Here is a 56,314-nt window from a genome sequence, read left to right on the forward strand (position 1 = left end):
GTGGACGACGCGCTGGTGCGGCGCTTGCAAGACTGTTCTGCACACATTGTTTTTGGCCCGCGCACGGGCAGTAAAACTGGCGACTTTGCGATACCTGCTACGCTGCCACCCGGGCCACTGAGCCGTCTGTTCCCGCTGCGGGTATGGCGTGTCGATGCGTTGCGTCCAGGGGTGCAAGAGGCCGTTCTGGGCAATGGCGCGGTCCAGGGCTACTGCACGCGCTGGCGCGATCTGGTGGAGCCAGGCGACGGGGTGCAGGTAGATGCCGCATTCAGCGACGGAAACCCTGCGGTGCTGCGCCTGGAGCGCATGCGTTATCTCGCGGGCTGGATGGATGCGCCGTCGCTGCAGAGCCTGCTGCGCCAAGCCACGGAGGATGCAGGCTTGCATCCACAGGCTGTGCCACAGGGTTTGCGGTTGCGGCGCCGAGGCGATGTGCAGTTTGCCGTCCACTACGGGCCCGGTGAGGTTCAGGTGCCGGCTCCGCCGGATGCTGAGTTCATTCTGGGATCTGCCCAATTGGCGCCTGCGGGTGTGGCAGCTTGGCGTTGTGCTGGTTGAGCCGCGTACTGGCGTGCCGGAAGCCCCGGTCCTGCAGTCCAGCCACGGTACAGTGGGGGCTGATCAGACCAGCCTTCCCCCTCCACCCCACAACCTGCGCGCAATGGCTACCTTGTTGATTTTTTGCTGCCTATGACCACGCTTGCTGAAGTTGCCCTGAAAGCCGGTGTTACGGCCGCTACTGTTTCCAACGTACTCCGTGCTCGTGGCAAGGTGGGCGAAAAAACCCGCCAGCGGGTGCTGGCTGCAGTGCAGGAGCTGGGCTACCGCCCGAACCTGACGGCGCGGGCTTTGGTGGAAGGGCGGCCACTGACGATTGCGCTCATCGTCTCCAGCATTGCCAACCCGTTCTATCCGGAGTTTGCGCTGGAGGTGGAAAAGGCCGTGCGTAAGCTGGGCTACTTTTTGCTTGTGTGCAATACCAACGACGATCCCGCGCAGGAAGTCGCCTACCTGGATGCCGTGGGCGGCTCCTTGGCCCACGGCGTGATGGTGATGAATGCCGACTTTGTACAGTTGGATGAATTGCGGGCTTTGCGCAAGCGGGGCGTGCCTGTAGTGCTATGTATGTGGGAGCGCCCGAGCGAGCCGCCGGACCTTCCTTGCCTGGCCGTGGACTTCTACCAGGCAGGCGCCATTGCTGCCGAGCATTTGCTCAAACTGGGCCACCAGCGGATTGGCGCGGTGGTGGGTAGCGAGCCCAGCGGCAACCACATCTGGCGTTACCGGGGGTTTTGTGATGCCCTGGAGCGCGCAGGCGTGCCGCATGGTCCAGAGTCAGCACGCTTTGGCCGTGACAGTATCGATGCCGGGCGTAGTGCGGCCCATGCCTTGTTGGCAGGTGTGCCCAACCTCAGCGCCATCTTTACCTCCAACGACCTGCCTGCGATTGGCGTGCTGCAAGCCGCCGCCGATCTGGGGCTGCAGGTGCCCACGGACTTGTCGGTCATTGGCATCACCGATATCCAGCTGGCGCACCAGATGCGCCCGGCGCTCACCACGGTCGCCGTGCCGATTGGAGAGGCCGCAGAACTGGCGGTGTCGATTTTGATGGATGTCATTCACCAGCAAAGCGGCACCGCGCCCCAGATGAAGATCACCTCCGCGCCCCGTTTGGTGGTACGCGCTTCTACGGGGCGGGCGCCGGTGCTTCGATAAATACGGCGCGGATCAACGATAGATAGCACAGGCTGCGTATAGGTACGTACAAAGACGCGTCGTTTGCCTAGGCTTGATATCTCGTCAGCAGAAGGCCCAGGCCAGCCAGGCCGGGTCCTCTGCCATGTTCAGCAAAAAATAAATGCCTGCCTGGTGCCACATGAAGGCAGATAAGAGGGCGGCATCTCCCCAGGTCCGGGGTTTGGAAATGCCCGTGCGGGCGAGAAAAATCTTCAAACCGGTGGTCACTGGGTATGCGTTCTTGAGTCGAGGTACTGCGGTTGAATGCCGGCAGCGGCTTGCCGGTGCCGGCGCCTTTTCTGTTAGTTTATCGGACGGGTCTTGATGGCTTGCCGTCAAATATGCCTGCGCGAGGCTGAGTGCGGCGAAGTATAGGGCTCCGAGCAGGCATCAAATTCAGATACTTTTAGTTGGGTAATAAGGGTTTTTACTAGCCTTGTTCCGCAACAAAGTACAACAAGTCTCCTTTTGGGTATCGCTGGCGGCATGGGCTAACTCCTACGATCACGGCACCGATCCAGTGCAATCAATGCGCTAGCGGGATTAGTCCAAAAACCTCAGGAGACACTCCATGAAAATGAAAATTTGCGCAGCCGCCGTTGTCGCGATGCTGGGATCCGTCGGCGCATACGCTGCAACCGAACTGGTGATTGCGACCGTGAACAACGGCCACATGATCACCATGCAAAAGCTCACAAAGAACTTCGAAGCCGCCAATCCAGACATCAAGGTAAAGTGGGTGACGCTGGAAGAAGGCGTGCTGCGCCAGCGCGTCACCACCGACATCGCCACCAAGGGCGGCCAGTTTGACGTGATGACCATCGGCATGTACGAAGCACCCATCTGGTCCAAGAAAGGCTGGCTGGCACCGATCGTTACCGATGCGGCCTATGACGTGGACGACATGCTGCCCGCCATCCGTAACGGCCTGACACTGGACGGCAAGCTGTATGCCGCGCCGTTCTACGGCGAAAGCTCGATGACCATGTACCGGGCGGATCTGGTCAAGGCCGCCGGCCTGACCATGCCTGCCAATCCTACCTGGACCGAGATGGCCAACATCGTCTCCAAGATCCACGATCCAGCCAAGGGCGTGTACGGCTTGTGCCTGCGCGGCAAGCCGGGCTGGGGCGATAACATGGCTTTCTTGAGCACCATGGTCAACACCTATGGCGGCCAGTGGTTCGACATGTCGTGGAAGCCACAGATCGACACCAAGCCTTGGCATGACGCGATCAGCCAGTACGTGGACCTGATGAAGAAGTATGGCCCTCCCGGTGCTTCCGCCAACAGCTTCAACGAAAACCTGGCTTTGATGAACGAAGGCAAGTGCGGTGTGTGGATCGACGCGACGATCGCAGCTTCTTTCGTCAGCGACCCCAAGCAATCGAAGGTCGCCGACAAGATGGCATTCACCCAGGCCCCCACCGCCGTGACCGCCAAGGGCGCCAACTGGCTGTGGTCCTGGAACCTGGCGATCCCTGCTTCTTCCAAGAAGACGGACGCTGCGCAGAAGTTCATTACTTGGGCAACTTCCAAGGACTACGTGAACCTGGTGGCCAAGGAAGAAGGCTGGAACGCCGTGCCTACCGGCACCCGCAAATCCACCTACGCCAATCCTGAGTTCCAAAAGGTGGCCAAGTTTGCGATCGAAGAGCTGAAGGCCATCAACAGCGCCAACCCCAACGACAGCACCTTGCCCAAGTCGCCGTACGTGGGCGTGCAATACGCTGCGATTCCTGAGTTCCAGGCCATCGGTATTGCTGTCGGCCAGCAAATGAGCTCTGCCTTGTCTGGCAAGGTCACGGTAGACGCCGCACTGAAGACGTCGCAAACCGCTGCTGAACGTGAAATGACCAAGGGCGGCTACTACAAGAAGTAGGCTCCATCGCCCCCCGCCCCAGCCCTCTTCCGCGCGCGGAAGAGGGCGCTTGCGCCACTGCGCCTGAGGGATGGGGATTTCATGGCCTATTTCCGCTTTTGAAAGCAACACCATGAACCGATTTATTCCCCGTGCGTTGATGGCGCCCAGCATCGTCACGCTGTTTTTGTGGATGATTGTTCCACTGGTGATGACGCTGTATTTCTCCGTCATCCACTACAACCTGATGCAGCCCGGCGAGACCGGTTTTGTGGGGCTGGAGAACTTTTCCTACTTCATCACCGACCCCGACTTCTGGCCTTCGGTGATGCATACCCTGCAGCTGCTGAGCTCCGTGATTGTCATCACCGTGGTTTTGGGCGTAGGTCTGGCCTTGCTGGTGAACGAGCCGTTTCCTGGCCAGGGCATTGTGCGGGTGCTGCTGATCTCGCCCTTCTTCGTTATGCCCACGGTGAATGCCTTGCTGTGGAAGCACATGATGATGAACCCGATTTACGGTGTGCTGGCCCACGTGTGGCAGTTCTTTGGTGGCACGCCGATTGACTGGATGACTGACTTCCCGTTGCTGTCGGTGATCATCATGCTGTCCTGGCAGTGGCTGCCGTTTGCCTGCCTGATTTTCATCACCTCGCTGCAGTCACTGGACCGCGAGCAGATGGACGCCGCGGGCATGGACGGTGCCAACGCCTTTGACAAGTTTTACTACCTGGTGCTACCCCATATGGGGCGCTCGATTGCAGTGGTGATCATGATCGAGATGATTTTCCTGCTGAGTGTGTTCGCTGAAATTTTCACCACCACCGGCGGCGGACCGGGTAACGACAGCACCAACCTGGCTTTCCTGATTTTCAAACAGGCACTGATGAACTTCGATGTGGGCGTAGCCTCGGCAGGCGCACTGTTTGCGGTGATTCTGGCCAACATCGCATCCGTATTTCTGGTGCGCATGGTTGGCAAGAACCTGGACTGAACGGGAGCACGACCATGATGAAAACCAAACCCTTTCCCATCGTCCGCACCGTGTGTGCCTGGGGCGTAGCGCTGTTTCTGTTCTTCCCGTTGTTCTGGCTCACGCTGACGGCATTCAAGACCGAAGGCCAGGCGATTGCCTCGCAACTGTTCTTCTCGCCCACACTCGCCAGCTTTGTCGAAGTCCAGGTGCGCAGCGACTACCTGCTGTTCGCCAAGAACTCGCTGATCACCAGCCTGGGCTCCACCATTCTGGGCATTCTGATTGCCGTGCCGGCGGCCTACTCAATGGCCTTCTTCCCGACCAGGAAGACCCGCGACATTCTGCTGTGGATGCTGTCCACCAAGATGATGCCCGCCGTGGGAGCGTTGGTGCCGGTGTATGTGATGGCACAGACCGTGGGCATGCTGGATTCGCTGACCGCGCTGGTCATTGTGTTCACGCTGTCGAACCTGCCCATCATGGTGTGGATGCTGTACAGCGCTTTCAAGGAAGTGCCCAAGGACATTCTGGAGGCCGTGCGCCTGGACGGCGCCACGGTGTGGGAAGAGTTCCGTTGGGTGATCCTGCCTCTGTGCATGGGAGGCATCGCCTCCACCGGTCTGCTGTGCCTGGTGCTGTCATGGAACGAGGCCTTCTGGGCTTTGAATCTGACTTCTGCCAATGCGGGCACGCTGGCTTCGCTGATCGCCTCGTACTCCAGCCCTGAGGGCTTGTTCTGGGCCAAGCTGTCCGCAGCGTCGCTGATGGCCATCGCCCCCATCATCGTGTTCGGCTGGTTCAGCCAGAAGCAACTCGTCCAAGGTTTGACCTTCGGCGCCGTCAAGTAAAGGAACCACCATGTCATTTTTACAACTCCGAGGCGTTGAAAAATTCTTCGCCGACCACCGCGCCATCAAGGGTATTGATCTCGATATCAACAAGAACGAGTTCATTGTTTTCGTCGGCCCCTCCGGTTGTGGCAAGTCCACCCTGCTGCGTATGATTGCCGGGCTGGAAAGCATAGACGGTGGTTCGCTGCATGTGGACGGTCGGGACATCACCCACCTGCCATCGTCACAGCGTGATCTGGCCATGGTGTTCCAAAGCTATGCGCTGTACCCGCACATGACGGTGTACGACAACATGTCGTTCGCGCTGAAGCTCGCCAAGGTGCCGGCTGCCGAAATCAAACAGAAAGTGGAGAGCGCGGCCGAGAAGCTGAACCTCACGCCGTATTTGAAGCGCACACCCAAGGAGCTGTCCGGTGGCCAGCGCCAGCGCGTCGCGATTGGCCGCGCCATCGTGCGTGCACCCAAGATATTCTTGTTCGACGAACCCCTGTCCAACCTGGATGCGGCCCTGCGTGGCCAGACCCGGGTCGAGATCCACAAGCTGCACCGCGCCCTGGGCGTGACCACCATCTACGTGACCCACGACCAGGTCGAGGCCATGACCCTGGCCGACCGTGTGGTGGTGCTGCGCGACGGCGCTATCGAACAGGTAGGTGCCCCGCTGGAGCTGTACGACAAGCCGGCCAACCAGTTTGTGGCGCAGTTCATCGGCATGCCTTCGATGAACATCGTTAAAGCCGCGCAGCTGTCGCAGTTTGGCGCGCTGGCCGGGCAGGCCGCGGGCCGGGTACCGGTAGACGGCCTGATTGGCGTGCGGCCCGAGGGTGTGCGGGTGCTGCCCGTGGGGAGCGCCGGTGTACCGGGCAAGGTGGAACTGATCGAAGCCCTGGGTGCCGACACGCTGATCCACGTGGACGTTATGGGCACGCCCATGATCTCGCGCCAGGCCGAACGCACCAGCTTGCATATTGGCGACCCCGTGTCCTTGGAGTTCGACCTGAACACCTTGCATTGCTTCGACAAGGCCGGCCGCATGGTCGCTCTGGCATGACAGGTTCCCCCCCGATGCGCCTGCGGCGCTTCCCCCTCAAGGGGGCGAACCCAGTGGCCCGGCAAAGCCGGTTCCACGGGTTCCCTGGAAACGGTTGCGTCCACCGTATTCACGGCAAGACGCATGGCGTGGTTTGGACAACTGAATTGGAAATGTGATGTCTTCTACCGAAAACTATGTGATGCTGCACCTGGGCGTGGGCTCGTTCCACCGTGCCCACCAGGCTTTGTATATGCACCGCCTGCGGGCCTCCGGTGACACGCGTTGGTCGCTGGCCGGTGGCAATACCCGCCCCGACATGCTGGAGACCATGGCCGCGCTGGCAGCCCAAGGTGGAGCCTATACGCTGGAGACCGTGACCCCGGCCGACGAACGCAGCTACGAGCGCATCGAATCCATACGCCGCATCCTGCCCTACGAGCCCAGCCTGGCGGGCCTGATCGACGTAGGGGCCACGGCCAGCACCCGCATCATTTCCTTTACCGTCACCGAGGCGGGTTACTACCTGGATGCGCATGACGCGCTGGACCTCAGCGTGGCCGACCTGGCTGCCGATCTGCAGCGCGCCAAAGCGGGTCAACCCGGCGGCAGCATTTATGCCGCGCTGACCGCCATCTTGCGCGAGCGCATGCGCCGTGGCAGCGGTGCCGTGACCCTGCTGAACTGCGACAACCTGCGCCATAACGGCGACCGGGTACGCAAGGGCTTGCTGTCGTTCATCCAACTGGTGGGCGACAGCGCTTTGCACGCCTGGGTACAGGCCAACACCACCTGCCCGAATGCGATGGTGGACCGCATCACGCCGCGTCCGGCGCCCGAGCTGCGCCCGCGCGTGTTTGCCGCCACTGGTTGGGACGATGCCGCGCCCATCATGGGTGAATCGTTCATCCAGTGGGTGATTGAAGACAATTTCGCCAACGGACGCCCCGCTTGGGAAACGGTGGGCGTGCAGATGGTGGCGTCCGTGGCGTCGTTTGAAGAGGCCAAGATCCGCCTGTTGAACGCCACCCACAGCTGCATTGCCTGGGCGGGCACGCTGGCCGGCTACCAGTACATCCATGAAGGTACGCATGACCCGCGTATCCGCAAGATGGCCTATGACTACGTGACCACCGACGTCATGCCCTGTCTGGACACCCCAGCACACCCCAGCCCGCTGGACCTGGCGGCCTACCGCGATACCGTGCTGGACCGTTTTGGCAACGCCGCCATTCTGGACACCAACCAGCGCGTGGCGGCCGACGGCTTCTCCAAGATTCCCGGCTTCATCGCCCCCACCGTGCGCGAGTGCCTGGTGCGTGGCGCCACGATCGACGCCGTGGCCGTGCTACCGGCGCTGTTCTTGGCCTTTTTGCAGCGCTGGCACCGTGGCGAGCTGTCTTATGTTTACCAGGACCAGGCCATGGACCCGGCCGTGGCGCACGCCATGTGCGAGGCGGCTGACCCGGTCCTCGCACTGGCGGGTAACGTCCCCTTCTGGGGCGAGCTGGCCGGTGATCCGCGCCTGGTCGCTGCCCTGCATAACGCCGCGACCCAAGTCAAGCAATTCACCAAGGACGAAAAATGAGCACCCTCCAACGTCTGGCTGGACAACATGCTTTGCTGACCGGCACCGCCGGCGGTATTGGCCTGGCTGCGACCACCGCCTTCTTGCGCGAAGGCGCGCATTGCACCGCCGTCGATCTGGCTGCCACGCCCTCGGCCGCCCTGCAAGCCCTGCAGGCGCAGTACCCCGATCAATTTCAGTACCTGAGCGCCGACGTGTCGCGCCAGGACAGCATAGACGCCATGGTGGCCGCTGCCCGGGCCAAGTTTGGCACCATCACCACGCTGCTGAACAACGCTGCCGTGTTCAGCCTGGGCGATATTCTGGAGATCACCGAGAAGCAATACGAGGTGATCTTCAATGTGAACGTCAAAGGCATGTTCTTCGTGATGCAGGCCGTGCTCAAGCAGATGGTGGCCGATGGCTGCAAGGGCAGCGTTACCAATCTCGCATCGCAGGCCGGACGCCGCGGCGAGGCGCTGGTCGCCCACTACTGCGCCAGCAAGGCCGCGGTCATTAGCTACACCCAGTCGGCTGCACTGGCCATGGCACCGCACGGCATCCGCGTCAACGGCATCTCGCCGGGCGTGATCGACACCCCGATGTGGAAAGACGTGGACGCCCAGTTCGCCAAGGCCGAAGGCCTGCAGATCGGCGAGAAGAAAAAGGCCGTCGGCCTGGCCGTGCCGCTGGGCTACATGGGCGCACCCGAAGACGTGGCCCGGGCCGCGGTTTTCCTCGCCAGCCCCGAGGCTTCTTACATTACCGCCCAGACGCTCAACGTGGACGGTGGTAATGTGATGAGCTAAGTCAAAGGAGATAAGCATGGTCAGCCTGCGCCAACGCGCCCGCGAACCGGAGCTGGAGCATGACATGGGTCGCGACCCGACCCTGGGTTACGAGCCGCATGAAAGCCACAGCAGCCTGCGCTATCTGGAGCACGGCATACCCACGCCGCTGGTGCGTTGGCACCAGCACGAGGAATGCGAGCTGCACCTGATCGTGCAGACCCGGGGCAAGCTGTTCGTGGGCGACTACATCGGCCACTTCGAACCTGGCAACCTGGTGCTGACCGGGCCGCGCCTGCCGCACAACTGGATTTCCGGCGACGACCCCGATGAGGTCGTCCATCTGCGCGACATGGTGCTGCAGTTCTCCGAAGTACCACTGCGCCAGATCGGCAGCGAGGTGGGTGAGCTGCAAGCCGTGCTACCCCTGCTGGAGCGGGCCCGCCACGGCATCGAGTTCTTCGACATGAGCGAGATGGCGCGCGATGCCCTGGTCCGCATCAAGCACAGCCATGGCCTGGCGCGCTTTGGCGAGTTTCTGATGCTGCTGGACAAGCTGGCCCGCTGCACCGACTATCGGCTGCTGTCTACGGTGCAGATGCAGAGCTTTGACGACGACGCCTCGCTGGCGCAGATCAGCGGCATCGTCAGCTTCCTGACCGAACACAGCGCCGAGCAGTTCACCATGGCCGAGGTGTCGGCCCGCGTCAATATGACGGAGAGCCAGTTCTCGCGCTATTTCCGCCGCGCTACCGGCAATACTTTCACCGACTTCGTGAACCGCCTGCGCATCAACCGCGCCTGCCAGCTGTTGATGGAGACAGACCGCTACATCAACAATGTGTGCTACGACGTGGGCTTCAATAATGTGGCCAATTTCAACCGCCGTTTCATGCAGATCAAGGGTATGACGCCGAAGGAATTTCGCCGCCAGGCCGAAGCCCGATTTGGTGGTAAAAACCCCTAGTGCTATATAAAACATAGCTGCTTGCGCAGGAAGAATATGCGGTAGAGTTAGTTTGTCCTTAGAACTAAGGCGGTGCGCCAAGCCCCAAGCAGCCAGGTCACCCAATTCCTACTTTCCCCGTACTTTCTATCCATAAGGCAATGCCATGTACCTTGGACTCGATTTAGGCACCTCTGAACTCAAAGCTTTACTGTTGGCCGACGACCACCGCGTGGTCGCCGTAGCCCATGCGCAGCTCACCGTACAGCAGCCCAAGCCCCTGTGGTCGGAGCAGGACCCGCACAGCTGGTGGCTGGCGCTGGAGTCGGTGATGGACCAACTGGCCGCTGGCCACCGGGCCGACTTGTCTGCCGTGCGGGCCATCGGCCTGTCCGGCCAGATGCATGGCGCCGTGCTGCTGGATGCGCAGGACAAGGTGCTGCGCCCGGCGATTTTGTGGAACGACGGCCGCAGCGGTGCCGCCTGTGAGGCCCTGACCCGGGCCGTGCCCGACGTCGGCCAGATCACCGGCAACCTGGCCATGCCCGGTTTCACCGCACCCAAGTTGTGGTGGCTGCGTGAGCACGAGCCCGATATCTACCGCCAGACCGCCCGCGTGTTGCTGCCCAAGGACTATCTGCGCCTGCTGCTGACCGGCGAGGCTGTGACCGATTGCTCCGACGCCTCGGGCACGCTGTGGCTGGACGTGGGCGCGCGGCGTTGGTCGCCCAAGCTGCTGGACGCCTGTGGCCTGTCCGAGTCGCATATGCCCCGGGTGGTCGAGGGTAGCGAGGTGTCTGCCGGTTTGTCTGCGGCCCTGGCCCAACGCTGGGGCCTGCGCGCCGGCCTGCCAGTGGCGGGGGGCGGCGGCGACAACGCGGCCAGCGCGGTCGGCATGGGCGTGGTGTCGCCGGGGCAGGGCTTTGTCTCGCTGGGTACCTCGGGTGTGGTGTTCCTCGCGACCGACAGTTTCCGCCCGAACCCGGCGCAGGCCGTGCACGCCTTTTGCCACGCGCTGCCAAACCGCTGGCACCAGATGTCGGTGATGCTGTCGGCCGCCAGCGCCGTGACCTGGGCCACCAAATTGCTCAAGTTCGAGAACGAAGCCGCGCTGCTGGCCGCAGCCGCACAGCTGTCGCCCGAGGCCCGGGCCCAGGCGCCGCTGTTCTTGCCCTATCTGTCGGGCGAGCGTTCGCCCCACAACAACCCGAACGCCCAGGGCGTACTGTTCGGTTTGACGCACAGCGTGGATGCCTCGGCACTCGCTTACTCCGTGGTCGAGGGCGTGAACTTTGGCCTGTGTGACGGCTGGCGCACGCTGGCCACCGACCAGCCGGTGCATGCCCTTTCTGTGGTGGGTGGTGGCGCCCGCAGCGCCTGGTGGTCGCAAGAGCTGGCGAATACCCTGGGTGTCTCCCTGGTCACGCAGGAAGGCGGCGCTACTGGCGGCGCCCTGGGCGCAGCGCGCCTGGCCTGGCTGGCGGATGGCGGCACCGAGGCCGATGTTTGCCCCAGCCCGCCCGTCGCCCAGCGCTTTGAGCCCGTGGCGCAGACCGAGGCGGCGGTGTCCCGGTACGCGCGCTTCCAGGCGCTGTACCAGACCCTGCGCAGCAGCTTCCCAGCTTGACAAAGGCTTATATGAATTTTAGGCCTCTAGCGCAGGTAATACCTGCGCAGATAGCTATTGAATAGATAGCAATTGCCCACATGCCGCAAGCTTCGCATTCGCGTGCCCCCACTGCCGAATGGCAGGTGTTGCACATCCAGCCCGGGGCACCGGCCAAGCCGGCGCTAGGTGCGGCCTGCAATGGCTGTGGTGTGTGCTGCCTGTCGGCCCCTTGCCCTTTGGGCATTCTGCTGTCGGGGCGGCGCAAAGGTGCCTGCGCGGCCTTGCGTTGGGACGATGCGCAGGCGCGCTATCTGTGCGGCGCCATCAGCCAGCCCGCCGATGTGCTGGGTCCACGCATGCGCTGGGCGGCCCCCCTGCTGGGCCGCTGGGCCCGGCGCTGGATTGCCGCCGGCATAGGCTGCGACTCCACATTAGAGGTGCAGCGTCAAGACTGACGGCGTTGTTTGAACACCAGGTGCCGTGCCGACAGATAGTTGGACACCAAGCCCGCACAGCTGCCCAGCGCGACGCCCAGCGCCGCCTGGCCTGGTATTTGGATCCAGTGCAGGGTCGCCACATAGGCCGCGTAGTTCAGCACCGCGCCCCCCAGCATCGACACCATGTAGCGCAGGTACTGCTGCCACACGGATGCCGAGGCATCGGCCTGGAAGGTAAAGCGCCGGTTCAGCCACCAAGTGGCCGTGGCCGCCGCGATAAACGACAACACCCGCGCCGCATACCAGCCCATGGCCCAGGCCAGCGCATACAGTACGGCCAGGTCTACCCCCAGGCCAATGAAGCCCACCACGCAAAAGCGCAGAAAGGGGGGCAATTGTTTCATGGAGGCCGTTAACCGCGGCTGGCTGGAATGCTGAGGTAGGCCAGGTGCTTGGTTTCCAGGCGTCCCCGTGTCACGGTGTCCAGCACCGCACCGCAGACCAGTGACAGCAGGGCGCTCAGCATGCTTCCAGTGACCAGCACTGCAGTGGGCAGACGAGGTACCAGGCCTGTGTGCATATAGGTGATAGCCAGCGGAATGGCCAGGCCGATAGAGAAAGTTGCCAACACCGCTGCGATCAACGCAAAGAAGGCCAGGGGGCGCTCGCTGATGAACAGCTTCAGAATGGTTTTCAAGATACGCCAGCCATCGCGGTAGGTGGAGAGCTTGCTGTGCGAACCCTCAGGGCGCGACAGGTAGATCGTGGGTACCTCTGCATGCGGCATGCGCAGACCCAGTGCGTGTACGGTGAGCTCTGTCTCGATCTCGAAGCCCTTGGCAATGGCCGGAAAAGATTTCACGTAGCGTCTGGAAAAAATGCGGTAACCGGACAGCATGTCGGTAAATTGGCCGCCGAAGATGCGGCTCACGGAGCCCGTCAGCAAACGGTTGCCCCATCGGTGTCCGGGACGGTAAGTCAAGGGGTTGTCTCCGCTGTCTTGGCGGCACCCGACCACCATATCCAGTTTTTTCTGTACCAGCAGCGCGACGTGTTCGCGTACGGATGAAATATCGTAGGTCGCGTCGCCATCGACCATGATGTAAACGTCGGCCTCTACATCTGCAAACATCCGGCGCACCACATTGCCTTTGCCACGTAGTTGTACATGGACCACGTCGGCGCCATGGGCTGCGGCAACGTCAGCCGTGCCATCCGTCGAGTTGTTGTCGAAGACATGTAGCGTTGCTTGGGGCAGTTCGCGCTGGAACTCTTGCAAAACTTGTCCAATTGCCAGAGCTTCGTTGAAACAAGGAATAACGACGGCGATGGAGAGCGGGGTAGCGAAGATATCCATGTTCATTGTGGCTTCGATTGGACGTGGTAGACCGTCACTCCGTTGCGCGAGAAAACGGGGGAAAAATAATCGCCAAAGCCGGCTTGTTCTTCGGTGGCTCTGTTGGGGCTGGTGCGGATGATGAAAGTGTCAAATCCGTTGGCTGTGAGCTTGGCCGCGAAGTCCTTGGGCGGCAACGCTACATAGTCTGCAAATCGCCACGGCCCGAAGCCGTCACCGTACAGCGGTTTGGCGGAGAAGTAGATCGCATCGTCCAAAGCAATCTGGTAGATCTTTTGGGTCGAATTCTGGTTGACGTATGACAGCGCATCGTAGCTGGCGATGGTGGAGCTGAACAAGGCTTCGCGACTCGCTTGGGTTGGTGCTACGCGCTCAAGCTCTTTTTTCCAACCCATGGCCAGCAAAGGAAGCAAGATGGCGATTCCGATAGTCCACACGTATCTACCGATCCGTGGTGCAGATGCCGCTCTTGAAGGCGGAATCTTTCCAGCAACGAGTTGCCCCAGTTGCCACCAAGCGGCAACACTCAAAATACACATGAGGGGGTATGCCGGCAGCAGATAGCGTGGATAGTGCGACGTGGCTAGCCAGAATGCGATGCTATAGGCACAGATGGCGAACGCTGTGGGGATATGCCGCGCCGTGCGCAGTGGCCGGAAAAGTGGAACGAGCAGAATGCTCCATAAATACCATTGGGGCCAGCCGGCATGCATTTTCAGGTCGGCAAACTGGGCCTGGTAGTCGGCCAGGTTCCAGTCCGTAAAGCCGAAAATCTTGCCCCCCATAGGCTGGAAGGGGTCTCCGGTCATCAGGGCGTTGCGTGCATACCAGTAGCCGCAGGGCAGTAGCAGAGCTGCGGCAGCCTTGATCAAGGTCGACGGTGTTCTGTCCGTCTGCCATACGCCGAGTACCAGCAGCGGAATAAAACTCAGCGCCTGGTATTTTCCGCCGCATGCAATCCCCAGGAGAAACGCTGCCACGGCCAGCCAGCCAGCCTTCTTCTCGGTGTCCTGGGCCTGCAGGTAAGCAGCGTAAGCCGCAAATACGAATAATGCTGCACCAAGGTCCACACCAGCCAAGGCGTATTGGTCGCGGCCTGTTTGCAGCCAAAGAATGGTGGCAATGGATGCTGCTGGAACATTGGTGAAGCGCCGTGCTATATGAAACACCAGCCCCGCGCACACCCATCCAGGCAGAGCGCCAAGCATATGGGCGAAAACATCGTCATAAAGCAACAGTGCAGCCGCAAAAGGCAGGTCCAGATTGAATGGGAACCAGGGATAGCGCAACCAGCCGTGGATATCCAGCGCACCCGACTCTGCCCAGGCCCGGGCATGCGGTAGGTGGTACATGGCTTCGTCTCCACCCAGGGGCGGCGTCATGGGCAACAACAGCGTACTGCTGAAAAAAAGTCCCAGCAGGATCACGCTGCCGCGCGCGTTCAGCGACAAGCTTGTCCACCACGTGAGCCAGTCCTTGACTGGGTGTGGCGCTTTGCGCATCCAGTGCTTTGCAGCAGCCAACCAGCCCAGTGCAAGCAGCGCCAGAATCCAGGTGGTCTTCAATGCCCCCAGAATCGCCAGGGCTTGCAAACCGCAGATGACTACCCCCATTCCCATCGCCAGTGCGAGCAGTGTGTTCAAGCTTGCGGGCTGCTTGCTTTCGGGTGTCAGCGTCTGGCCAAACCCCCAGCAGGACACAAGGCATAGCCACAAAACAGCATAGTGCTGGCTGATGTAGATGAGCTTTTCTGCCATGGCCTGGGTCAGCCTGCGGTCTGCAGCGCCAGCCCAGCGTGTTCGCGCAGGGGGTGGAAGTGGATCTTGGGGAAGCGCTCCTGCGCCAGACGCACGTCGTAGGGCGACGTGCATAGATACGCCAGCGTATCGGCCGCGTCGTGGGCCATGCGCATGGGGTAGGCATCGGTGAAGCTGCGCAGTTCGGCCGGGGTGTCGGCGGTGATCCAGCGGGCGCCGGTGTACTGGCAGCTTTCCAGGCGCACGTCGGCGTCGTATTCGGCCTTCAGGCGGTGTTGCACCACTTCAAATTGCAACTGGCCCACGGCGCCCAGCAGCATGGGGCCGCCGACGTCGGGGCGGAACACCTGGATGGCGCCTTCTTCGCCCAGTTGGGCCAGGCCCTGCTGTAGCTGCTTGGTGCGCAGCGGGTTCTTCAAAATCACCGTCATGAACAGCTCGGGTGCGAAGAAGGGCAGGCCGGTGAACTGCAGGCTGGCACCGTCGGTGATGGTGTCACCCAGTTGCACGCCGCCGTGCGTGGTGAAGCCGATGATGTCGCCCGCATAGGCCTCGTCCACGGCTTCGCGGCGTTGGCTCAGAAAGGTCACCACGCTGGTCGGGCGCAGCTCTTTGGCGGTGCGCTGCACCTTGAGCTTCATGCCGGGCGTGTACTTGCCGGATGCCATGCGTACGAAGGCAATGCGGTCGCGGTGGGCCGGGTCCATATTCGCCTGCACCTTGAAGACCACGCCGGCAAAGGCTTTGTCCTCGGGCTGAATCTCCTTGACCACCGGCTGGCGGTTCACCAGTGTGGTGCTGGTGCGCGACTGGGGCGAGGGGGCCAGGTCTACCAGGGCGTCCAGCACTTCCATCACTCCGAAGTTGTTCACCCCGGAGCCAAAGAACACCGGGGTCTGCTTGCCGGCCAGGAAGGCCTCCAGGTCCCAGGCGGGGGAGGCGCCGGCGGCCAGCTCCATGCTTTGCTCGGCGGTTTCGAATTCAGCGCCAAAGCGCTTGATCAGTTCTTCGCGGTTGCTCAGGGCAATGGTTTCAAACTCCTGCGGCAGGCGTTCCTTGCCGGAGTCGAACACCGTCATGGTTTGCGTGCGCATATTCATGATGCCGCCGAAGCTCTTGCCCTGGCCGACGGGCCAGGTCATGGGCACGCAGGGCATGCCGAGTTCGCGTTCGATCTCGTCCAGGATGTCCAGCGGCTCGCGCACTTCGCGGTCCATTTTGTTGACGAAGGTGATGATGGGCGTGTCGCGCTGGCGGCAGACTTCGATCAGGCGGCGGGTTTGCGCTTCCACACCGTTGGCCGCGTCGATCACCATCAGGGCCGAGTCCACCGCCGTCAGCACGCGGTAGGTGTCTTCCGAGAAGTCCTTGTGGCCGGGGGTGTCCAGCAGGTTGATCACGTGCTCGCGGTACAGCATCTGCATCACCGACGACGCTACCGAAATACCGCGTTGTTTCTCGATTTCCATCCAGTCGGACGTGGCGTGGCGGGTGGCCTTGCGCGCCTTCACCGACCCGGCAATCTGGATCGCGCCCGAGAACAGCAGCAGCTTTTCGGTCAGCGTGGTTTTACCCGCGTCCGGGTGGGAAATGATCGCGAACGTGCGGCGGCGGCGGGTTTCAGAGGCGTAAGACAAGGTGTTTTCCAGAGCAGGTCAGGGGCGCTGCCGGTGGGGCAGGCAACCTTAGATTTTAACCAGGGCGGCCGAAAACCTGGCACATTCAGGCGCGCAGGCTGCGGGCGCGGCCAAACCGCACCGTTGTGCAGCTGTATGGATCGCAGCCAAGCTGGCATATTGCTTGCATCGCATCTTGGATACAAGTTGGGATGCGTAAAAATGGTGCAAACCGAAACTCTGGAAAGTGGTGCGGCGCTTGGCGGCATGGTCAGCGCAGAATCTGGCGCCTGGGCGGGGGCTGCGGCGGCCTGGCTATCACGCCCCGGCCAGGCCGTGGCAGGGGCGCCCGGCGGGCCGCTCGCCGGCTGGCAATTCGCGGTCAAAGACAATCTGGACGTGCAGGGCCTGCCCACCACGGCGGCCTGTCCGGCCTTTGCCTATACGGCCACGGCCCACGCCGCCGTGGTGCACAAGCTGCTCAAGGCTGGTGCGTCGCTGCTGGGCAAGACCAATCTGGACCAGTTCGCCTGCGGCCTGAATGGCACGCGCTCACCCTATGGTCCGGTGCCGAATGCGTTTAACCCCGCCTATGTGTCGGGTGGCTCCAGTTCCGGCTCGGCCTATGTGGTGGCCACCGGGCAGGTTGATTTCGCGTTGGGCACGGACACCGCTGGCTCGGGCCGGGTGCCGGCCGGGCTGAACAATATCGTGGGTATCAAGCCGTCCAAAGGCCTGGTCAGCACCCGCGGCCTGGTGCCGGCCGCGCAGAGCGTGGACTGCGTGTCCATTTTTGCCCGTACCGTCGGTACGGCTGTGCGCGTGCTGGAGGCCGCCATGGGTTATGACGCGCTGGACCCGTATTCGCGCGATCTGGTCTTGGCGCGCACCGCCTTTCCTGCGCGGTTCCGGTTTGGCGTGCCGTCGCAGTTGGAGTTCTTTGGCGACGCTATGGCCGAGACTGCGTTCCAGCAGGGCATACAGCGCCTGGTGGAGATGGGTGGCACGCCCGTGTCGATTGATTACGCGCCGCTGGCTGCTGCTGCGGCGCTGCTGTATGACAGCGCCCTGGTGGCCGAACGCTATGCCGCCGTGCGCGGCTTTTTCGATGCCCATGCCGACCAGGTGATTGAGCCGGTGCGCAGCATTCTGGCGGCGGGGCAGAGCTATAGCGCAGCCGATGTGTTTGATGCGCAGGTCAAGCTGCGCGCCTACGGGCAGCAAGCCGCGGCGATGTGGGTGGGTAGGAACAGCATCGACCTGCTGCTGGTGCCCACTGCGCCCACCCATTACACGATTGCCCAGATGCAGGCCGACGCGGTGGTGCTGAACCGCAACCTGGGGGCTTATACCAATTTCGTCAATCTGCTGGACTACGCGGCGATCTCTGTGCCCAGCAGCCTGCGGCCGGACGGCCTGCCGTTTGGCATCACCCTGATTGGCCCCTGCGGCAGCGACTGGCAACTGGCCGAGCTGGGCCAGCGCTACCACCATGCCAGCGGCATGCTGCAAGGCGCGCTCGGTCAGCCCCTGCCCGCGCCGCAGAGCATTCCGGGCCTGCAGCCACAGGCACTGGCGCGTGTGGCGGTGGTGGGGGCCCATCTGTCGGGCATGCCTTTGAACAGCCAATTGACGGAACGCCAGGCCACGCTGCTGGCCAGCACGCATACCGCCCCCGACTACCAGTTGTTTGCCTTGCCCGGCACCGTGCCGCCCAAGCCGGGCCTGCTGCGCGTTGCCCCTGGCGCAGGCACGCAGATTGCGGTGGAGGTGTGGGAAATGCCGCTGGCGCACTACGGCTCCTTCGTCGCGCTGATTCCCGCGTCCCTGGGTATAGGTACCTTGACCTTGGCCGACGGCAGCACGGTGCAGGGCTTTGTCTGCGAGCCGCAGGCTTTGCAGGGGGCGACGGATATCTCGCACTTCGGCGGCTGGCGTGCCTACATCGCCAGCGGCAGCCCTGCCGGATGATTTTTCAGCGAAAGGCGCGGTGATGACAGAGCAGCAAATCGAAACCTATGTCGACGCAGCCGCCGCCGCGCTGGGCCTGGAGCTGGGCGATGCGCGCCCCGGTGTGCTGCGCTACTACGCCCTGGCGGCGGGCATGGCCGAGCTGGTGCAGGCCGTACCCTTGACGGTGCAGGACGAGTCACCCATGGCCTTCATCCCTGTTTCGCCGGCTGTGCCCGGAGGCGCGCCATGACGGCCACTACTGCCTGGTGGCAGCAGGACGCTGCCCGCATGGCCCAGGCCGTGGCTGCGCGCGAAGTGGGCGCTACGCAGCTGGTACAGGACTGTCTGGCCCGCATCGCGGCAACCGACGCTCGCGTCAACGCCTTCACCGACTTGGTGCAGACCCGTGCTTTGCAGCGAGCCGCACAGATAGACGCTGGCTTGGTCGACGGTAGCCAGGCCGCATTGCCCCTGCTGGGCGTGCCGTTCGCGGTAAAAAACCTGTTCGACATCGCCGGCCTGCGCACCTTGGCGGGCTCCAAGATAGAGCGCGACAGCGCGCCAGCCACGGCAGATGGCCTGCTGGTGCAGCGTATGGAGGCGGCCGGGGCCATCCTGGTGGGTGCGTTGAACATGGACGAATACGCCTACGGCTTTACCACCGAGAACAGCCACGAAGGCGCCTGCCACAACCCGCACGACCTGGGCCGTACGGCGGGGGGCTCGTCGGGTGGATGTGCCGCCGCCGTGGCGGCTGGCCAGGTGCCGCTGACCCTGGGCTCGGACACCAATGGCTCGATCCGCGTGCCGTCCTCGCTGTGCGGCATCTTCGGCCTCAAGCCGACTTTCGGTCGGCTGCCACGCACCGGCAGCTTTCCCTTCGTCACCAGCCTGGACCACCTGGGCCCGTTCGCGCGTAGCGTGCGCGATCTGGCGTTGGCCTATGACGCGATGCAGGGACACGAAGTAAAAGGCCCGCACGTGGACGCAGGATGTGCGCAACGTGCTACAGAATTTGTAGTGGATGAGCTGGACTTGGGAGTCAAGGGCCTGCGCATCGGCGTGCTGGGAGGCTATTTCTTTGATAACGCCTTGCCGGAAGCCCGTGCCGCTGTGGCCAGGGTGGCGCAGGCGCTGGGCGCGACGGATACGGTGGAGCTGCCCTGGGTAGAGGCCGGTCGTGCCGCCGCGTTTCTGATCACCAACTCCGAAGGCGCGGCCCTGCATCTGGACAATCTGCGTTTGCGCGCGGGCGACTTCGAGCCCCTGTCGCGCGACCGCTTTCTGGCGGGTGCCCTGCTGCCCGCCGCCTGGGTGGCCCGTGCCCAGCGCGTGCGGCGCCGCTACGCCCAGGCTGCGGCGGAGGTGCTCGGCCAGTACGATCTGCTGCTGGCACCGGCCACGCCCTGCGCGGCGACACCGCTGGGGGCGGAGAGGCTGGACCTGAATGGCCGCGACCTGCCATTGCGCCCGAACATGGGCGTGCTGACGCAACCCATCTCCTGCATCGGACTGCCCGTGTGTGCGGTACCGGTCTGGGGTGCGCACCCGGCCTTGCCGATTGGCGTGCAGCTGATTGCCGCCCCCTGGCGCGAAGACCTGGTGCTGCGCGCCGCCGCCGTGCTGGAGGCCGCAGGCGTATGCCGTGCGCCGCTCGCATCGTTGTAAGGAACCACCATGACCTATGCCATTAACCTTCCCGGCGTACTGGCCGAAGTACAGGCCGTGTTTGCGCGCTACGAGGACGCGCTGGTCCACAACAAAGTCGAGGTGCTGGACGAGCTGTTCTGGGACAGCCCGCACACCCTGCGCTATGGCGCGACCGAGAACCTGTATGGCTACGCCGCGATCCAGGCGTTTCGCGCCGGCCGCCCGGCCCAGGGGCTGGAGCGCAGCTTGCTGAAGACCGTCATCACCACCTACGGACAGGACTTCGCCACCGCGAATGTGGAATTCCAACGCAAGGGCAGCAGCAAGATCGGACGCCAGAGCCAGACCTGGCTGCGCACGCCCGCGGGTTGGCGTGTGGTGGCTGCCCACGTCAGCCTGCTGTGATGCCGGCGGTGCGCGTATGAACTCCAGGGTCCAACACGTGGAGGTGCACCGGGTGCTGTGCAGCGGCCCCGGGGATCTGTCGGGCGTGCAGGCCTTGATCGCCAGCGGGGTCTTGCATCCTGTGGACATCGTGGCCGTGATGGGTAAGACCGAGGGCAACGGCTGTGTGAATGACTTCACCCGTGACTTCGCCTCTACCAGCTGGTGCTACTTTCTCAGTCCGCATCTGGCTTGCACACCCGCCGAAGTGGGGCAGCGCGTGGCCCTGGTCATGTCGGGCGGCACCGAAGGGGTGCTGTCGCCGCACTGGACGGTTTTCTCGCGCCGCTGGGTGGATGCGGTGCCAGCCCAAGGCAAGCGCCTGGTGGTGGGGGTGGCGCATACGCGCGACTTCCTGCCCGAGGAGATAGGGCGCGCCGCCCAGATTGCGTGCACGGCTGCTGCGGTGCGCCAGGCCATGCAGGACGCCGGCATAGACGATGCGGCTGACGTGCATTTCGTGCAGATCAAGTGCCCGCTGCTGACCGCCGCCAAGGTGCGTGCAGCCCAGCAGCGCGGCGCCCAGACCGTTACGCAGGACAGTTATGAATCCATGGGCTATTCGCGTGGTGCCTCGGCGCTGGGTGTGGCCGTGGCCCTGGGAGAAGTGCCGCCGCAGACCGGTGTGGCCGCGGCGGTGTTGGCCGACGGGTCGTTGTATTCGGCCCGCGCCTCCGCCTCGGCCGGCATCGAGCTGGATGGTAATGTGGTGATTGTCTTGGGCGAGGCCGAGGGCGCTGCGTCGCCCTACCGTATTGCGCACACCGTGATGCGCGATGCGGTGGATGCCGCCAGCGTGCGCCAACTGCTGCGCAGCGCTTTCGGCATGGAGGGGGACGGTACATCGGCCCTGCCAGGCCTGGTCAATCTGCTGGCCAAGGCCGAGGCCAGCCCGGATGGCCTGGTGCGCGGCCTGCGCCACACCATGTTGAACGACTCCGACATTAACGCCACGCGCCATGCCCGCGCCGCCGTGGGCGCGGTGCTGGCATCGCTGGTGGGTAGCACCGCGCTGTATGTGTCTGGCGGGGCCGAGCACCAGGGGCCCGCGGGCGGTGGGCCGGTGGCGGCCATCGTGCGGGTTGGTTCGGCTTAAGGGGACACTGAATCCGCAGGCACGCATTTTGCGTCCCATCTTGTATCCAAGTTGGAATATCGTCTTACGCACTATTTTGGTAACCACTCTTCTGGAGAAACGTATGAGCTCTGACAGCCTGAACCGCCGCAAGTCCCTCCAAACGCTGGCCGCCCTGACGGCTGCGGGCACCCTGGGTAGCTGGGCGCCACGCGCCCTGGCGCAGAAGCCGCTCACCGTGGGCGTGATCTACGTCGGCCCACGCGATGACTATGGCTACAACCAGGCCCATGCGCAGACGGCAGCCGAGATCAAGAAGCTACCCGGCGTGAAGGTGGTGGAAGAAGAAAACGTGCCCGAGACCTCGGCCGTGCAAAAGACCATGACCGGCATGATTGCCCAGGATGGTGCGAACCTGCTGTTTCCCACCTCCTTCGGCTACTTCGACCCGCACATTCTGGCGCTGGCGCCCAAGTACCCCGATGTGCGCTTCTCGCACTGCGGCGGCATGTGGACCGAGGGCAAGCACCCGAAGAACGTGGGCAGCTTCTTTGGCTACATCGACGAATGTCAGTATCTGAATGGCGTGATCGCCGGCCATATGAGCAAGAGCGGCAAGATCGCCTTCGTCGCGGCCAAGCCGATTCCGCAGGTGCTGCGCAATATCAACGCCTTCACCCTCGGTGCGCGATCCGTTAAGCCCGGCATCACCTGTAGCGTGATCTTTACCGGCGACTGGTCGATGGCGGTGAAAGAAGCCGAGGCCACCAACAGCCTGGCCGACCAGGGCTGCGATGTGTTCACCATGCACGTGGATGGCCCCAAGGTGGTCGTCGAGACTGCCGCCAAGCGCGGCAAGATGGTTTGCGGCTACCACGCCAGCCAGGCCAAGCTGGCACCGAATGCCTACCTGACCGGTGCCGAGTGGAACTGGTTTACCGCCTACAAGACCATCATCGACGCCGCCCAGGCCGGCAAACCGCACCCCAACTTCCTGCGCGGCGGCCTGAAGGAGGGCTACGTGAAGATGTCGCCCTACGGCAGCATGGTCACCGACGCGGCGAAGAAGCAGGCCGATGGCATCAAGGCCCAGATGGTGGCCGACACCTTCGACATCTTCAAAGGCCCGCTGAAGGACAACAAGGGCGCCACGGTGATCGCCGCTGGCAAGGTACTCAAGCAGACCGACCCGGTTTTGGAGGGAATGAACTACCTGGTGGAAGGCGTACAGGGTTCCTTCTAAACAACGCCCACAGGAGCTCGCATGCACTCCACTGCCAAAGACATCCTGCTGCCGGTCACGGCGATCCTGCTGGCGCTGCTGCTGTTCGGCGTCTTCGTCTGGTTCGCCGGGGTCAGCCCGCTAGACATGTGGCTGACCTTGTTCAAGGGCGCGTTCGGTGACTGGTTCTCCTGGCAGAACACGCTGCAGCGTTCGGCGCCGTTGATGCTCACCGCGTTGTGCGTGGCACTGCCGGCGCGGGCTGGGCTGGTCATCATCGGCGGCGAGGGGGCTTTGGTGCTGGGCGGTCTGGCCTGTGCGGCGGTGGGCACCATGCTGCCGCTACCGGCGAATCTGCTGGGCACGGTGATCGCCTGCGCGGCCGGCGCGCTGGCCGGAGCGCTGTGGATCATGCTGGCAGGCTGGCTGCGCCAGGCGCGCGGCATCAACGAGACCATCAGCAGCCTGCTGCTGGCCTATGTGGCGATCGGCATCTTCAAGCACCTGGTCGAAGGCGCGCTGCGCGACCCGGCCAGCTTGAACAAGCCCGCCACGCACAGCCTGCCCGAGGGCTTGCTGATCACCGGCATTGCCGGCTCGGATGTGCACTGGGGGCTGGTACTCGGTGTGCTGGCCTGCGTGGCGCTGGGGCTGTGGCTGCGCTGGACGGCGTCCGGCTTTTCAATCCGCGTGGTCGGCGGCAACCCGCGTGCCGCGCAGCTGGTCGGCCTGCCCGCCACGCAATTGATTCTGACGGCCTGCGCCCTCGGTGGCGCCAGTGCCGGCCTGGCCGGCGCGGTAGAGGTCGCCGCCGTGCACACCAACGCCAATGCCTCGCTGATCGCCGGCTACGGCTATGCCGGCATCCTGGTGTCCTTCATCGCCCGGCACAACCCGGTCGCCATCGTGCCCGTGGCCATTTTGTTCGGCGGCTTCGGTGCGGCCGGCAGCCTGCTGCAGCGCCGGCTCGGCTTGCCCGATGCCTCGGTGATGGTGCTGCAGGGCATTGCTTTCGTGCTGATTTTGGCCAGCGAGGCGCTGCGCGACGTGGACTGGAAGACGTTGTGGGCCAAGCTGCGTAAACCGGCTATTGCGGGTGTGGAGGCTGTATGACCCCTGACCAATGGGTGGCGCTATTCGCTGGAATTATTGGCGGTGCTTTGCGCGTTGGTACGCCCTTTCTATTCGTCAGCCTCGGCGAATGCTTGACCGAAAAATCCGGCCGCATCAACCTTGGCCTGGAAGGCGTGCTGGTGCTGTCGGCCATGAGCGCCTTCGGTGGCGCCTACCTTACCGGTTCGCCCTGGCTGGGCGTGCTGGTCGGCGCTTGCGCAGGTGCGCTGCTTGCGACCTTGCACGGTGTGCTGTGCTCGCTGCCGCGGGTCAATGATGTGGCCACCGGCATTGCGCTGATGCTGCTGGGCACCGGTCTGGCTTTCTACCTGGGCAAGCCGCTGATCCAGCCGCAGGCCCCGCAGATTCCGGCCATTCCTCTCGGCGGCTGGAGCGGCTCCAGCGTAGTGCAGGCGGCCCTGCAGATCAATGCGCTGCTGCCCATCGGCATCGCGCTGGCGGTAGGCCTGTGGTGGGCCTTTGCGCGCACGCGCTGGGGGCTGCTGGTGCGGCTCGCGGGCGACTCGGCGAATGCCACACGGGCACTGGGCTATTCGGTGTCGGGCATCCGCATTGCGGCCACGGCCGCCGGTGGCTTCATGGCCGGCCTCGGTGGTGCGTCGCTGACCCTGTTCTACCCCGGCAGCTGGAACGAAGGCATCTCCAGTGGCCAGGGCTTGATCGCGGTGGCACTGGTGATTTTTGCGCGCTGGAGCCCGCTGCGCTGTGTGGGGGCAGCGATGCTGTTCGGCGGTGCCGGCGCCATCGGCCCGGCGATGCAGTCGGTGGGCATAGGCTGGGGCTACCACCTGTTCAACACCGTACCCTATGTGCTGACTTTAGTGATCCTCGTCTTTACCTGCAAACCCGGCAGCGTGGCCGTGGGCAGCCCGGGCGAGCTATCTTCTACAAGGTAAATACCATGGCCTATGTTGCTGCCAACCCCTACGCCTGGCCCTACAACGGCCTGCTGCGTCCTGATAACACCGCGCTGATCGTTATCGACATGCAGACGGATTTCTGCGGCGTCGGCGGCTATGTCGATGTGATGGGCTATGACATCAGCCTGACCCGCGCGCCGATTGCGCCGATTGCCCATGTGCTGGCACGGCTGCGCCCGCTGGGCTACCACATCATCCACACCCGCGAAGGGCATAGGCCCGACCTGTCGGACCTGCCGGCCAACAAGCGCTGGCGCTCGCGGCAGATTGGTGCCAACGGCGTTGGCATTGGTGACGTCGGCCCCTGCGGGCGCATTCTGGTGCGCGGCGAGCCGGGCTGGGAAATCATTCCCGAGCTGGTACCTTTCCCGGGCGAGGTCATCATTGACAAGCCCGGCAAAGGCTCGTTCTACGCCACCGACCTGGACATGGTGCTGCGCCAGCGCGGCGTGCAGAACATCATCCTGGCCGGCATCACCACCGATGTGTGCGTGCACACCACCATGCGCGACGCCAATGACCGTGGCTATGAATGTCTGCTGCTGTCCGACTGCACGGCCGCCACCGACCCGGCCAACCACCTGGCGGCGCTGAACATGGTGACCATGCAGGGCGGTGTGTTTGGCGCACACGCGCCATCGGCCGCACTGCTTGACGTTGTCTAACCCGAGGAAGCCCATGGCCGCAGATTCCACCCCGATTGGCGCGCTTCCCGCAGGCACCGGCGCTTTGGCGCTGGAGACCTACCACCTGACCAAGCGCTTCGGCAGCTTTACCGCGATGGACAGCGTGTCTATGCGTGTCGAGCCGGGTACGGTGCACGCCTTGCTGGGCGAGAACGGCGCGGGCAAGAGCACGTTGGTGAAATGCGTGGCCGGCTTCCAGCGCGCGGAAGAGGGCAGCATCATGCTCGACGGCCGCGAGCAGGCCATCAGCAACCCTATCGTCGCCCGCAGCCTGGGTATCGGCATGGTCTACCAGCACTTCACGTTGGCGCCGGGCATGACGGTGGCCGAAAACCTGCTTCTGGCTGGCGGTACCCTGCCGGCCGTGATCGACTGGACCGCCAAGCGCGCTGAACTCAAAGCCTTCCTGGCCACCACGCCGTTCAGCCTGGACCTGGACGCGCGCCCGGCCGAGCTGGCCGCCGGTGAAAAGCAGAAGCTGGAGTTGCTGAAGCAGCTGTACCTGAAGCCGCGCCTGCTGATCCTTGACGAGCCTACCTCGGTGCTGACGCCGCAGGAGGCCGACGAGGTGTTAGGCCATGTGCGTGCCTTCGCCCAGAGCGGTCAGTGCAGCGTGCTCATCATCACCCACAAGTTCCGCGAGGTGCTGGCCTATGCTGATGGCGTGACGGTGCTGCGCCGTGGCAAGGCGGTGCACCACGGCCGCGTGGCCGATGCTGCACCACAAGAGTTAACGCGCACCCTGGCCCAGGCGATGATGGGCGAAAGTTCAGAGCAAAATAGTGCTCTGGCGCAGGAAATACCTGCGCAGCATGCTACACAAAGTGCAGCAAATGACGGGCCTATCGCTTTGCAGGTAGACGACCTGAAAGCCCAGGGCGACCGTGGCACTTTGGCACTGCACGGCCTGAGCCTGGCGGTGCGCAAGGGCGAGGTGCTGGGCGTGGCCGGCGTCTCTGGCAACGGCCAGCGCGAGCTGGTGGAGGCGCTGGTCGGCCAGCGCCCCCGCCTGGGCGGTCGGGTGCAGGTGATGGGTGAGGACTACGCGGCGCGGCGCTCTGACAACCACCGATTGAAGGTGCGCAGCCTGCCGGAAGAGCCGCTGCGCAACGCCTGCGTCGGCGATCTGTCGGTGGCCGAGAACATGGCGCTGCGCGACTTTGACCAGCCGCCGCTGAACGTCAGCGGCCTGCTGCGCTTCTCCACCTGGCGCAGCCGGGCACGCGACTGGATCAAGGAATACGGCGTGAAGACCCAGGGCGAGGGCGCACCCATCCGCAGCCTGTCGGGCGGCAATGTGCAGCGCGCGGTGCTGGCGCGCGAGCTGGCCGGTGACATCAATGTGCTGATCGCGGCGAACCCGGTGTTCGGCCTGGACTTCGCCGCCGTGGCCGAAATCCACAGCCGCATCCTTGGCGTGCGCGACCGCGGCGGTGCGGTGCTGCTGATCAGCGAAGACCTGGATGAGCTGCTGGAGCTGGCCGACCGCATCGTGGTGATGAGCGAAGGCCGCATCGTGTTCGAAACCCCGGCCGCCACCGCCGAGCGCCACGTGTTGGGCGCCCACATGGGTGGTGGCCACGACGACCACAAGGAGGCCGCATGAGCCTGAACATTCCTGCGCTGCCGTTCGACTACCCCTTGGATGTTGCTCGCGCCGCGCTGGTCATCATCGACATGCAGCGCGACTTCATTGAGCCTGGCGGCTTTGGCGAAACCCTGGGTAATAACGTGGCCTTGCTGGAAGCCATCGTGCCGGCCAGCCAGGCGATGCTGGCGGCCTGGCGCCAGGCCGGCGGCCTGGTGGTGCACACCCGCGAGGCGCACAAGCCGGATCTGTCCGACTGCCCGCCGGCCAAGTTGAACAGGGGGAGCCCGGCGCTGCGCATCGGCGATGTGGGAAATATGGGGCGTATTTTGATTGCCGGCGAGCCGGGCAACCAGATCATTGACGCACTGGCGCCGGTGGCGGGCGAGATCGTCATCGACAAGCCGGGCAAGGGCGCGTTCTACGCCACCGGCCTGCACGAGATGTTGCAGCAGCGCGGCATCCAGCAGCTGCTGTTCATGGGCGTGACCACCGAGGTCTGCGTGCAAACCAGTATGCGCGAAGCCAACGACCGGGGCTATGACGGCCTGCTGCTGGAGGACTGCACCGAGAGCTACTTCCCGCAGTTCAAGGCGGCCACGCTGGAGATGGTGCGGGCCCAGGGCGGCATCGTCGGCTGGACGGCGCCCAGCACCGCGGTGCTGCGGGCATTGGCGGCTGTCTGAAATCCACCACGCCGCAACTGCTAAAGTTTGCCCTGTGCAATCCCTGACGCCTCCTCCTATTTCTTCCGTACTGACCCCCGTATACCGCTCGCGCGCCGACGAGGTCTACGCCCAGCTCAAGCGCGATGTCGGCGAGTTCAAGCTGGTGCCCGGCGACCGCTTTACCGAAAACGAGATCAGTGAGCGCCTGGGCGTGTCGCGTACCCCCGTGCGCCAGGCGCTGACCCGGCTGCAGCAAGAGGGTTATGTGGAGGTGCTATTCCGCAGCGGCTGGCGCGTGCTGCCGTTCGACTTCGACCAGTTCGAGCAGCTGTACGACCTGCGGATGGTGCTGGAAACCACCGCCGCGCACCGCCTGTGCGAGGGCAGCGCCGGGGCTGCGGCACCGCACATCCAGATCGACCACCAATTGCTGGACGTGCTGTTTGACATCTGGCTGGTGCCGGCAGCGCAGCGCAGCAGCGACAGCTTGCAGGTCGCTCAGTGGGACGAAGAGTTCCATTCCGCGCTGGTGCGTGCCGCCGGCAATACCGAGATGGCCCGGGTGCACCGGGATGTGACCGAGCGCATACGCATCATCCGCAGGCTGGACTTCACCAAACAGGCGCGCATCACCGCCACCTATGAAGAACACGCCAAGATTCTGAAAGCCATACGCAGCCACCGTGGCGACCAGGCAGCGATGCTGCTGCGCGCCCACATCCAGGCCAGCCAGGCCGAGGTGCGCAAGATCACGCTGCACCAGGTGCACGTGGCCCGCCAGGTGGGGCAGAGCCCCAGTTAAGCTGCCGGCAAGCGCAGCTCGCGGCGTAGTATCTTGCCTACGTTGGACTTGGGCAATGCATCGCGGAAGGCGATGGACTTGGGCTGCTTGTAGCCGGTCAGGTGCTTGTGGCAGTAGGTCAGCACGTCGGCTTCGGTCAATGCGGGGTCACTTCTGACGACAAACACCTTGATGGCTTCGCCTTGTCGTTCGTCGGGGATGCCAATGGCTGCACATTCCACCACGCCAGGGCAGAGCGAGATCACGTTCTCCAGCTCGTTGGGGAATACGTTGAAGCCGCTGACCAGAATCATGTCCTTCTTGCGGTCCACGATGCGTACATAGCCGCGTGCGTCCAGCATGCCGATGTCGCCGGTGCGCAGATAGCCGTCGGCGGTGAAGGCCCGGGCGTTTTCCTCGGGCTGGTGGTAGTAGCCCACGGTAACGTTGGGGCCCCGGATGCAGATCTCTCCCGCAGCGCCAATGGGGAGGTTGTTGCCGTCGTCGTCCTTGATGGCGATGTCCACGCTGGACAGGGGCAGGCCTATGCTGCCGCTGAAGGTTTTGCTCAGTACCGGGTTGTTGGTGCCGACGGCGCAGGTTTCGCTCATGCCCCAGCCTTCAATCATGGGGCAGCCTGTGACCTCCATCCAGCGCTGCGCCGTGCCTTCCGAGGCCGCCATGCCACCAGCCTGGGACACGAACAGGCTGGAGAAGTCCACGGTCTTGAAATCGGGGTGCAGCAGCAGGGCATTGAACAGTGTGTTGACGGCCGGCAGCAGATGGAATGGCCGCTTCTTCAGCACCTGGATGAAGCCGCCGATGTCGCGTGGGTTGGGCACCAGGGTCATGTGCGAGCCCAGGCGCATGCTCATGAAGCACAGCGTCAGCGCGAAGATGTGGTACAGCGGCAGCGCCATGATGCAGTTGACCTTGTGGGTTTCGCCCACCTGCTTCAAGGCCGGCGTGAACCAGGCTTCGGTTTGCAGCATGGCGGCCACGATGTTGCCGTGCGTCAGGATGGCGCCCTTGGACAGCCCGGTGGTGCCGCCGGTGTACTGCAGAAAGGCGGTGGAATCCAGGGTGCAGTTGGCCGGTTTGAAAGGCCGCTTGCGCCCATCCGCCAGGGCCTGGGTGAAGGGTGTGACCCGCAGCGTGGCGCTGCTGGACAGGCTGTAGGCCGGCACCAGCTTTTTCACATGGCGCACCATGAAGTTGACCAGGCTGCCATAGGCCAGGCCCAGCAGGTCGCCCATGCGGGTCAGCATCACGTGCTTAATGGCGGTGCGGCCCACCACTTCTTCCAGCGTGCGGGCGAAGTTCTCCAGGATCACGATGGTGGTGGCGCCCGAGTCCTTCAGCTGGTGCTCCAGCTCGCGCGGGGTGTACAGCGGGTTCACGTTGACGCAGACATAGCCGGCGCGCAGCACGGCCACCATGGCGACCGAAAACTGCGGGATGTTCGGCAGCATGATGGCTACCCGGGTGCCGGGCTCCAGCCCCTGGGCTTGCAGCCAGGCGGCCATGGCGGTGGACAACGCGTCCAGCTCGCCGTAGCGCATCCAGCGCTCCATGCAGACGGAGTAGGGCTTGTCGGCATTTTGCTTGAAGGAGGTGTTCAGCACCTGCGCCAGCGAGGTGAACTGGTGCACGTCGATGTCATGCGCCACGCCGTCGGGGTAACTCTTCAACCAGCACTTTTCCATGCATTGCTCCTTGGGGAGACCATTCTGGAGTGCCTGGTCCACAGGTGTTACCGGGCTTGTCCTAGTGCGAGGTGGGGCCGCGTCGCCTGGGCGACATGGGCCTCGCGATAGCTTAGGGCTTGGCGGCTACGGGTTTGCCGCCGGCCTTGGGGGCGGACGGGGCCACGGCCGGTGCAGGCGCAGGAGCGGCGCCAATCACTTTGTCCTTGGGCAGGGGTGGCACAAAGTCCACCACGGTCTGCTTGCCGTTTTTCACCTGCACCATGAAGCTCATGCGGTCCAGGTCGCCCTTGTTGTCGAACTCGGTGTACATCAGCACGCCGGGGTAGCGGTCGGTGTTGATCTTCAGGCCCTTCATGGCGGCGGCGACGGCCTTGCGGTCCAGTACGCCGGCTTTCTCGATCGCGGCCTTCATCACATAGACGCCGGAGTAGCCCTTCATTCCGTTGTGGTCGGATACGTATTTGTATTCGCGCTCGAACTTGGCGTTGAACGCCCGCACGGTGGGGATGGGCGCATCCACCGCCAGCCCCACGTGGGCGATGGCACCGTTGGCTGCGTCGCCGGCGAGCTCAATGACCTTCTGGCCGGTCAGTGTGGTTTCGCCGATGATGGGCTTGGTCCAGCCCTGCTTTTGCAGCTCGCGCAGCACGCGGGCGGATTCTTCCTCGTTGGTGTAGACGAACAGCGCGTCGGCATTGGACTGCTTGGCGGCGATCACGGCGGCCGAGAAGTCCAGCTGGCCGGACTCGGTGGAAATCTCGGTCGTCACATTGGTGGGCGAGCCCGCCAGCGCCTTCTTCAGCATGTCCAGCCCGCCCTTGCCAAAGTCGTTGTTCACATACAGCACGGCCAGGTTTTTGCTGGTCTTGGTGATGTAGGTGGCGACCTTGGGCATGGCCGTGGCTTGTGTGAAGCTGGTGCGGAAGATATACGGGTTGCCCTGCTGGGTGATGCCGGCGGCCTCGCCACCTGTCCAGTTGGGCACCTCGGCTCGGCGGCTCTCAGCCATGCTGACCACGATGGAGCCGGAAAACACCGGCCCGAAGATGGCGAACACATTGTTGTCTATGGCTTTTTGCGTCAGTCCCTTGGCGACGCCCGGGTTGCTCTGGGTGTCGGCCGTGCTGCTTTCAATCTTTTTGCCCAGAATGCCGCCATTGGCGTTGATTTCCTTGACCGCCAGCTCCACCCCGTTTTTGAAGTTGGTGCCCGCTGTGGCGCCTGCGCCCGACAGCTCTACGATGTTGGCAATCTTGATGGTCTGCTGGGCCCAGGATGAGCCTGTCGCCAACAGAGCTGCGAGTGCCAGCGAAGCGGCCGTATAGCGACGTGAAACGCCGACAATAGAGGATGGAGTTTGCATAGACAGGGGTTTCCTTGGTGCAAGAAAAATGCAGCGTATTGCAACATTTTGTGTCCAAGTCGGCAAGCCATTGCGAGCTAGATCTGCGAAGAATACGCATGGAAAGTGCTTCTGGTGCACGGGCTGCCTGCACTGGCAGCTCTGTTTTTGATAGCAATTGGCGCGCGGAGACAATAGGCCCATGGAAACCCACCAAGATACCGATCCGCAAGACCAGCGCCTGACCGACCTGGAGATCAAGCTCAGCTATACCGAGCACCTGCTGGAGCAGTTGGACCAAGTGGTGGTGCGGCAACAGCAGCAGATCGACCTGCTGGTGCGCGAGATTGCCCGCCTGCAGCAGCCCTCCACCGATGGCGGCCTGGGCGCGCCGCGCAGCCTGCGCGACGACCTGCCGCCGCACTACTGACGCCTGCGGCTAAATTTTAAGGAAATCGGGCGCCAGCGCCGGTATTGCCTGCGCTGGCAGCTACTGAAGTTATAGCAATCCGAGGTTTACGCCTTCCAACGCAGCACCATCGGGTCGAGCCGCTGGGCGGTCTCGATCAGGCCCTTGCGCACCTCGGGGTGCATGGCCGGGAAGGGGTGGCGTGGTGCTTCGCAGTCGATGATGCCGCCGGCCTTCATCAGCGCCTTGGCGGTCAGGATGCCGCCCTGGCGGTTTTCGTAGTTGATCAGCGGCAGCCAGCGGGTGTATTCGGCCACGGCGTCTTCACGGCGGCCGGCCGCGTACGCGTCCATGATGCGGCGTATGCCGTCCGGGTAGGCCCCGCCGGTCATGGCACCCGTCGCGCCGGCATCCAGGTCGGGCAGCAGGGTGATGGCTTCCTCGCCGTCCCATGGGCCTTCGATGGCTTCGCCGCCCACGCGGATCAGCTCGCGCAGCTTGGACGCTGCACCGGGCGTTTCGATTTTGAAGTAGGCCACGTTCTTGATCTCCTTGGCCATGCGCGCCAGCAGTGCCACCGACAGGGGTGTGCCGCTGACCGGTGCATCCTGGATCATGATGGGGATGTCGATCGCGTCGGACAGGCTGGCGTAGAACTCGTAAATGCGCTCCTCAGACACGCGGATGGTGGCTCCGTGGTAGGGCGGCATGACCATCACCATGGCGGCGCCGGCGTCCTGGGCGCGGCGGCTGCGCTCGGCGCACACGCGGGTGCCGAAGTGGGTGGTGGTGACGATCACCGGCACGCGGCCGGCCACGTGCTTGAGGATGGTGGTGGTCAGGATTTCGCGCTCTTCGTCCGACAGCACGAACTGCTCGGAGAAGTTGGCCAGGATGCACAGGCCGGTGGAGCCCGCGTCGATCATGAAGTCCACGCAGCGCAGCTGGCTGGGCAGGTCCAGCTGGCCGTCTTCGGTGAAGGTGGTGGGTACCACGGGAAATACGCCACGGTAGCGTGCTGTGGATGCGGTGAATGCTTGGGTCATGGTCTCGCTCGGGTAGTTGTGGGCACGAATGTAGTGCGCGGCCTGGGGGCTGTCGATAGAATTCTTTCCATAATGTGATCGCTTTTACGACTATCCCCAACATTCCTGCCATGGCCACCACCACCCACTCCGTACTGAACCGCCTGCGCCTGAAACAGCTGGGCCTGGTGATCGCCCTGGACCAGCACCGCTCGCTGCGCAAGGCCGCCAGCAGCCTGTCGATGACGCAGTCCGCCGCCAGCAAAGCGCTGGTGGAAATTGAAAGCGTGATGGGTGGCAGCTTGTTCGACCGCTCGCGCTCCGGCATCGCGCCCAACGAGCTGGGCCGTTGCGTGGTGCGCTACGCCTGGCTCTTACGCTCCGATGTGGATGCCATGGTGCAGGAGGTGGCCAATCTGCGCCGGGGCCGCGGCGGGCGCCTGCAGGTGGGTGTGATCATGGGCGCCGTGCCCGACCTGCTGGCCAACGCTATCCGCCAGCTGCGCCAGGAGGAGCCGGATGTATCGATAGAGATCGTGGAAGACACCAGCGCGCGCCTGCTGCACATGCTGGACCAGGGCCAGCTGGAGGTGGTGCTGGGCCGCGTGGCAGTCAGCCCACGGCCGGACATGTACCGTTACGAGCCGCTACGTGACGAGCCGCTGTGCGTGGTGGCCGGCCTGGCGCACCCGCTGGCACGCATGCGTAGCGTGGGCCTGAAAGACCTGGCGCCCTACAACTGGATCGTCTATCCCAGCCGCATGCCGCTGCGCTCGCTGCTGGAGCGCGAAATGGGCGATGCCGGCCAGGCCCTGCCGGCCAACCTGATCGAAACCGCCTCCACCTTCACCACCGTGGTGCTGCTGCGCAACAGTCCGGACCTGGTGGCCCTGCTGCCGCGCGATGTGTGCGAGTTCTTCAAGGCGCACAAGCTGCTGAAGATATTGCCCATCACGCTCACCTCGCGCACCCAGCCTTTCGGCATCGTCACGCGTGCCAGCGGCACGCTGTCAGGCGTGGCGCAGCGCTTTACCGAGATGCTGCGTCCGGTGGCCTGATGCATCCAGGCCGTTGGCAAGCTCAGTGCAGGGCCAGGCGGTGCTGTGCCTGATGGGCCGGGTGCGGGCCGCCGTTTTCCAGCCGGAAGAAGCGTACTGACTCCAGCAGCTCGAAAGACTGCCGTTTCAGGCTGCTGGCGGCGGACGCCATTTCTTCGACCAGGGCCGCGTTCTCTTGCGTGAAAGAGTCCATGTGCCGGATCGCATCGCTGATCTGTGACACCCCGGAGGACTGGTCCGCACTGGCCGCGCTGATCTCCTTCATCAGGGTTTCGAATTGGTGTACCGAGTGGGTGATGGCCTCCATGGTGGCCCCGACGCGGTGGATCAGGTTCGAACCGATATTGACCCGCTCCACGCTGGTGTTCACCAGGTGCTTGATGTCCTTGGCTGCCGCCGCACTTTTGCTGGCCAGGTTGCGGACCTCGCTGGCGACGACCGCAAAGCCACGGCCCTGTTCGCCCGCGCGCGCGGCCTCCACTGCCGCGTTCAGGGCAAGGATATTGGTCTGGAACGCGATCGCGTCGATTAGCCCGGTGATGTCGGAGATTTTTTGCGAGGACTCGTTGATGCCCTGCATGGTCTCGATCATGTGGCTGACGGCCGTGGCCCCCTCTTTGGCATGCGTGGACGCGGTGAGCGCCAGCTGGTTGGCCTGTAGCGAGTTTTCCGCGTTCTGCCGCACGGCGCCGGACAGCTCTTCCATCGATGCGGTGGTTTGCTCCACCGTGCTGGCCAGGTTTTCCGTGCGGTCGGACAGGCTCATATTGCCCTGCGCGATTTCATTGGAGGAGTGGGCCACTCCGTCGGCACCCTGCATGACCGTGGTGACGACCTGGACCAGGTTCTGCTGCATGTTTTCCAGCGACAGCAGAATCTTGCCGATCTCGTCCTGGGCCGTGACCCGGATGGGCGTGCCCAGGTCGCCCGCACCTATGCTGTCGGCCGCGGTCACGGCGGCGTGCAGCCCTCTGGATATGCCGCCCGACAAGGCCAGGCAGGTAGCGACCGCCACGCACAGCGTCACCACCAGAAAGCCCGCGCCGGTCAGGTAGAGCTGCCGAAAGGCCGCATCCACCTGCTGCTGTGAGTCCTTGGCAGCGTCGGATTGTTGTTGTACCAGCACCTGGGTGGCGGCCAGCAGCTGGTCGGTCAGCGGCAGAAATTTCTCTTGCAGAATTTCCCGCGAGCCGCCGACGTCCCCCTCGGAGCGCAGGCCGTTCATATCATTGCGCACCGCGGTCCACGTGGTGAACAGGGTGTCGAATGTCTTCAGCGTGCCAGAGGCTGCGCTTGGCGTGGCCGACGCCAACAGCGCCTGGTGGCTCTGCGCGATCTTGGCGTCCGACGCCTGGATGGCTTCGCCAAACAGCTTGCCCAGGCCGCTGCCGTCCGAGAAGCCGATGGCAATGGTGCGTACCGCGTTCTGGCGGATATGGCCGTCCAGTGCGTTGGCGGTCTGCATGGTGTCGTTCTGCTGCAGCATGTCGGCGGACGCCAGCGAAGCGGTTTGCAGCTTCAGGAAGGCGGCGACCGCAAACAGCACAAAGATGCCCATCACAACCGAAAAACTCACCCCCAATCTTTGCGAGATGCTTAAATTTTTCATGGAGCACTTTCAGAGAAAAAATCACGTTGGCGTGCGCGCTCCCATAGGCTCAGGGGCAAGCCCGCACTGCTGCTCGACAGCCTGCGCAGGAGGGCGAGGAGGGAAAGGTGGGGGCAACCTTGGCGGGTCTGCCCCCGGGGGGCTTACTTGCCCCAGATCGTCTTGTACTGCGTGCGGTAGCCGTTGTCTGGGTCAAAGATGTTGTTGGGTCCGCCATCCTTGCCCACGTTGTCCGGCGTCACCAGGTGCACCTTGGCAGAGTAGCCAGACCAGGGGGCCTTGGCGAATGCACGGTTCAACTCGTCCACCAGTTGCCAGCCTTGCATGTTCAATGGCTCGGGCACGGTACCGGCCTGGTAGCGCTTGGAGCGGATGCGCTGGTAGGCGGCCTCCGATCCGTCGCCCGCGGACACGGCCTTGGGTTCGCCATCGCCCTTCTTGCCGGCCGCGCGCAACGTGGGGCCCATGAAGTCGAAGTACAGGTCGTTGATGGCCAGCGAGTGCGTCCACTTGTCGCCAAAGCGCTGCAGCAGCGAGGTGGTCAGCTGGGGCATGCGGGTGGAGCTTTCCGAGATCGGGCTGTCTTCAAAGCTCAGCACGGTGCAGCCGCCACACTTCTTGATGATGGCCTCCATGGCGCGGGCCTTGAACATGGCGATCTCGTACTGCGAGTCGGTAAAGATCACCACACCGGCCTTGCCGTTGGAATCCGCCACCGCCCACGAGGCGGCGGTTTCCGACACGTCGGCAGGCAGGGTGGTCACGTTGGCGAACAGGCCGGCGGCCGGGTTCGGGCCGGGTTGCTCGCCAGAGTGCCAGCCCACCAATGGAATACCGGCTTTGGCGGCGGCGGCGAAGGCCACTTTTTGTTCCGAGGTGTCGAAACCGCCGACCACGATGCCGTCCGGTTTCAGTGCCAGCGCCTGGTTCAGCGCGGCGGTGCGTCCGCTGACCGAGCCTTGTCCGTCAATCACCCGCATGTTCCAGCCAATCGCCTTGCCGGCTTCCTGCACACCTTGCCAGGTGCCGAGGTGGCCACCGTTCTTCAAATCACCTGCCACGTACACCACGGTCTTGCCTGCAGCCGCCTTGGGGCCGGTAGTGGGGCCGTCCCATTTGTCGACGGGCACGGTCGCGGCGGTCACGCGCTTTTTTGCCGCGTCCAGAAAATCATCGGCCAGGGCGTGGCCGGCCAGGCCGAAGGCCGCGGTGGCCAGCACGATGGCGCGCAGAGGGAATGTCAGTGTCTTCATATTTGTCTCCTGTTGGTTTAGTGGGAATTGACACGGGTGGTTGCGCTGTCGGGTGACGGCGCGGCTGGGGCAACCGCCATATGCAGCTCGGCAATACGGCGTTTGATGGATTGGCCACGCTTGCGCTGTGCGTAGCCTGCGATACCGATGGAGACCAGCAAGGTCAGTCCGTTGAACAAGGGCTCGACGAAGAAGGCGCCGCCAAATTGCTGGATGCCCGAGATGCCGACGGCCAGAATCGCCACGCCCACCAGACTGCCCCAGACGTTGACGCGCCCGGGCCGGATGGTGGTGGAGCCCAGGAAGGCGCCGACCAGGGCCGGTAGCAAGAATTCCAGACCCACGCCGGCCTGGCCGATCTGCAGCCGCGAGGCCAGCACCACACCGGCAAAGGCCGACAAGGTGCCCGAGGCGACGAAGGCGCCCATCACGCATTTCTCCAGCGCAATGCCGTTCAGCACGGCGGCCTTGGGATTCGAGCCAATTACATACAGTGCGCGGCCAATCGGGGTGTGCTCACTGACCAGCCACAGCACCACTGCAATCGCCAGCACATAGAAGGCGGTGATGGGCAGGCCCACAAAGTCCGAGCCGGCAATGTTCAAGAAGCCATCGGGCAGCTCACCCAGCACCTGGCGGCCGCCGCTGTGCCACAGCGCCACGGCGTACAGCACGGTGCCGGTGCCCAGTGTGGCGATGAAGGAGTCGATCTGCGCCTGCTCCACCAGAATGCCGTTCAGCAGGCCAAACAGCGCGCCGCACAGCAGCACCACCAGCACCGCGGCAGGCCAGGGCAGGCCGAACTTGGTCTGCAGGCTGATCGCCAGGATGTGCCACAGCACGATGCCGTAGCCCACGGTCAGATCGATCTTGCCGGTCATCATCGGGATGGTGGCGGCCAGCGCCAGGATGGCGATCACCGATTTGTCGCTGAGGATGGAGCGCAGGTTGAACAGCGTGGGAAAGCTGTCCGGCAGCAGGATGGAAAACAGCAGGATCAGCCCGAGCGCCAGGGCCGGCAGGCCGTATACCGGGATCAACTGGCCGATGCCGGCCAGCAAGCCTTTGTGTTGGCTGTCGAAGGATGGGTCCGGCTCTAGCGCCGTGGCTTTGATGGAACTGCTCATGGTGTGGTTGTCTCCGTTAATTGGCTTGTTGTTGTGTTTTGCTGGCCCGATGCGGCGACCAGCAGGCCGGCCACGCTGAGCGCATCGCCGGTGAGTTCGGTGGCGACCTGGCCGTCGCGGAAGACCAGGGCGCGGGTGCAGACGTTGGCCACCTCTTCAAAGTCGGTGGACACCACCAGCACGCAGACGCCGGCATTGGCCTGCTCGCGCAGGATGTCGTAGATCTGGCGCTTGGCGCCCACGTCCACGCCGGCGGTGGGTTCCTCCAAAATCAATAGCGGCAACCGCAGGTTGATCCAGCGCGCCAGCACTACTTTTTGCTGGTTGCCGCCGCTGAGGTTCTGCACATCGGCCTGCGGCGCAGGCGGGTTCACGTCAAACTGCTTGATCAGCGCGCGGGCCTGTTTTTCCTCGGTGGTGCGGCGCAAGCGGGCCAGCAGCGAGCCCAGCACTAGAGCCGGATTCGGGAACAGGTTTTCCTGCACGCTCAAGTTGGCACCCAGGTTTTCCTCCAGCCGGTCAGCCGCCACCAGGCCTACGCCCAGCGCGATCGCGTGCGCCGGGTTGCGCGGTGCGATGGCCTTGCCGCCCAGCAGCATGCGGCCTTGCGACACCTCGGCCAGGCCGAACAGCGCGCGGCTGATGGCCTCGTGGCCGGCACCGCGCAGGCCGATCAGGCCCAGCACCTCGCCCTTGCGCGCATCCAGGCTTACCGGGCCCGCATTGGCCGAATACACCTGGTCCAGCTGCAGCACCACCTCGCGGCTGCGCGCATCGGCCTTGGCCAGGGTGCCGGAAAATTTGCGGCCCACGATCAGCTCCACCAGCTCGGTATCGGTGGTCTGGGCCGTGGTGCGGGTGCCGACCAGCTTGCCGTCGCGCATCACCGCGGCGCGGTCCGAGATGTCCATGATCTCGTCCAGGCGGTGCGATACGTAGATCATGGCCACGCCCTGGCTTTTGAGTTGGCGCAGCAGCTCGAACATGCGCTGCACATCGGCCATCGGCAGGCTGGCCGTGGGCTCGTCCAGTACCAGCACCTTGGCCTGGGTGTCCAGTGCCCGGCCGATGGCCAGCAGCGACTTTTCGGCACGGGTCAGGGTGAAGACGCGGCGTCGCGGGTCGATATCGCAACCCACATGGCCCAGCACGCGGGCGGCGTTGCGCTCGGCCTGCTTCCAGTCGATGAAGCCGCGGCGCTTGGGGAAGCCCATGCCCAGGGCTACGTTCTCGGCCACCGTCATCCACTCCACCAGGCCCAGGTCCTGGTGGATGAAGGCGATGCCCTGCTGGTCCTTGGGGCGGGCACGCCAGGTGGACTCCGCTTCGCCCTGCAGCGTGATGCTGCCCACGTCTTGCGCATAGACGCCGGCCAGGATCTTGATCAGCGTGGACTTGCCGGCTCCGTTCTCGCCCAGCAGCGCCAGGATTTCGCCCTGGAACAGGTCGACGGACACGCCATCCACCGCCTGGGTGCCGCCGAAGCGCTTGCCCAGGTTCTGGATGCTGACAACCGGCGCGGTGACAGGAATACCTTCGTGCTGCGCACTGCGGTGCGAGCTTGCTTGGGGGCGGCCCGGCGCGGCGCTCATAGCATCACCACCCGCGACACGTCGGGCTCGCGCTGGGTGGCGATGAAGCGGTCGAACTTCAGCGTCTCCATGTTGAAGTAGCCGAGCTTGTCGTTGTCCTGGCTTACAAAGGCCAGGGGCTTGGTGGGGTGGTAGCTGAGCGCGATGGCGCGGGCTTCCATGGGGATGTGGGCCAGCTCCTTCAGCGTCACCGGATCGACCACGCTGAGCGAGCGCTCGCCGTAGTTGGTCACCACGATGCGACCATCGCGGTACAGGTACAAACGGGTCGCATCGTCGCGGCTCGGTGCGCTGCGCAGTACCTGCATGGTCGCGGTGTCGATGGCCGCCAGGGTATTGCTCCAGCGGCAGGTCACAAACAGCGTTTTCTCGTCCTCGCTGAGTGCATAGCCCTCGGGCTTATCGCCGGGCGCGCAGGCCTGCGGGGCAAAGGTCGCGTCATAGGGTTTGATCTTGGTCACGGTGTGCGACAGCAGGTTCATGGCATAGGCGGTCTGGCCGTCACGCGTCAGCGCGAACAGGTGGGACTTGATGCCGCCGGTAGGCACAGCGCGGCGTGGCGCGGTGTCGGTGGCCGGGTGGTCCAGCACCACCAGCTGGGCGCGGTCCTCGCTCAGCGCGTAGAGACGGTCCTGGTCGTCGATCTGCATGCCGTGCAGGCGGTTGAACGGCGCGATGTCGATGGTGCGCGCCAGGCGTTTTTCGGCGATGTCGATCTGGAAGATGCTGGTGCCGCCTTGGCCCAGGTGGCCCGATGTCTCCACGCCGTAGTGGCCGATGTAGGCGTAGCGCTGCGCCGCGTCCACCACAAATTCATGCGGAAACTCGGGTAGCTGCACGCTGTGCAAGCGTGTGCCGCTATCAATATCGTAGTAGCTGAAGCAGTGGCTGCACTTTTCCACCAGCAGCAGGATTTCTTTGGACATGGTTTTTCAGTTTCCTCGGGTGTGGAGGGTGATGCGGTACAGCGAGGTGCTGGCCGCGATGAAGAGCTGGTTGCCTTGCGGCCCACCAAAGCAGAGGTTGCCGATCTTTTCCGGCACCGCGATCTTGCCCAGCAGCGTGCCGTCCGGGTGGTAGACCTGCACGCTGTCTTCGCTGCTGGTGTAGACCCATCCCTGGGTGTCGAGGCGAAAGCCGTCCGACAGACCGGGGCTGACTTCGGCGAAGACACGTGGGTTGTGCAAGCTGTTGTCGGCCGCCACGTCGAACACGGCGATGTGGTGGTGGCCTTGGCCCGAGGGCGCCAGTGCCGCCGAGGTGTCGCTCACGTACAGCAGCGACTCATCGGGCGAGAACGCCAGGCCGTTCGGCTCCTGCACCCAGGTGCTGGCGGCAGTCAGCACACCGGTGGCCGGGTTGAAGCAGAACACGTGGTTGGCTGCCTGCTCCGGCACCGCCTTGTGGCCTTCGCGGTCGCTGAGAATGCCGTAGGGCGGGTCGCTGAACCAGATGCTGCCATCGCTTTTGACCACGATGTCGTTCGGTGAATTCAACCGCTTGCCCAGGTAGCGGTCGACCACCACTGCGTCGGCGGTGGTGGCGTCGATCCGGCCGTTGCGCATGGGTGTACGCACAATCGCGCGCTGGCCGTGCGAGCAGTGCAGCAGGTCGCCGTTCAGGTCACGGGTGTGGCCGTTGGTGAACTCTACGGCCTCACGCCACACGGTCATGCCATCGGCGGCAGACCAGCGCAGCATGCGGTTGTTGGGGATGTCGCTCCACAGCACACAGTTGTCTTCATGTAGCCACACCGGGCCTTCGCTCCAGGTGGCGCCGGTGCACAGGCGCTCCAGTTGGGCATCCTGCAGAACCGCTTTCAATCGAGGATCAAAAATGGTGCTCATATCCCAGCCCGTGGAGTCTGTGGAGCCGAGCCAGGCCCGGGAATGAAAGAAAGGGAACGCATGTTCAATAGTGTTCGTTGATATTGCGGAAGGGGCCGAACTTGGCGCGCTGGTAGGCCTGCGGCGGCTGGCCGGCAAAGTTCTCGGGAATCGCAAAGCCTTGGGGGCGTAGCGCCGCATCAGGATAGAGCTTGACCCGGTTCGGGTTCTGCCCGCGCGGCGTAGCGTCGTCGTTCACAAAGGCGGCAATGTCCAGTGCCTCGGCAGGGGTGAGCTGTGGTTTGTCGGCGCTGGCGCCAAACGGCATGGACGCGCGGATGTAGCGCGCCAGCAGCGGCACGGCAAACATATGGCCGGCGTTGTCGTAGGTGTCGCTGCCCGCCAGCGGTGGGAACAGGTAGCCCGCACCGTTGGCGAAGTCCGGCTTGCGCTGGCCGGTGGCGTCCACGCTATGGCAGGCCTGGCATTTGGCGACAAACAGTTTCTGGCCCCGCACCGGATCGGCGGCACGGGCGATGGCTTTCATTGGCAGCAGACCCGCGCCGTCCATGGCCGCACCGGTTTGCGTATCTTGTGCCAGCCAACGCAGGTAGGCCATGATGGACTGGAACTCCGGCGTATCCACCTGGATGGGCACGGCGCCCGCGCCAAACATGCCGAGTGCACGCTGCTCCAGCGAAATCACCTTGCCAGACTTGATGTCGAACTTGGGGTAGTCATTGACCGCGTTGACCAGGGGTAGGGTGAACTTCTTGCTGCCGGGCAGGCCGGAGGGGCCGGCTTGGTGGCAGTTGACGCAGTTCAGGCTGTTCCAGTTCATGCGTTTGCTGGCATCGGGGGCCAGCTTGCCCACTCGCATTGAGGTGTTGCGCAGGATATCGATGCCGTCGCGGATCTGATCGCCTTCGGGGCCCGCTGGAATGCGCGCCTCACTGGGTTCGCGCCAGGGTTGCTGTGGCCGTGCGGCATAGCGTGCCAGCAGAGCCTGGGCCTCGGCGGTAGGCAAGGCGTCACCCACCTTGTAGGGGGCCACGTCGAAGGCCTGGGCCAGACCCGAGGCACACAGCAGCAGAGAGAGAAAAGCACGGCGCATGGGTTTATTCGACGATATTGAACTGGTCGAGGAACTCGGTGTTCAGGCTCAGACCCAGGCCGGGCAGGTCGTCGCGCAGCTGCACAAAGCCGTTCTCGGCTACCGGTTCGCCCTTGAAGATGTAGTAGAACAGTTCGTTGCCCACTTCCACGTCGAACATGGGGAAGTACTCGCTCATCGGGCTGGCGATGGTGCTCATGGTCAGGTGGTAGTTGTGCATCTGGCCGGCGTGCGGAATCACCGGCACGCTGTAGGCCTCGCACAGCGCGTTGATCTTGTGCGCGGCGGTGATGCCGCCGACGCGGTTGGTGTCGTACTGCACCACGCTCACGGCCTTGCGTTCCAGCAGCTGCTTGAAGCCGTAGAGGCTGAATTCATGCTCGCCACCGCTGATGGGCACGATGTTCATGGCGTTCAGTTCAGCATAGCCATCGATGTCGTCGGCGATCACTGGCTCTTCCAGCCAGCGCGGCTCGAACTTGGCCAGCTTGGGCAGCATGCGCTTGGCGTATTCCAGGTTCCAGCCCATGTAGCACTCAAGCATCAGGTCGTTGTCGTAGCCAATGACTTCGCGCACGGCTTCGACCGACTTCAAATTCTCGGCAACGCCCTTTTGCAGATGCGCGGGGCCGTAGCCAAAACGCATCTTGAAGGCGGTGAAACCCTGGTCCTTGAACTTCTGCGCTTCCTTCTGCATTTCATCCAGGTCGGTGCGGTACAGCTTGCTGTAGTAGCAAGGGATTTTTTCCTTGGTGCGGCCGCCCAGCAGCTTGAACACCGGCTTGTTCACCGACTTGCCGAGGATGTCCCAGATCGCCAGGTCAATCGCCGATATCGCTGCCATCGTCACGCCCTTGCGACCCCAGGCGTGGGTGGCGCGGTACATGCGCTGCCACAGGTATTCGTAATCCCAGGGGTCCTGGCCCAGCACCAGCGGCGTGAGGTATTCGTCGATGATGGCTTTGGCAATCTTCGGCGCCAGCGCCACATTGCCCAGGCCGAGGATGCCGTCATCGGTTTCAATTTCCACCACCGTCCAGGAGTGGAAGCGGAAGGTGCTCATGGTCTCGGTCTTGGAATACACCAGGTCCATGGCGTTGGAGCAGAAATTGCCTTGGGGTGGAACGGTCTTGCCCTTCCATTCAAAAACACGGGCGCGGACGGATTTGATTTTCATGCAGAGTCTCCTGTTTCAGTGGTTGTGCGTGGCCAGGCCCATGCGGGCGGCAATGCGGAAGGCGTTGTAGGTGGCGTTGACGTCGGCTTTGCCCTGGCCGGCGATGTCATAGGCCGTGCCGTGGGCCGGCGTGGTGATGGGCACGGGCAGGCCGCCCTGCACGGTCACGCCCTTGCTGAAGCCCATCAGCTTGATGGCGATCTGGCCTTGGTCGTGGTACATGGTGACGATGGCTTGGTACTCACCATCGCGGGCTTTGAGGAAGATGGTGTCGGCCGGGAACGGGCCCCCCACCGCAATACCTTCTTCGGCCAGTTCACGCACTGCGGGCTGGATGGTGTCGATCTCTTCACGTCCGCAGGTGCCGCCGTCGCCGCCGTGCGGGTTGAATGCGGCCACGGCCACCTTGGGTTGGGTAAAGCCTGCGGCCTGCAGCGAGCGGTAGATCAGCCGCGTGGCATCCTTGATGCGGTCCTTGTTGAGGTAGCTGGCGGCGTCTTTCAACGGGATGTGCGAAGACACGCGCGAGGTCCACAAATCGCCCAGCGTGTTGAACTCGCAAAAGTAGCTGCTCACGCCCAGGTATTCGGCGAAATGGTGGAGTTCATCTTCATGCTTCAGTCCGCCTTGCTTCATGGCGAACTTGTTCAGCGGGCCGAAGCAGATGGCGTCCACCTCGCGGCGCTTGGCGGCATCCATGCAGGCATTCAGCACGGTCAGCACCGATGCGCCGCCGGCTGCCTGGGCCTGGCTGCGCTGCACTTGCGCGGCGGCGACGGTGTCCATCGCCAGCCAGGCGGCTTGCGTGGTGTCAGCCCGGTTGCGGACCTCGGCGAAGCTGTTCACCGGCTGGGTGGCGACCTGCAGGCCGGCGGTCTTCTGCCCATCGGCCCAGAGCCAGGCGTCTCCGACCAACACGACGTTGGCGTGGCTGAGGGCGTCGGTCTGGCCCAGTAGTCGGGCGATCAACTCAGGGCCGATGCCGGCGGGGTCGCCCAGGGTCAGGGCGACGACGGGTTTCTGTTCCATGGCGAAGGTGCTTTCTTGGTGGTGTTTCCGAGCGGAGACAACCAAGCTAAGCCCGCATGGCGGGCTGCACCTGAATTTGTCTCCGAATACTTTCTTATGGCTGCATCTTAGAAAGTCGATTGATTCCCGTATATTGAAAGTATTTGATGAATCAATTCCTTGGGGTTATCAATTGACAGCCACGACCGACACCACCAGCCAGTTGCTGAACCGCTTGCGCATGCGCCAGATCGCCTTGCTGCTGACGATTGGCGAGCATCGCACCCTGCACGCCGCATCGCAGCAGATGGGCATGACCCAACCGGCGGCCACCAAGATGCTGCACGAGCTGGAAGATGCCCTGGGCCAGCGCCTGTTCGACCGCGTGGGCCGTGGCCTGACCCTGAACGCGGCTGGCCTGGCGGTGATGGACACTTTCCGCGGCATGCGCGGCACCATGGAGGCCCTAAACCGCGAGCTGCAGGAGCTGCGCCTGGGCGGCGCGGGCAAACTGTTCATCGGCTGCATCATGGCGGCGTCGCCCGGCCTGCTGACCGACACGCTGATCCGTCTGCGCGAGGAGTACCCGCTGCTGTCGATAGAGATTGCCGTGGAGACCAGCGACCGCCTGGTGGAGCAGCTGCGTGAAGGCGCGCTGGACGTGGTGATTGGCCGCATGCTGGGCCCGGCCACGCAGAACCATGTGTTCCGCCCCCTGGGCGAGGAGCCGCTTTCGGTGGTGGTGGCGACCGACCATCCCTTGGCCGAGCGCAGCAGCGTGTCGTTTGACGACATGCTGCAATACCCGTGGATCTTGCAGCCGCACGGCAGCCCCATGCGCGAGGTGCTGGAGCAGGAGTTCCGCGACCACCACACCAGCTTCCACCGGGGGCTGATCGAGACATCGTCCATCCTGACCACCACCAATCTGATTTTCAAGACCCAGATGATTGCGGTGATTCCCGAGTCCAGCGCCAGCCGCTACCAGACCCACGGCCTGTTGAAGATATTGCCCTACACCATTGCCCACAAGCTAGCCGCCTACGGCAGCATCGTGCGCAGCGACCGGCCGGTGAGTGCGGCAGCGGCGCGCTTTTTGGAGCTATTGCACTCTTGAATGTTTTGGGCCGCTGGCGCAGAAGATACCTGCGCAGGCAGCTATCAAAAGCATAGTGCTAGCCCAGCGTGACCAGGCGGTCGCCAGGGGCCTGCGCATCGGCCGTGAGCTCGTCCAGCTTCTTCAGCTGGGCGTACAGCGGCGTGAAATCGGGCGCCGTCAGGTCAAACAGCTGCTGGAAGTTGTCGATGACGAAGTAGGTCTGCTGGTAGCTGTCGATCTTGTAGCGGGTGCGCATGCAGCGCAGCACGTCCAGCAGCAGGCGCTGCGGCTCGGGGCTGCGCACGCTGTGCCGCAGCTCGCCGGACGAGCTCAGGATGCCGGCGCCGTAGGCCCGCAAGCCATCCGTCTGGCGCACCAGGCCGAACTCGATGGTGTACCAGTACAGGCGCGACAGCTGCTCGCAAGCGCCCAGACCATGGGCCTTCAGCCCGCCCGCGCCATAGGCCTGCATGTGCTCGGCAAACACCGGGTTGAACAGCAGGGGCACGTGGCCAAACATGTCGTGGAACACATCCGGCTCGACGATGTAGTCCATCTCCTCGGGTGTGCGTATCCAGTCCGTCACCGGGAACTTGCGGTTGGCCAGCAGGGTGAAGAACGGCACCTCGGGGATCAGCCCGGGCACAGCCACCACCTCCCAGCCGGTGGCAGGGCGCAGCCGCTCGTTGATTTCCTCGAAGCGTGGAATCCGGTCTTTCACGCCCAGCAAGGGCAGGGCGGCAATGAATTCATCGCAGGCCAGGCCGGGCACCAGGGCCGACTGGCGCTCGAACAGCTGTCGGTAGGTGTCGTGGTCCTGCGCGGTATAGGCCGCGTAGTTCTGCGGACAGGTGTAGTCGGCCAGCACCAGGCCGTCGCGCACGTAATCGCCACGCGGCGGACGGCTGCCTTCGCCGTAGATGACGGGCGCGGGTGGGGTGTTCAGTGCAGCCATTTGTCTGTCGTTGCCTTGTATTCGCCAGTGGCCTGCGCCAGGTGCAGCCACTGGTCCACAAAGGCCTTCATGGCCACGTCGCCACGCGGCAGCAGATAGGCCATTTCGCCGTACTGCAGCGGCTTGTCGGGGTTGACGGCACACAGGCCGGGTTTGAGCTTTTGCTGTACCAGGGCTTCGGCGGCTTCGGTCACGAATACGTCGGCGCGGCCTTGCAGCACTTCGTCAAAAATCGTCAGGTTCTCAGAATGGATGGTCAGCGTGGCCTGCTTGTAATTGGCCTTGGCAAACTTCTCGTTGCTGCCGCCGGGGTTGGCCACGGCACGCACACCGGGCTTGTCGATGTCGGCCAGGGTTTGGAACTTGGCCACGTCGGCGCAGCGCACGATGGGGGTCTTGCCGTTCACCATGTAGGCGGTGCTGAAGAAGGCTTTTTTCTGCCGGTCGGTGGTGACCGAGATGCCGCCTACGCCGATATCGCATTTGCCACCCACCAGGTCGGGCAACAGATTGGCCCAGCTGGTTTTGACGAACTCGACCTTGGCACCCAGGGCCTTGGCCAGCGACTGGACCAGGTCGGCGTCTATACCCTCGAACACGCCATCGGCCCGCAGAAAGCTGAACGGCTTGTAGTCGCCCGGCGTGCAGGCGCGCAATACGCCGGTTTGCATCACGGTGTCCAGCGTGGAGGCGGTCTGCGCCTGTGCGCCCAGGGCACTGCCCAGGGTCAGTGCGAACAGAGTGGCGGTGCGGCGTAACGAAAGCTTCATGGTGTTCCTGTGGTGGAGTGGGGGAAGGGCGAGAACTGCGATTCACTGTAGTCCCGCGTGAACACAATTTTTATGCGAATGCAGAAACATTTGCGACATTGGCGCAGCTAAGCTGCAAAATAATCCATATGGAAGCATTGGACAAGATAGATCGCCTCATTTTGCGCAGCCTGCAAGCCGATGGTCGGGCCACTTACGAGCAACTGGCCGAGGCCGTGAGCCTGTCGCCCAGCGCCGTGCTGCGCCGGGTCAAGCGGCTGGAGGACTCGGGCGTGATCGACCGCTACGTGGCGCTGGTCAAGCCCGAAGCCGTGGGCCTGGGCTTGACCGCCTATCTGAACGTGCGGCTGGAAAAGCACACCGAGATCCACAAGCGCAACCCCATGGACGTGTTTCGCGCCAGCGTGCAGACCTGGCCCGAGGTGGTGGAATGCGCGTCCCTCACCGGCGAGATGGACTACCTGCTGCGCGTGGTGGTGGCCGATATGCAGGCGTACTCGCGTTTCATCATGGACACCCTGCTCAAGCATCCCAGCGTGGAAGACTGCAAGACCAGCTTTGTGCTGGACCATGTGAAAGTGACCACCGCGCTGCCGGTTTGAGAGCGTGTTTTCAAAGTCTGGCCGGCGGAACTATTCGGCATATTCCGGGGGAATTGCCCTTGGGATGCGCGGAGGCGGACAGGAGGCCTTGGGGTTTTAGGTACAAACCCTTATATTCCAGCCATGGTTGAACCTACGCATGCTTTGAAGACGACCCCAGCCGGGCGGGAGTCTCTGCTGTCCGATTTTGGGCGGACAAAGCCTGCCGATGGCAGCAGCTCGGTGCTGGTGCCCATACGCTCCCTGGGCGAGGGCCACCGTGCACGCATTGCCGCCCACTTGCTGGCGCTGGATGCGCAGGATCGGTTTCTGCGCTTTGGCTATCCGGCGCAGGACCACAACATCCAGGCCTATGTGGACGGCCTGAACTTCGAGCGCGACGACATCTTCGGTATCTACAACCGCCGCCTGGAGTTGATCGCCATGGCCCACCTGGCCTACACGGTGAACCCCGAGTTCAAGGCCTGTGCGGAGTTTGGCGTGTCGGTGCGTAGCAAGGCCCGTGGCCGTGGCTACGGTGCGCGCCTGTTCGAGCGCGCCACCATCCATGCGCGCAACCAGGGTGTGGAGTTGTTGTTCATCCACGCGCTGAGCCAGAACACCGCCATGCTGAAGATTGCCCGCAATGCGGGCGCCGTGGTGGAGCGCGACGGCACGGAAACCGAGGCCTTTCTGCGCTTGCCGCCGGCTACGCTGGACAGCCGCATCGCTGAAATCGTGGAAGAGCAGTTCGCCCAGACCGATTACCGCTTGAAGATCCAGGCCAAGCATTTCTGGGATTTTCTGGAAAGTCTGCAGACAATGCGTCAAGGGGGCGTGAAGGGCAAAAAAACTCGCTGATGCGAGGTATTTGCCCGGTTTTACCCTTTGTTCACAGCAATCCGCTATCCTAGCGGCTTCTTAACAACCGCACGTCCTGCGCCCAAGGCTGTGTCAGACCCGTATCCCGCGCGCTCGTCCTTCTCCGCTCCCGAACGCGAAGACAAGCGCGGCTTCTTGCAAAAGTTGGCCGAATTCATCCATCCCGGCCCCGATTCGCGCGACGAATTGCTAGAAACTCTCTCCGACGCCGAAGAAAACCACATCATTGGTGCCGAGTCCCACGCCATGCTGGAGGGCGTGATCCGCATGGCCGACATGAGCGCTGGCGACGTCATGGTGGCCGCCACGCGCATGGACTTGCTGAACATCGCAGCTCCGTTCGACGAACTGCTGCACGTGGTCATCGAGACCGCCCACTCCCGTTTTCCGGTGTACGAGGGCGAAAAAGAAAACATCATCGGCATCCTGATGGCCAAGGACCTGCTCAAGCTGCAGCGGGCGCCCGAGCTGAACATCCGCGCCCTGTTGCGTCCAGCGGTGTTTGTGCCGGAAACCAAGGGCTTGAACGACCTGCTGCGTGACTTTCGCGGCAACCGCAATCACCTGGCCATCGTGGTCGATGAGTTTGGCCGCATCGCGGGCCTGATCACCATTGAAGACGTGCTGGAGCAGATCGTCGGCGAAATCGAGGACGAGTTCGATATCGCCGAGGACGAAGGCGACATCTTCGGTCTGGCCGACCGTACTTACCGCGTCAGCGGTGACACCTCCATCGACCGCGTCAACGAAGCCTTTGGCGTGAAGTTGGCCGGTAGCGACCCGAATGACGCGTTCGACACCATCGGCGGCCTGATCGCCCATGAAATGGGCCATGTGCCCAAGCGCGGCGAACACCACGCCATGGCGGGCCTGAACTTTCTGGTGCTGCACGCCAAAGGCGGTGCGGTGCGCTGGTTCAAGGTCTCCCCGGTGGCCGACGGCGACAACACCGGCTGATGCGCCGCCTGTTGTTGCGACCCGGCGCCAGTGTGGCGCTGGTGCTTTGCGTGCTGGCGGGATTGGCACAGGCGGTGTCCATAGCCACGCCCTGGAACGGCCAGCCACTGTGGTGGCTGCAAATCCTTTCTCTGTCTGTATTGGTCTGGCTGCTGCAAGGCAGTGCCACGCCCCGGCAGGCCGGGCTGCGCGGCTGGCTGTTCGCCTGGGCCTGGCTGTCGGGCACCTTCTGGTGGCTGTTTATTTCCATGCACACTTACGGCGGCCTGCCAGCGGTGCTGGCCGTGTTGGCGGTCGGTGGACTGGCGGCCGCCCTGGCCTTGCTGTATGGCTTGGTTTCTGCGGGTTTTAGGGCGCTTGCGCCTGTAAATTCTGCGCTGAGTGCTATCGTTTTTGCATCATTCTGGCTGCTGGCCGAGCTGGCGCGTGGGCAATGGTTGACCGGCTTCCCTTGGGGTGCCGGCGGCTACGCGCAGCTGGATGGCCTGGCTGTGTTCGCCCGTTATGTGGGCGTGTACGGCGTGGGCTGGGTGGCGGCGTTGGTGGCGGCCTGGCTGGTGGCGCGACATTGGTGGGGTCTGGGGGGCGTGCTGCTGCTGGCTCTGGGTGCCGGTTCTTTAAGCTTGCCGCCGAGCGACCCGCAGGCCACGTTGTCGGTGAGCCTGCTGCAGGGCAATATCCCGCAGGACGAGAAGTTCCAAGCCGGCACCGGCATTCCCATCGCGCTGCAGTGGTATGCGCAGCAGCTGGGCCAGGCGCAGACCCCCTTGGTGGTGGCGCCGGAAACCGCCGTGCCCATGCTGCCGCAGGAACTGCCAGCGGGCTACTGGCAGTCTCTGCTGCAGCGCTTTGCCACGGGCGAGCAGACCGCCCTGGTCGGCGTGCCCTTGGGTAATGCGCGCGATGGCTACTTGAATGCTGTGGTCGGCTTGCAGCCCGGTCAGCCGCAGATGTACACCTATGCCAAGCACCACCTGGTACCTTTTGGTGAGTTCATCCCGCCGCTGTTCAAGTGGTTCACGCAAATGATGGACATCCCGCTGGGTGACTTCAACCGGGGGGCGGTGGGCCCGGCATCCTGGCCGGTGGCCGGCCAGCGCTTGGCGCCGAACATCTGCTACGAGGATTTGTTTGGCGAAGAGCTGGGCGCGCGTTTTATCGACCCGGCGCAGGCGCCGACCATCTTTGTCAACGTCAGTAATATCGGCTGGTTTGGCGATTCGCTGGCCATGGACCAGCACTTGAGCATCTCACGCATGCGCACGCTCGAATTCGAGCGGCCCATGCTGCGCGCCACCAATACCGGCGCCACTGCCATCATCGACCACCAGGGCCATGTGCTGCAGGCGCTGCCGCGCTTGACCCGCGACGTGCTGGTGGGCGACGTGCAGGGCCGGGGGCTGAACGCTACCAGCGGCTGGCGCATCACGCCCTATGCCTGGTGGGTCTCGCGCTGCGGGCTGTGGCCGCTGTGGCTGCTGGGCGTGTTGACCTGGTTTGCGGCTTGGAAATGGGGCCGGCGCGCACCTAGGGAAAAACCCGGCGTATGACGTGTGTGTGACGGGTTATGCCTACAAGGCATGGCTCTTGCGTAGTGTTTTGTGGGAGCACCGATACCATCGGGCACCTCTGATTTGAGGCGTGTTTCCACAAGCAAAATTACCAGGAGCCATTTGTATGCGAGCCCATTTCCGGATCGAAAAATTCATTGCAGGTACCGCCATCGCCGCCTTGTCCGCGCTGGCTACTTTGGCCCACGCCCAGACAGCCAAGCCCAACGTGGTGATTCTGGCTACCGGCGGCACGATTGCGGGCGCGGGTGCATCGGCATTGAACAGCGCTACCTATGCCGCTGCCAAGGTCGGGGTCGAAAAGCTGATCGCCGGCCTGCCCGAGTTGGCCAATGTGGCCAATGTGCGTGGCGAGCAGGTGTTCCAGGTGGCGTCTGAAAGCCTGACCAACGACAACCTGTTGACTCTGGCCAAGCGTGTTTCGGCCCTGGCCAAGCAGGCTGACGTGGACGGCATCGTCATCACCCACGGCACCGATACCGTGGAAGAAACCGCCTACTTCCTGACCCTGGTGGAGCACACCAACAAGCCCATCGTGATGGTCGCCTCCATGCGCCCCGGTACGGCCCTGTCGGCCGACGGCGCGCTGAACCTGTATGACGCGGTAGCCGTGGCCGGCAGCAAGGACGCCATGGGCAAGGGCGTGCTGCTGACCATGAACGACACCATCGACAGCGGCCGTGACGTGAGCAAGAACGTCAACGTCAAGACCAACGCCTTCTCCAGCCAATGGGGCCCGCTGGGCATGATCGTGGAAGGCAAGAACTACTGGTTCCGTGCCCCGGTCAAGCGCCACACCATGAACTCCGAGTTCGACATTGACACCATCACTTCGCTGCCCCAGGTGGAAATCGCCATGGGCTATGAAGGTGTGGCGCCCACCGCCATCGAAGCCCTGGGCAAGAGCGGCATCAAGGCGCTGGTCCACGGTGGTCCGGGCAATGGTTCGGTGGCCGACCGCATCGTGCCCTACCTGCAAAAAGTGCGTGCCGATGGCGCCATCGTGATCCGCAGCTCGCGCGTGCCGGACGGTTTCGTCATCCGCAATGCCGAACAGCCTGACGACAAGTACGACTGGGTGGTCGCCAACGACCTGCGCCCGCAAAAAGCCCGCATCCTGGCTATGGTAGCCCTGACCAAGACCTCGGACACCAAGGAACTGCAGCGCATATTCTGGGAGTATTGAACACCCCCAGGCTACACGCTTCGCGTTTTCGCCAACCCCCTTGCAGGGGGCGATACCAGCGGACTGGCAGAGCCAGATCCGCGGTATCTCTGGAATGGGGAGGGACGTCTTTAAACGCTTGCTCTGAAAATGATAGCTGCTACCGCATATAAAACATGCGCTAGCGGCTATTTTTTTGGTTCAAGTGGCACTTGCTTGGAGGGGGAGGGGCGGCCTTCGCGCCAGGCTTTGGCGCGTGCCTTGGAGGCCCGTGCGGTGGCCCGCCGTTCGCGCTGGTGTTTGCGGTGCTGCAGGACCAGCGCCCACGCCACGACGGCCAGCAGCACCACGACGCCGCCGACCAGGTACGCCATAAACCACGCAAAATTGCTACCTGTCTGCTCCATTCGTCCTCCTGTTCTGCAACTTGTATGTAAATGTAAGTGATGTGTGGGCGCTCGGCCCTCCGACTTGGCAGAGTCGGTTTGCGGGCCAAGGTTCGCGGCCCCGTAAAATCAAAGATTAGTCCGCCTCCGGCGGCCTCTTCTTTTGCAGACCTCCATGAAGACATTCCAGCAAATCATTCTGACCCTGCAGTCCTATTGGGCTGACAAAGGCTGCGCCCTCCTGCAACCGTATGACATGGAAGTGGGCGCGGGCACCTCGCACACCGCTACCTTTTTGCGCGCCATCGGCCCCGAGCCCTGGAAGGCCGCCTATGTGCAGCCCAGCCGCCGCCCCAAGGACGGCCGCTATGGGGAAAACCCGAATCGTTTGCAACATTACTACCAATACCAGGTGGTGCTCAAGCCCGCACCGGCAAATATCCTGGAGCTCTACCTGGGTTCTCTGGAAGCGCTCGGCTTTGATTTGAAGAAAAACGACATCCGTTTCGTCGAAGACGATTGGGAAAACCCCACGCTGGGCGCCTGGGGCCTGGGCTGGGAAGTCTGGCTCAACGGCATGGAAGTCACCCAGTTCACCTACTTCCAGCAGGTCGGCGGCATAGACTGCAAGCCCGCCACCGGCGAGATCACCTACGGCCTGGAGCGCCTGGCCATGTACCTGCAAGGCGTGGACAATGTCTACAACCTGGTCTGGACCGAAGGCCTGAATGGCGAGAAACTGACGTATGGCGATGTGTACAAGCAGAACGAGGTCGAGCAGTCGACTTACAACTTCGAGCACAGCGACACCGACTTCCTGTTCACCGCCTTCACCGCGCACGAAAAGCAGGCCAAGCATCTGGTAGCCGAACAACTGGCCTTGCCCGCCTATGAACAGGTATTGAAAGCCGCACACAGCTTCAACCTGCTGGACGCACGCGGTGCCATCAGCGTGACCGAACGCGCTGCTTACATGGGCCGCATCCGCAACCTGGCCCGCAGCGTGGCGCAAAGCTACCTGGACAGCCGTGCCCGCCTGGGCTTCCCGATGGCGCCCAAGGAGTGGGCTGCTGAAGTCCTGGCCCAGATTGAAAAGAAAGCCGCCTGATATGACCGTGAAGAATCTATTGGTGGAGCTGTTTGTCGAAGAGCTGCCACCCAAGGCCTTGAAGAAACTGGGCGACGCGTTTGCCGGCGTGCTGCTGGAGCAGCTGCAGGCCCAGGGCCTGGCCAGCGCCGAATCGCAAGTCACCGCGTTCGCTTCGCCACGCCGCCTGGCCGCGCACATCACCGCCGTGGCCGCATTCGCTGCCGACAAGGCCGTGTCCGCCAAGCTGATGCCGGTGGCTGTGGGCCTGGGTGCCGATGGCCAAGCCACGCCTGCGCTGCTCAAAAAGCTGCAAGCCCTGGGCGCCGACGCATCCGCCGTCGCCAGCCTGAAGCGTGCCATGGATGGCAAGGCCGAGGCCTTGTTCCTGGAACGCACCGTGGCCGGCGCGCGCCTGCAGGAAGGCCTGCAAAAAGCCCTGCTGGAAGCCATTGCCAAGCTGCCCATCCCCAAGGTCATGACCTACCAGCTGTCCAGCGGCTGCGCGCTGCCCGGCTGGAGCAGCGTCAGCTTTGTGCGCCCTGCGCACGGCCTGGTGGCGTTGCACGGTGCCGACGTGGTACCGGTGGAGGCCCTGGGCCTGCAGTCCGGCAACACCACCCACGGCCACCGCTTTGAAGCTGCCGTCGATCCCGTGGTGTTGAAAGATGCCGACAGCTACGCCGCCACACTGGCCCAGGACGGCGCCGTCATCGCCAGCTTTGCGGATCGCCGTGCTGACATCGTGCGTCAGCTAAATGCGGCTGCAGCGCAGATCGGTGGTGGCGTGTGTGCTATCGAAGATGAAGCATTGTTGGACGAAGTCACCGCCCTGGTCGAGCGCCCCAATGTGCTGGTCTGCAGCTTCGAGGAAGAATTCCTCGGCGTGCCGCAGGAATGCCTGATCCTGACCATGAAGGCCAACCAGAAGTACTTCCCGCTGCTCGACGCGGCCGGTAAGCTGACCAACAAGTTCCTGGTGGTCAGCAACATCAGCCCGGCCGACGCCAGTGAAGTGATCGGCGGCAACGAGCGCGTGGTCCGCCCGCGTCTGGCCGATGCCAAGTTCTTCTTCGACCAGGACCGCAAGAAGACGCTGCTGTCGCGCGTCGAAGGCCTGGGCAAGGTGGTCTACCACAACCAACTGGGTTCGCAGGGCGAGCGCGTGGAGCGCGTGCGCGCCATTGCCAAGGCAATTGCACAGCAGTTGGGCGGCAACGCGCTGGCGGCCCAGGCCGACCAGGCTGCGCAACTGGCCAAGACCGACCTGGTGACTGACATGGTGGGCGAGTTCCCCGAGCTGCAAGGCACCATGGGCCGCTACTACGCACTCAACGACGGCCTGAGCGCCGACGTGGCTGACGCGATCGAAGACCATTACAAACCCCGATTCGCTGGCGACGGCCTGCCGCGCAACCCCGTGGGTATTGCCGTGGCCCTGGCCGACAAGCTGGAAACGCTGGTGGGCATGTTCGGCATCGGCAACCTGCCTACCGGCGACAAAGATCCGTTTGCCTTGCGCCGCCATGCCCTGGGCGTGATCCGTATGTTGGTTGAACAGAGTTTGAATATCCCGCTTGAACCACTATTGGCTACTGCGTTCAGTGTTTTGAATGACATGTCTATTCAGCGCGAGGTTTGGGATAACCAGCAGGCCAAAGAGTTGGCAATAAAGATTGCTGCTGCCAATGGTGGTTTGGTTGCACATTCGGCCAGTTTTTCTCCGCGCGTTTACGACAGTTCAACAGTCAGTAACTTGCTAACCTTCTTCTACGATCGCATGGGTGGCTCCCTGCGCGAGCAGGGCTACAGCGCCCAGGAAGTGGACGCCGTCCTCGCCCTGCGTCCGCAGCGCCTGGCCGAGGTGCCTAAGCGCCTGGCTGCCGTGCGCGCCTTTGCCGCGCTGCCAGAAGCCGCAGCCCTGGCAGCCGCCAACAAACGCATCGGCAACATCCTGAA

General features: G+C 63.5%; 52 protein-coding genes (2 of these 52 only partly in view). 33 read left to right on the top strand and 19 right to left on the bottom strand.

Annotated elements, in window-relative coordinates; all coding sequences use genetic code 11:
• The 11 genes from AC07R0_RS02890 to AC07R0_RS02940 all read left to right on the top strand — a co-directional run.
• Positions 1 to 561, top strand: partial view of a beta-galactosidase gene (locus AC07R0_RS02890; RefSeq protein ID WP_495103726.1) — the final stretch only. It extends 1,395 nt beyond the left edge of the window; only the last 561 of its 1,956 coding nucleotides appear in the window; its start codon lies beyond the left edge, outside the window; its stop codon occupies positions 559 to 561.
• Between the two features lie 132 nt (positions 562 to 693).
• Complete coding sequence (locus tag AC07R0_RS02895; protein WP_495099046.1) at positions 694 to 1,719, top strand: LacI family DNA-binding transcriptional regulator; 1,026 nt, start codon at positions 694 to 696, stop codon at positions 1,717 to 1,719.
• Between the two features lie 592 nt (positions 1,720 to 2,311).
• Positions 2,312 to 3,622 (top strand): ABC transporter substrate-binding protein, encoded by a 1,311-nt coding sequence (locus AC07R0_RS02900; RefSeq protein ID WP_495103727.1) that lies wholly within the window; start codon positions 2,312 to 2,314, stop codon positions 3,620 to 3,622.
• A gap of 112 nt (positions 3,623 to 3,734) precedes the next feature.
• Positions 3,735 to 4,592: a carbohydrate ABC transporter permease gene (locus AC07R0_RS02905; protein WP_495103728.1), complete on the top strand. Its 858-nt coding sequence runs from the start codon at positions 3,735 to 3,737 to the stop codon at positions 4,590 to 4,592.
• Positions 4,593 to 4,609: 17 nt separating this feature from the next.
• Positions 4,610 to 5,422 (top strand): carbohydrate ABC transporter permease, encoded by an 813-nt coding sequence (locus AC07R0_RS02910; RefSeq protein WP_495074221.1) that lies wholly within the window; start codon positions 4,610 to 4,612, stop codon positions 5,420 to 5,422.
• A gap of 10 nt (positions 5,423 to 5,432) precedes the next feature.
• Complete coding sequence (locus AC07R0_RS02915; RefSeq protein ID WP_495073998.1) at positions 5,433 to 6,476, top strand: ABC transporter ATP-binding protein; 1,044 nt, start codon at positions 5,433 to 5,435, stop codon at positions 6,474 to 6,476.
• Positions 6,477 to 6,633: 157 nt separating this feature from the next.
• A complete protein-coding gene (dalD, locus tag AC07R0_RS02920; RefSeq protein WP_495103729.1) occupies positions 6,634 to 8,043 on the top strand; it encodes a D-arabinitol 4-dehydrogenase in 1,410 nt (469 codons plus the stop codon).
• Positions 8,040 to 8,831: an L-iditol 2-dehydrogenase gene (locus tag AC07R0_RS02925; RefSeq protein ID WP_495103730.1), complete on the top strand. Its 792-nt coding sequence runs from the start codon at positions 8,040 to 8,042 to the stop codon at positions 8,829 to 8,831. The genes dalD and AC07R0_RS02925 overlap by 4 nt, the downstream gene beginning before the upstream one ends.
• Positions 8,832 to 8,847: 16 nt before the next feature.
• The gene (locus AC07R0_RS02930; protein ID WP_495103731.1) at positions 8,848 to 9,777 is read left to right on the top strand and encodes an AraC family transcriptional regulator; all 930 of its coding nucleotides are present in this window, start codon (positions 8,848 to 8,850) and stop codon (positions 9,775 to 9,777) included.
• A gap of 145 nt (positions 9,778 to 9,922) precedes the next feature.
• Positions 9,923 to 11,383, top strand: a complete 1,461-nt coding sequence (gene xylB / locus AC07R0_RS02935; protein ID WP_495103732.1) for a xylulokinase — start codon at positions 9,923 to 9,925, stop codon at positions 11,381 to 11,383.
• Positions 11,384 to 11,463: 80 nt separating this feature from the next.
• Positions 11,464 to 11,820: a hypothetical protein gene (locus tag AC07R0_RS02940; protein WP_495103733.1), complete on the top strand. Its 357-nt coding sequence runs from the start codon at positions 11,464 to 11,466 to the stop codon at positions 11,818 to 11,820.
• Here the strand turns inward: AC07R0_RS02940 and AC07R0_RS02945 are convergent.
• Genes AC07R0_RS02945 through AC07R0_RS02960 form a run of 4 tightly spaced genes read right to left on the bottom strand, consistent with a single transcriptional unit; the run spans position 11,811 to position 16,553 of the window.
• Positions 11,811 to 12,206: a GtrA family protein gene (locus AC07R0_RS02945; protein WP_495103734.1), complete on the bottom strand. Its 396-nt coding sequence runs from the start codon at positions 12,204 to 12,206 to the stop codon at positions 11,811 to 11,813. The genes AC07R0_RS02940 and AC07R0_RS02945 overlap by 10 nt on opposite strands.
• Positions 12,207 to 12,214: 8 nt before the next feature.
• The gene (locus AC07R0_RS02950; protein WP_495103735.1) at positions 12,215 to 13,159 is read right to left on the bottom strand and encodes a glycosyltransferase family 2 protein; all 945 of its coding nucleotides are present in this window, start codon (positions 13,157 to 13,159) and stop codon (positions 12,215 to 12,217) included.
• A 2-nt stretch (positions 13,160 to 13,161) separates the two neighbouring features.
• Positions 13,162 to 14,916 (bottom strand): hypothetical protein, encoded by a 1,755-nt coding sequence (locus AC07R0_RS02955; protein ID WP_495103736.1) that lies wholly within the window; start codon positions 14,914 to 14,916, stop codon positions 13,162 to 13,164.
• 8 nt (positions 14,917 to 14,924) lie between these two features.
• The gene (locus tag AC07R0_RS02960) at positions 14,925 to 16,553 is read right to left on the bottom strand and encodes a peptide chain release factor 3 (protein ID WP_495103737.1); all 1,629 of its coding nucleotides are present in this window, start codon (positions 16,551 to 16,553) and stop codon (positions 14,925 to 14,927) included.
• Positions 16,554 to 16,754: 201 nt separating this feature from the next.
• Here AC07R0_RS02960 and atzF point away from each other — a divergent pair, with 201 nt between their 5' ends.
• From atzF to AC07R0_RS03020, 12 genes are all read left to right on the top strand, one after another.
• Positions 16,755 to 18,503 carry an allophanate hydrolase gene (atzF, locus tag AC07R0_RS02965; RefSeq protein ID WP_495103738.1) on the top strand — a complete coding sequence of 583 codons (1,749 nt, stop codon included), beginning with the start codon at positions 16,755 to 16,757 and terminating at the stop codon, positions 18,501 to 18,503.
• Positions 18,504 to 18,525: 22 nt separating this feature from the next.
• The gene (locus AC07R0_RS02970) at positions 18,526 to 18,735 is read left to right on the top strand and encodes an AtzG-like protein (RefSeq protein ID WP_495103739.1); all 210 of its coding nucleotides are present in this window, start codon (positions 18,526 to 18,528) and stop codon (positions 18,733 to 18,735) included.
• On the top strand, positions 18,732 to 20,153 hold the full coding sequence (locus AC07R0_RS02975) for an AtzE family amidohydrolase (protein WP_495103740.1): 1,422 nt from the start codon (positions 18,732 to 18,734) through the stop codon (positions 20,151 to 20,153). The genes AC07R0_RS02970 and AC07R0_RS02975 overlap by 4 nt, the downstream gene beginning before the upstream one ends.
• Before the next feature lie 9 nt (positions 20,154 to 20,162).
• Positions 20,163 to 20,540 (top strand): oxalurate catabolism protein HpxZ, encoded by a 378-nt coding sequence (gene hpxZ, locus AC07R0_RS02980; RefSeq protein WP_495103741.1) that lies wholly within the window; start codon positions 20,163 to 20,165, stop codon positions 20,538 to 20,540.
• Positions 20,541 to 20,556: 16 nt separating this feature from the next.
• Positions 20,557 to 21,675 carry a cyanuric acid amidohydrolase gene (gene atzD / locus AC07R0_RS02985; protein ID WP_495103742.1) on the top strand — a complete coding sequence of 373 codons (1,119 nt, stop codon included), beginning with the start codon at positions 20,557 to 20,559 and terminating at the stop codon, positions 21,673 to 21,675.
• Positions 21,676 to 21,778: 103 nt separating this feature from the next.
• Positions 21,779 to 22,897 (top strand): BMP family ABC transporter substrate-binding protein, encoded by a 1,119-nt coding sequence (locus tag AC07R0_RS02990; protein WP_495103743.1) that lies wholly within the window; start codon positions 21,779 to 21,781, stop codon positions 22,895 to 22,897.
• A 21-nt stretch (positions 22,898 to 22,918) separates the two neighbouring features.
• Positions 22,919 to 23,989 (top strand): ABC transporter permease, encoded by a 1,071-nt coding sequence (locus AC07R0_RS02995; RefSeq protein ID WP_495103744.1) that lies wholly within the window; start codon positions 22,919 to 22,921, stop codon positions 23,987 to 23,989.
• Complete coding sequence (locus AC07R0_RS03000) at positions 23,986 to 24,906, top strand: ABC transporter permease (protein ID WP_495103745.1); 921 nt, start codon at positions 23,986 to 23,988, stop codon at positions 24,904 to 24,906. Before AC07R0_RS02995 ends, AC07R0_RS03000 begins: the two co-directional genes overlap by 4 nt.
• A gap of 5 nt (positions 24,907 to 24,911) precedes the next feature.
• The gene (gene biuH, locus AC07R0_RS03005; RefSeq protein WP_495103746.1) at positions 24,912 to 25,595 is read left to right on the top strand and encodes a biuret amidohydrolase; all 684 of its coding nucleotides are present in this window, start codon (positions 24,912 to 24,914) and stop codon (positions 25,593 to 25,595) included.
• A gap of 13 nt (positions 25,596 to 25,608) precedes the next feature.
• A complete protein-coding gene (locus AC07R0_RS03010; RefSeq protein WP_495103747.1) occupies positions 25,609 to 27,222 on the top strand; it encodes an ABC transporter ATP-binding protein in 1,614 nt (537 codons plus the stop codon).
• Complete coding sequence (locus tag AC07R0_RS03015; protein WP_495103748.1) at positions 27,219 to 27,890, top strand: cysteine hydrolase family protein; 672 nt, start codon at positions 27,219 to 27,221, stop codon at positions 27,888 to 27,890. The genes AC07R0_RS03010 and AC07R0_RS03015 overlap by 4 nt, the downstream gene beginning before the upstream one ends.
• A gap of 34 nt (positions 27,891 to 27,924) precedes the next feature.
• On the top strand, positions 27,925 to 28,674 hold the full coding sequence (locus AC07R0_RS03020) for a GntR family transcriptional regulator (protein ID WP_495103749.1): 750 nt from the start codon (positions 27,925 to 27,927) through the stop codon (positions 28,672 to 28,674).
• Here the strand turns inward: AC07R0_RS03020 and AC07R0_RS03025 are convergent.
• Together AC07R0_RS03025 and AC07R0_RS03030 are read right to left on the bottom strand one after the other, a co-directional pair.
• Entirely contained in the window at positions 28,671 to 30,359 is a 1,689-nt protein-coding gene (locus tag AC07R0_RS03025) for an AMP-binding protein (RefSeq protein ID WP_495103750.1), read from the bottom strand. The two genes, AC07R0_RS03020 and AC07R0_RS03025, sit on opposite strands and share 4 nt — an antisense overlap.
• A 112-nt stretch (positions 30,360 to 30,471) precedes the next feature.
• The gene (locus AC07R0_RS03030; protein ID WP_495103751.1) at positions 30,472 to 31,725 is read right to left on the bottom strand and encodes an ABC transporter substrate-binding protein; all 1,254 of its coding nucleotides are present in this window, start codon (positions 31,723 to 31,725) and stop codon (positions 30,472 to 30,474) included.
• 181 nt (positions 31,726 to 31,906) lie between these two features.
• Between AC07R0_RS03030 and AC07R0_RS03035 the strand changes: the two genes are divergently transcribed.
• Positions 31,907 to 32,134: a SlyX family protein gene (locus AC07R0_RS03035; RefSeq protein WP_495103752.1), complete on the top strand. Its 228-nt coding sequence runs from the start codon at positions 31,907 to 31,909 to the stop codon at positions 32,132 to 32,134.
• An 86-nt stretch (positions 32,135 to 32,220) separates the two neighbouring features.
• On the opposite strand, the gene AC07R0_RS03040 is transcribed toward AC07R0_RS03035, so the two are convergent.
• On the bottom strand, positions 32,221 to 33,159 hold the full coding sequence (locus tag AC07R0_RS03040; protein WP_495103753.1) for a dihydrodipicolinate synthase family protein: 939 nt from the start codon (positions 33,157 to 33,159) through the stop codon (positions 32,221 to 32,223).
• 110 nt (positions 33,160 to 33,269) lie between these two features.
• On the opposite strand from AC07R0_RS03040, the gene AC07R0_RS03045 reads away from it, so the two are divergent.
• Positions 33,270 to 34,196 carry a LysR family transcriptional regulator gene (locus AC07R0_RS03045; protein WP_495096923.1) on the top strand — a complete coding sequence of 309 codons (927 nt, stop codon included), beginning with the start codon at positions 33,270 to 33,272 and terminating at the stop codon, positions 34,194 to 34,196.
• Between the two features lie 22 nt (positions 34,197 to 34,218).
• Here AC07R0_RS03045 and AC07R0_RS03050 read toward each other — a convergent pair whose 3' ends face one another.
• The 9 genes from AC07R0_RS03050 to AC07R0_RS03090 form a co-directional block, all read right to left on the bottom strand.
• Positions 34,219 to 35,805, bottom strand: a complete 1,587-nt coding sequence (locus tag AC07R0_RS03050) for a methyl-accepting chemotaxis protein (protein ID WP_495103754.1) — start codon at positions 35,803 to 35,805, stop codon at positions 34,219 to 34,221.
• Between the two features lie 143 nt (positions 35,806 to 35,948).
• Positions 35,949 to 37,058, bottom strand: coding sequence for an ABC transporter substrate-binding protein (locus AC07R0_RS03055; RefSeq protein ID WP_495103755.1), 1,110 nt, complete (start codon positions 37,056 to 37,058; stop codon positions 35,949 to 35,951).
• A gap of 17 nt (positions 37,059 to 37,075) precedes the next feature.
• Positions 37,076 to 38,185: an ABC transporter permease gene (locus AC07R0_RS03060; protein WP_495103756.1), complete on the bottom strand. Its 1,110-nt coding sequence runs from the start codon at positions 38,183 to 38,185 to the stop codon at positions 37,076 to 37,078.
• Complete coding sequence (locus tag AC07R0_RS03065; RefSeq protein ID WP_495103757.1) at positions 38,182 to 39,777, bottom strand: sugar ABC transporter ATP-binding protein; 1,596 nt, start codon at positions 39,775 to 39,777, stop codon at positions 38,182 to 38,184. Before AC07R0_RS03065 ends, AC07R0_RS03060 begins: the two co-directional genes overlap by 4 nt.
• Positions 39,774 to 40,703 (bottom strand): YncE family protein, encoded by a 930-nt coding sequence (locus AC07R0_RS03070; protein ID WP_495103758.1) that lies wholly within the window; start codon positions 40,701 to 40,703, stop codon positions 39,774 to 39,776. Before AC07R0_RS03070 ends, AC07R0_RS03065 begins: the two co-directional genes overlap by 4 nt.
• Before the next feature lie 6 nt (positions 40,704 to 40,709).
• Positions 40,710 to 41,624, bottom strand: a complete 915-nt coding sequence (locus tag AC07R0_RS03075; RefSeq protein WP_495103759.1) for an SMP-30/gluconolactonase/LRE family protein — start codon at positions 41,622 to 41,624, stop codon at positions 40,710 to 40,712.
• A gap of 64 nt (positions 41,625 to 41,688) precedes the next feature.
• Positions 41,689 to 42,717: a c-type cytochrome gene (locus tag AC07R0_RS03080; RefSeq protein WP_495103760.1), complete on the bottom strand. Its 1,029-nt coding sequence runs from the start codon at positions 42,715 to 42,717 to the stop codon at positions 41,689 to 41,691.
• Positions 42,718 to 42,721: 4 nt separating this feature from the next.
• A complete protein-coding gene (locus AC07R0_RS03085; RefSeq protein ID WP_495103761.1) occupies positions 42,722 to 43,894 on the bottom strand; it encodes an L-rhamnonate dehydratase in 1,173 nt (390 codons plus the stop codon).
• Between the two features lie 15 nt (positions 43,895 to 43,909).
• Positions 43,910 to 44,923: a 4-hydroxythreonine-4-phosphate dehydrogenase PdxA gene (locus AC07R0_RS03090; protein WP_495103762.1), complete on the bottom strand. Its 1,014-nt coding sequence runs from the start codon at positions 44,921 to 44,923 to the stop codon at positions 43,910 to 43,912.
• A 220-nt stretch (positions 44,924 to 45,143) separates the two neighbouring features.
• Here AC07R0_RS03090 and AC07R0_RS03095 point away from each other — a divergent pair, with 220 nt between their 5' ends.
• Complete coding sequence (locus AC07R0_RS03095) at positions 45,144 to 46,019, top strand: LysR family transcriptional regulator (RefSeq protein ID WP_495103958.1); 876 nt, start codon at positions 45,144 to 45,146, stop codon at positions 46,017 to 46,019.
• Positions 46,020 to 46,077: 58 nt separating this feature from the next.
• Here AC07R0_RS03095 and phhA read toward each other — a convergent pair whose 3' ends face one another.
• Positions 46,078 to 46,956 (bottom strand): phenylalanine 4-monooxygenase, encoded by an 879-nt coding sequence (phhA, locus tag AC07R0_RS03100; protein WP_495103763.1) that lies wholly within the window; start codon positions 46,954 to 46,956, stop codon positions 46,078 to 46,080.
• On the bottom strand, positions 46,944 to 47,726 hold the full coding sequence (locus tag AC07R0_RS03105; RefSeq protein ID WP_495103764.1) for a transporter substrate-binding domain-containing protein: 783 nt from the start codon (positions 47,724 to 47,726) through the stop codon (positions 46,944 to 46,946). The genes phhA and AC07R0_RS03105 overlap by 13 nt, the downstream gene beginning before the upstream one ends.
• 128 nt (positions 47,727 to 47,854) lie before the next feature.
• Here AC07R0_RS03105 and AC07R0_RS03110 point away from each other — a divergent pair, with 128 nt between their 5' ends.
• From AC07R0_RS03110 to AC07R0_RS03130, 5 genes are all read left to right on the top strand, one after another.
• Entirely contained in the window at positions 47,855 to 48,328 is a 474-nt protein-coding gene (locus AC07R0_RS03110) for an Lrp/AsnC family transcriptional regulator (RefSeq protein ID WP_490591031.1), read from the top strand.
• 123 nt (positions 48,329 to 48,451) lie between these two features.
• Entirely contained in the window at positions 48,452 to 49,168 is a 717-nt protein-coding gene (locus AC07R0_RS03115) for a GNAT family N-acetyltransferase (protein ID WP_495103765.1), read from the top strand.
• Positions 49,169 to 49,258: 90 nt separating this feature from the next.
• Positions 49,259 to 50,146, top strand: a complete 888-nt coding sequence (locus AC07R0_RS03120) for a CorC family transporter (RefSeq protein ID WP_495096934.1) — start codon at positions 49,259 to 49,261, stop codon at positions 50,144 to 50,146.
• Positions 50,146 to 51,696 (top strand): apolipoprotein N-acyltransferase, encoded by a 1,551-nt coding sequence (gene lnt, locus AC07R0_RS03125; RefSeq protein WP_495103766.1) that lies wholly within the window; start codon positions 50,146 to 50,148, stop codon positions 51,694 to 51,696. The genes AC07R0_RS03120 and lnt overlap by 1 nt, the downstream gene beginning before the upstream one ends.
• A gap of 127 nt (positions 51,697 to 51,823) precedes the next feature.
• Positions 51,824 to 52,903, top strand: coding sequence for a type II asparaginase (locus tag AC07R0_RS03130; RefSeq protein WP_495103767.1), 1,080 nt, complete (start codon positions 51,824 to 51,826; stop codon positions 52,901 to 52,903).
• Positions 52,904 to 53,070: 167 nt separating this feature from the next.
• On the opposite strand, the gene AC07R0_RS03135 is transcribed toward AC07R0_RS03130, so the two are convergent.
• A complete protein-coding gene (locus AC07R0_RS03135) occupies positions 53,071 to 53,289 on the bottom strand; it encodes a hypothetical protein (RefSeq protein WP_495096937.1) in 219 nt (72 codons plus the stop codon).
• Positions 53,290 to 53,443: 154 nt separating this feature from the next.
• Between AC07R0_RS03135 and glyQ the strand changes: the two genes are divergently transcribed.
• Positions 53,444 to 54,376 (top strand): glycine--tRNA ligase subunit alpha, encoded by a 933-nt coding sequence (glyQ, locus tag AC07R0_RS03140; RefSeq protein WP_495073960.1) that lies wholly within the window; start codon positions 53,444 to 53,446, stop codon positions 54,374 to 54,376.
• A 1-nt stretch (position 54,377) separates the two neighbouring features.
• Positions 54,378 to 56,314: the 5' portion of a glycine--tRNA ligase subunit beta gene (gene glyS, locus AC07R0_RS03145; RefSeq protein ID WP_495103768.1), read on the top strand. The gene runs 301 nt beyond the window's last position; the window shows 1,937 of its 2,238 coding nt (coding positions 1–1,937); it begins with the start codon at positions 54,378 to 54,380; its stop codon lies off the right edge, out of view.

It is taken from the genome of Rhodoferax sp. GW821-FHT07F03 (genome assembly GCF_059418745.1).

Bases quoted from the DNA above. Each gene is read 5' to 3' on its own strand.
- AC07R0_RS03015 (WP_495103748.1), top strand. From the start codon at position 27,219: ATGAGCCTGAACATTCCTGCGCTGCCGTTCGACTACCCCTTGGATGTT.
- AC07R0_RS02995 (WP_495103744.1), top strand. From the start codon at position 22,919: ATGCACTCCACTGCCAAAGACATCCTGCTGCCGGTCACGGCGATCCTG.
- AC07R0_RS02905 (WP_495103728.1), top strand. From the start codon at position 3,735: ATGAACCGATTTATTCCCCGTGCGTTGATGGCGCCCAGCATCGTCACG.
- AC07R0_RS03115 (WP_495103765.1), top strand. From the start codon at position 48,452: ATGGTTGAACCTACGCATGCTTTGAAGACGACCCCAGCCGGGCGGGAG.
- AC07R0_RS02925 (WP_495103730.1), top strand. From the start codon at position 8,040: ATGAGCACCCTCCAACGTCTGGCTGGACAACATGCTTTGCTGACCGGC.
- AC07R0_RS03130 (WP_495103767.1), top strand. From the start codon at position 51,824: ATGCGAGCCCATTTCCGGATCGAAAAATTCATTGCAGGTACCGCCATC.
- AC07R0_RS02945 (WP_495103734.1), bottom strand. From the start codon at position 12,206: ATGAAACAATTGCCCCCCTTTCTGCGCTTTTGCGTGGTGGGCTTCATT.
- AC07R0_RS02975 (WP_495103740.1), top strand. From the start codon at position 18,732: ATGACGGCCACTACTGCCTGGTGGCAGCAGGACGCTGCCCGCATGGCC.
- AC07R0_RS02990 (WP_495103743.1), top strand. From the start codon at position 21,779: ATGAGCTCTGACAGCCTGAACCGCCGCAAGTCCCTCCAAACGCTGGCC.
- AC07R0_RS03080 (WP_495103760.1), bottom strand. From the start codon at position 42,717: ATGCGCCGTGCTTTTCTCTCTCTGCTGCTGTGTGCCTCGGGTCTGGCC.
- phhA (WP_495103763.1), bottom strand. From the start codon at position 46,956: ATGGCTGCACTGAACACCCCACCCGCGCCCGTCATCTACGGCGAAGGC.
- AC07R0_RS03040 (WP_495103753.1), bottom strand. From the start codon at position 33,159: ATGACCCAAGCATTCACCGCATCCACAGCACGCTACCGTGGCGTATTT.
- dalD (WP_495103729.1), top strand. From the start codon at position 6,634: ATGTCTTCTACCGAAAACTATGTGATGCTGCACCTGGGCGTGGGCTCG.
- AC07R0_RS02940 (WP_495103733.1), top strand. From the start codon at position 11,464: ATGCCGCAAGCTTCGCATTCGCGTGCCCCCACTGCCGAATGGCAGGTG.
- AC07R0_RS03085 (WP_495103761.1), bottom strand. From the start codon at position 43,894: ATGAAAATCAAATCCGTCCGCGCCCGTGTTTTTGAATGGAAGGGCAAG.
- atzD (WP_495103742.1), top strand. From the start codon at position 20,557: ATGAACTCCAGGGTCCAACACGTGGAGGTGCACCGGGTGCTGTGCAGC.
- AC07R0_RS02950 (WP_495103735.1), bottom strand. From the start codon at position 13,159: ATGGATATCTTCGCTACCCCGCTCTCCATCGCCGTCGTTATTCCTTGT.
- AC07R0_RS02900 (WP_495103727.1), top strand. From the start codon at position 2,312: ATGAAAATGAAAATTTGCGCAGCCGCCGTTGTCGCGATGCTGGGATCC.
- AC07R0_RS03000 (WP_495103745.1), top strand. From the start codon at position 23,986: ATGACCCCTGACCAATGGGTGGCGCTATTCGCTGGAATTATTGGCGGT.
- AC07R0_RS03055 (WP_495103755.1), bottom strand. From the start codon at position 37,058: ATGAAGACACTGACATTCCCTCTGCGCGCCATCGTGCTGGCCACCGCG.
- AC07R0_RS03060 (WP_495103756.1), bottom strand. From the start codon at position 38,185: ATGAGCAGTTCCATCAAAGCCACGGCGCTAGAGCCGGACCCATCCTTC.
- hpxZ (WP_495103741.1), top strand. From the start codon at position 20,163: ATGACCTATGCCATTAACCTTCCCGGCGTACTGGCCGAAGTACAGGCC.
- AC07R0_RS02910 (WP_495074221.1), top strand. From the start codon at position 4,610: ATGAAAACCAAACCCTTTCCCATCGTCCGCACCGTGTGTGCCTGGGGC.
- AC07R0_RS03025 (WP_495103750.1), bottom strand. From the start codon at position 30,359: ATGGAAAAGTGCTGGTTGAAGAGTTACCCCGACGGCGTGGCGCATGAC.
- AC07R0_RS02955 (WP_495103736.1), bottom strand. From the start codon at position 14,916: ATGGCAGAAAAGCTCATCTACATCAGCCAGCACTATGCTGTTTTGTGG.
- AC07R0_RS02895 (WP_495099046.1), top strand. From the start codon at position 694: ATGACCACGCTTGCTGAAGTTGCCCTGAAAGCCGGTGTTACGGCCGCT.
- AC07R0_RS03075 (WP_495103759.1), bottom strand. From the start codon at position 41,624: ATGAGCACCATTTTTGATCCTCGATTGAAAGCGGTTCTGCAGGATGCC.
- AC07R0_RS03105 (WP_495103764.1), bottom strand. From the start codon at position 47,726: ATGAAGCTTTCGTTACGCCGCACCGCCACTCTGTTCGCACTGACCCTG.
- AC07R0_RS03110 (WP_490591031.1), top strand. From the start codon at position 47,855: ATGGAAGCATTGGACAAGATAGATCGCCTCATTTTGCGCAGCCTGCAA.
- glyQ (WP_495073960.1), top strand. From the start codon at position 53,444: ATGAAGACATTCCAGCAAATCATTCTGACCCTGCAGTCCTATTGGGCT.
- AC07R0_RS03095 (WP_495103958.1), top strand. From the start codon at position 45,144: ATGCGCCAGATCGCCTTGCTGCTGACGATTGGCGAGCATCGCACCCTG.
- xylB (WP_495103732.1), top strand. From the start codon at position 9,923: ATGTACCTTGGACTCGATTTAGGCACCTCTGAACTCAAAGCTTTACTG.
- AC07R0_RS03030 (WP_495103751.1), bottom strand. From the start codon at position 31,725: ATGCAAACTCCATCCTCTATTGTCGGCGTTTCACGTCGCTATACGGCC.
- lnt (WP_495103766.1), top strand. From the start codon at position 50,146: ATGCGCCGCCTGTTGTTGCGACCCGGCGCCAGTGTGGCGCTGGTGCTT.
- AC07R0_RS02915 (WP_495073998.1), top strand. From the start codon at position 5,433: ATGTCATTTTTACAACTCCGAGGCGTTGAAAAATTCTTCGCCGACCAC.
- AC07R0_RS03050 (WP_495103754.1), bottom strand. From the start codon at position 35,805: ATGAAAAATTTAAGCATCTCGCAAAGATTGGGGGTGAGTTTTTCGGTT.
- AC07R0_RS03010 (WP_495103747.1), top strand. From the start codon at position 25,609: ATGGCCGCAGATTCCACCCCGATTGGCGCGCTTCCCGCAGGCACCGGC.
- AC07R0_RS03090 (WP_495103762.1), bottom strand. From the start codon at position 44,923: ATGGAACAGAAACCCGTCGTCGCCCTGACCCTGGGCGACCCCGCCGGC.
- biuH (WP_495103746.1), top strand. From the start codon at position 24,912: ATGGCCTATGTTGCTGCCAACCCCTACGCCTGGCCCTACAACGGCCTG.
- AC07R0_RS02930 (WP_495103731.1), top strand. From the start codon at position 8,848: ATGGTCAGCCTGCGCCAACGCGCCCGCGAACCGGAGCTGGAGCATGAC.
- AC07R0_RS03035 (WP_495103752.1), top strand. From the start codon at position 31,907: ATGGAAACCCACCAAGATACCGATCCGCAAGACCAGCGCCTGACCGAC.
- AC07R0_RS03135 (WP_495096937.1), bottom strand. From the start codon at position 53,289: ATGGAGCAGACAGGTAGCAATTTTGCGTGGTTTATGGCGTACCTGGTC.
- AC07R0_RS03045 (WP_495096923.1), top strand. From the start codon at position 33,270: ATGGCCACCACCACCCACTCCGTACTGAACCGCCTGCGCCTGAAACAG.
- AC07R0_RS03070 (WP_495103758.1), bottom strand. From the start codon at position 40,703: ATGTCCAAAGAAATCCTGCTGCTGGTGGAAAAGTGCAGCCACTGCTTC.
- AC07R0_RS02970 (WP_495103739.1), top strand. From the start codon at position 18,526: ATGACAGAGCAGCAAATCGAAACCTATGTCGACGCAGCCGCCGCCGCG.
- AC07R0_RS03065 (WP_495103757.1), bottom strand. From the start codon at position 39,777: ATGAGCGCCGCGCCGGGCCGCCCCCAAGCAAGCTCGCACCGCAGTGCG.
- atzF (WP_495103738.1), top strand. From the start codon at position 16,755: ATGGTGCAAACCGAAACTCTGGAAAGTGGTGCGGCGCTTGGCGGCATG.